49 protein-coding genes (1 of these 49 running past the window's edge) are annotated in these 57,671 nt (G+C 42.6%); 23 read left to right on the top strand and 26 right to left on the bottom strand.

Annotated features, from left to right (window positions below):
* Both DV872_RS18795 and DV872_RS18790 read right to left on the bottom strand, forming a co-directional pair.
* Positions 1-662 carry the 5' end (the start) of a sensor histidine kinase gene (locus tag DV872_RS18795; protein ID WP_114631498.1) on the bottom strand. The gene continues 1,105 nt to the left of window position 1, outside the view, so only the first 662 of its 1,767 coding nucleotides appear in the window; the start codon lies at positions 660-662; its stop codon lies beyond the left edge, outside the window.
* Positions 663-699: 37 nt separating this feature from the next.
* The gene (locus DV872_RS18790) at positions 700-1,464 is read right to left on the bottom strand and encodes a helix-turn-helix domain-containing protein (RefSeq protein ID WP_114631497.1); all 765 of its coding nucleotides are present in this window, start codon (positions 1,462-1,464) and stop codon (positions 700-702) included.
* Between the two features lie 124 nt (positions 1,465-1,588).
* Between DV872_RS18790 and DV872_RS18785 the strand changes: the two genes are divergently transcribed.
* Both DV872_RS18785 and DV872_RS18780 read left to right on the top strand, forming a co-directional pair.
* Positions 1,589-3,082: an alpha-L-fucosidase gene (locus tag DV872_RS18785; RefSeq protein ID WP_114631496.1), complete on the top strand. Its 1,494-nt coding sequence runs from the start codon at positions 1,589-1,591 to the stop codon at positions 3,080-3,082.
* 218 nt (positions 3,083-3,300) lie between these two features.
* Entirely contained in the window at positions 3,301-4,557 is a 1,257-nt protein-coding gene (locus DV872_RS18780; protein WP_158547056.1) for an amidohydrolase family protein, read from the top strand.
* A gap of 113 nt (positions 4,558-4,670) precedes the next feature.
* On the opposite strand, the gene DV872_RS18775 is transcribed toward DV872_RS18780, so the two are convergent.
* On the bottom strand, positions 4,671-5,327 hold the full coding sequence (locus DV872_RS18775; RefSeq protein WP_114631494.1) for a class II aldolase/adducin family protein: 657 nt from the start codon (positions 5,325-5,327) through the stop codon (positions 4,671-4,673).
* A 286-nt stretch (positions 5,328-5,613) separates the two neighbouring features.
* Here DV872_RS18775 and DV872_RS18770 point away from each other — a divergent pair, with 286 nt between their 5' ends.
* The 8 genes from DV872_RS18770 (at position 5,614) to DV872_RS18735 (ending at position 14,219) form a co-directional block, all read left to right on the top strand.
* The gene (locus DV872_RS18770; protein WP_199563516.1) at positions 5,614-6,372 is read left to right on the top strand and encodes a GntR family transcriptional regulator; all 759 of its coding nucleotides are present in this window, start codon (positions 5,614-5,616) and stop codon (positions 6,370-6,372) included.
* Between the two features lie 9 nt (positions 6,373-6,381).
* Positions 6,382-7,440, top strand: coding sequence for an S-methyl-5-thioribose-1-phosphate isomerase (mtnA, locus tag DV872_RS18765; protein WP_114631493.1), 1,059 nt, complete (start codon positions 6,382-6,384; stop codon positions 7,438-7,440).
* On the top strand, positions 7,437-9,164 hold the full coding sequence (locus DV872_RS18760; RefSeq protein ID WP_233516437.1) for an ABC transporter ATP-binding protein: 1,728 nt from the start codon (positions 7,437-7,439) through the stop codon (positions 9,162-9,164). Before mtnA ends, DV872_RS18760 begins: the two co-directional genes overlap by 4 nt.
* A complete protein-coding gene (locus DV872_RS18755; protein ID WP_114631492.1) occupies positions 9,164-9,919 on the top strand; it encodes an energy-coupling factor transporter transmembrane protein EcfT in 756 nt (251 codons plus the stop codon). The genes DV872_RS18760 and DV872_RS18755 overlap by 1 nt, the downstream gene beginning before the upstream one ends.
* 99 nt (positions 9,920-10,018) lie before the next feature.
* A complete protein-coding gene (locus DV872_RS18750) occupies positions 10,019-10,819 on the top strand; it encodes a QueT transporter family protein (protein WP_114631491.1) in 801 nt (266 codons plus the stop codon).
* Between the two features lie 67 nt (positions 10,820-10,886).
* Entirely contained in the window at positions 10,887-12,074 is a 1,188-nt protein-coding gene (locus DV872_RS18745) for a PLP-dependent aspartate aminotransferase family protein (RefSeq protein WP_230391606.1), read from the top strand.
* Between the two features lie 79 nt (positions 12,075-12,153).
* Positions 12,154-13,455 carry an amidohydrolase family protein gene (locus DV872_RS18740; protein ID WP_114631507.1) on the top strand — a complete coding sequence of 434 codons (1,302 nt, stop codon included), beginning with the start codon at positions 12,154-12,156 and terminating at the stop codon, positions 13,453-13,455.
* Positions 13,452-14,219 carry an MTAP family purine nucleoside phosphorylase gene (locus tag DV872_RS18735; protein ID WP_114631489.1) on the top strand — a complete coding sequence of 256 codons (768 nt, stop codon included), beginning with the start codon at positions 13,452-13,454 and terminating at the stop codon, positions 14,217-14,219. The genes DV872_RS18740 and DV872_RS18735 overlap by 4 nt, the downstream gene beginning before the upstream one ends.
* A 137-nt stretch (positions 14,220-14,356) precedes the next feature.
* On the opposite strand, the gene DV872_RS18730 is transcribed toward DV872_RS18735, so the two are convergent.
* The 7 genes from DV872_RS18730 to DV872_RS18700 form a co-directional block, all read right to left on the bottom strand.
* Complete coding sequence (locus tag DV872_RS18730) at positions 14,357-16,126, bottom strand: sugar phosphate isomerase (protein WP_114631488.1); 1,770 nt, start codon at positions 16,124-16,126, stop codon at positions 14,357-14,359.
* Positions 16,123-16,977, bottom strand: coding sequence for a carbohydrate ABC transporter permease (locus DV872_RS18725; RefSeq protein WP_114631487.1), 855 nt, complete (start codon positions 16,975-16,977; stop codon positions 16,123-16,125). The genes DV872_RS18730 and DV872_RS18725 overlap by 4 nt, the downstream gene beginning before the upstream one ends.
* Positions 16,974-17,888: a carbohydrate ABC transporter permease gene (locus tag DV872_RS18720; protein WP_114631486.1), complete on the bottom strand. Its 915-nt coding sequence runs from the start codon at positions 17,886-17,888 to the stop codon at positions 16,974-16,976. The genes DV872_RS18725 and DV872_RS18720 overlap by 4 nt, the downstream gene beginning before the upstream one ends.
* Positions 17,889-17,984: 96 nt before the next feature.
* Entirely contained in the window at positions 17,985-19,262 is a 1,278-nt protein-coding gene (locus tag DV872_RS18715) for an extracellular solute-binding protein (RefSeq protein ID WP_114631485.1), read from the bottom strand.
* 117 nt (positions 19,263-19,379) lie between these two features.
* Positions 19,380-20,432, bottom strand: coding sequence for an ROK family transcriptional regulator (locus tag DV872_RS18710; RefSeq protein WP_114631484.1), 1,053 nt, complete (start codon positions 20,430-20,432; stop codon positions 19,380-19,382).
* 259 nt (positions 20,433-20,691) lie between these two features.
* The gene (locus DV872_RS18705) at positions 20,692-21,186 is read right to left on the bottom strand and encodes a DUF456 domain-containing protein (protein WP_158547055.1); all 495 of its coding nucleotides are present in this window, start codon (positions 21,184-21,186) and stop codon (positions 20,692-20,694) included.
* A 74-nt stretch (positions 21,187-21,260) separates the two neighbouring features.
* The gene (locus tag DV872_RS18700; RefSeq protein WP_114631482.1) at positions 21,261-22,301 is read right to left on the bottom strand and encodes a uroporphyrinogen decarboxylase family protein; all 1,041 of its coding nucleotides are present in this window, start codon (positions 22,299-22,301) and stop codon (positions 21,261-21,263) included.
* 131 nt (positions 22,302-22,432) lie between these two features.
* On the opposite strand from DV872_RS18700, the gene DV872_RS18695 reads away from it, so the two are divergent.
* Positions 22,433-23,428, top strand: a complete 996-nt coding sequence (locus tag DV872_RS18695) for an AraC family transcriptional regulator (RefSeq protein WP_158547054.1) — start codon at positions 22,433-22,435, stop codon at positions 23,426-23,428.
* Here the strand turns inward: DV872_RS18695 and DV872_RS18690 are convergent.
* The 3 genes from DV872_RS18690 to DV872_RS18680 form a co-directional block, all read right to left on the bottom strand.
* A complete protein-coding gene (locus DV872_RS18690; RefSeq protein ID WP_114631480.1) occupies positions 23,394-25,058 on the bottom strand; it encodes a SulP family inorganic anion transporter in 1,665 nt (554 codons plus the stop codon). The genes DV872_RS18695 and DV872_RS18690 overlap by 35 nt on opposite strands.
* 77 nt (positions 25,059-25,135) lie before the next feature.
* Entirely contained in the window at positions 25,136-25,603 is a 468-nt protein-coding gene (locus tag DV872_RS18685; protein ID WP_158547053.1) for an HPP family protein, read from the bottom strand.
* 43 nt (positions 25,604-25,646) lie between these two features.
* The gene (locus tag DV872_RS18680) at positions 25,647-26,078 is read right to left on the bottom strand and encodes a hypothetical protein (RefSeq protein ID WP_147283209.1); all 432 of its coding nucleotides are present in this window, start codon (positions 26,076-26,078) and stop codon (positions 25,647-25,649) included.
* Positions 26,079-26,306: 228 nt separating this feature from the next.
* Here DV872_RS18680 and DV872_RS18675 point away from each other — a divergent pair, with 228 nt between their 5' ends.
* Positions 26,307-27,443 (top strand): HD domain-containing phosphohydrolase, encoded by a 1,137-nt coding sequence (locus DV872_RS18675; RefSeq protein ID WP_158547052.1) that lies wholly within the window; start codon positions 26,307-26,309, stop codon positions 27,441-27,443.
* Between the two features lie 50 nt (positions 27,444-27,493).
* A complete protein-coding gene (locus tag DV872_RS18670) occupies positions 27,494-29,797 on the top strand; it encodes an MASE3 domain-containing protein (protein WP_158547051.1) in 2,304 nt (767 codons plus the stop codon).
* Positions 29,798-29,864: 67 nt separating this feature from the next.
* Here the strand turns inward: DV872_RS18670 and DV872_RS18665 are convergent, their stop codons facing one another.
* The 7 genes from DV872_RS18665 to DV872_RS18635 form a co-directional block, all read right to left on the bottom strand.
* Complete coding sequence (locus DV872_RS18665; protein WP_114631475.1) at positions 29,865-32,129, bottom strand: TIM-barrel domain-containing protein; 2,265 nt, start codon at positions 32,127-32,129, stop codon at positions 29,865-29,867.
* 21 nt (positions 32,130-32,150) lie between these two features.
* Positions 32,151-33,230, bottom strand: coding sequence for a hypothetical protein (locus DV872_RS18660; RefSeq protein ID WP_114631474.1), 1,080 nt, complete (start codon positions 33,228-33,230; stop codon positions 32,151-32,153).
* A gap of 11 nt (positions 33,231-33,241) precedes the next feature.
* Complete coding sequence (locus DV872_RS18655) at positions 33,242-34,360, bottom strand: uroporphyrinogen decarboxylase family protein (protein WP_114631473.1); 1,119 nt, start codon at positions 34,358-34,360, stop codon at positions 33,242-33,244.
* A 9-nt stretch (positions 34,361-34,369) separates the two neighbouring features.
* Positions 34,370-35,209, bottom strand: coding sequence for a carbohydrate ABC transporter permease (locus DV872_RS18650; protein ID WP_230391605.1), 840 nt, complete (start codon positions 35,207-35,209; stop codon positions 34,370-34,372).
* Positions 35,206-36,102, bottom strand: a complete 897-nt coding sequence (locus DV872_RS18645; protein ID WP_114631472.1) for a carbohydrate ABC transporter permease — start codon at positions 36,100-36,102, stop codon at positions 35,206-35,208. Before DV872_RS18645 ends, DV872_RS18650 begins: the two co-directional genes overlap by 4 nt.
* 95 nt (positions 36,103-36,197) lie before the next feature.
* The gene (locus DV872_RS18640) at positions 36,198-37,493 is read right to left on the bottom strand and encodes an ABC transporter substrate-binding protein (RefSeq protein WP_114631471.1); all 1,296 of its coding nucleotides are present in this window, start codon (positions 37,491-37,493) and stop codon (positions 36,198-36,200) included.
* A 168-nt stretch (positions 37,494-37,661) separates the two neighbouring features.
* Positions 37,662-38,948, bottom strand: coding sequence for an ABC transporter substrate-binding protein (locus DV872_RS18635; RefSeq protein WP_114631470.1), 1,287 nt, complete (start codon positions 38,946-38,948; stop codon positions 37,662-37,664).
* Between the two features lie 54 nt (positions 38,949-39,002).
* On the opposite strand from DV872_RS18635, the gene DV872_RS18630 reads away from it, so the two are divergent.
* A complete protein-coding gene (locus DV872_RS18630; RefSeq protein ID WP_114631469.1) occupies positions 39,003-40,919 on the top strand; it encodes a helix-turn-helix transcriptional regulator in 1,917 nt (638 codons plus the stop codon).
* A gap of 84 nt (positions 40,920-41,003) precedes the next feature.
* Here DV872_RS18630 and DV872_RS18625 read toward each other — a convergent pair whose 3' ends face one another.
* Positions 41,004-41,837, bottom strand: coding sequence for a GIN domain-containing protein (locus DV872_RS18625; protein ID WP_114631468.1), 834 nt, complete (start codon positions 41,835-41,837; stop codon positions 41,004-41,006).
* Positions 41,838-42,054: 217 nt separating this feature from the next.
* Here DV872_RS18625 and DV872_RS18620 point away from each other — a divergent pair, with 217 nt between their 5' ends.
* The 3 genes from DV872_RS18620 to DV872_RS18610 all read left to right on the top strand — a co-directional run bounded on the left by DV872_RS18620 (position 42,055) and on the right by DV872_RS18610 (position 45,125).
* Positions 42,055-43,302, top strand: a complete 1,248-nt coding sequence (locus tag DV872_RS18620) for a PAS domain-containing sensor histidine kinase (RefSeq protein WP_114631467.1) — start codon at positions 42,055-42,057, stop codon at positions 43,300-43,302.
* The gene (locus tag DV872_RS18615) at positions 43,299-44,621 is read left to right on the top strand and encodes a sigma-54 dependent transcriptional regulator (RefSeq protein WP_114631466.1); all 1,323 of its coding nucleotides are present in this window, start codon (positions 43,299-43,301) and stop codon (positions 44,619-44,621) included. The genes DV872_RS18620 and DV872_RS18615 overlap by 4 nt, the downstream gene beginning before the upstream one ends.
* An 81-nt stretch (positions 44,622-44,702) precedes the next feature.
* Positions 44,703-45,125: a GtrA family protein gene (locus DV872_RS18610; RefSeq protein WP_114631465.1), complete on the top strand. Its 423-nt coding sequence runs from the start codon at positions 44,703-44,705 to the stop codon at positions 45,123-45,125.
* Here DV872_RS18610 and DV872_RS18605 read toward each other — a convergent pair.
* The 3 genes from DV872_RS18605 to DV872_RS18595 form a co-directional block, all read right to left on the bottom strand.
* Positions 45,122-46,021 (bottom strand): hypothetical protein, encoded by a 900-nt coding sequence (locus DV872_RS18605; RefSeq protein WP_114631464.1) that lies wholly within the window; start codon positions 46,019-46,021, stop codon positions 45,122-45,124. The two genes, DV872_RS18610 and DV872_RS18605, sit on opposite strands and share 4 nt — an antisense overlap.
* A 72-nt stretch (positions 46,022-46,093) precedes the next feature.
* Positions 46,094-47,278: a flagellin lysine-N-methylase gene (fliB, locus tag DV872_RS18600; RefSeq protein ID WP_114631463.1), complete on the bottom strand. Its 1,185-nt coding sequence runs from the start codon at positions 47,276-47,278 to the stop codon at positions 46,094-46,096.
* A 55-nt stretch (positions 47,279-47,333) separates the two neighbouring features.
* The gene (locus DV872_RS18595) at positions 47,334-48,566 is read right to left on the bottom strand and encodes a hypothetical protein (RefSeq protein WP_158547050.1); all 1,233 of its coding nucleotides are present in this window, start codon (positions 48,564-48,566) and stop codon (positions 47,334-47,336) included.
* Between the two features lie 166 nt (positions 48,567-48,732).
* On the opposite strand from DV872_RS18595, the gene DV872_RS18590 reads away from it, so the two are divergent.
* Positions 48,733-48,918 (top strand): hypothetical protein, encoded by a 186-nt coding sequence (locus DV872_RS18590; protein WP_114631461.1) that lies wholly within the window; start codon positions 48,733-48,735, stop codon positions 48,916-48,918.
* Between the two features lie 72 nt (positions 48,919-48,990).
* Here DV872_RS18590 and DV872_RS18585 read toward each other — a convergent pair whose 3' ends face one another.
* Positions 48,991-50,214: a sugar-binding domain-containing protein gene (locus DV872_RS18585; protein WP_114631460.1), complete on the bottom strand. Its 1,224-nt coding sequence runs from the start codon at positions 50,212-50,214 to the stop codon at positions 48,991-48,993.
* A 162-nt stretch (positions 50,215-50,376) separates the two neighbouring features.
* Between DV872_RS18585 and DV872_RS18580 the strand changes: the two genes are divergently transcribed.
* The 5 genes from DV872_RS18580 to DV872_RS18560 all read left to right on the top strand — a co-directional run bounded on the left by DV872_RS18580 (position 50,377) and on the right by DV872_RS18560 (position 56,927).
* The gene (locus DV872_RS18580; protein ID WP_114631459.1) at positions 50,377-51,657 is read left to right on the top strand and encodes an ABC transporter substrate-binding protein; all 1,281 of its coding nucleotides are present in this window, start codon (positions 50,377-50,379) and stop codon (positions 51,655-51,657) included.
* 92 nt (positions 51,658-51,749) lie between these two features.
* A complete protein-coding gene (locus tag DV872_RS18575; protein ID WP_114631458.1) occupies positions 51,750-52,622 on the top strand; it encodes a carbohydrate ABC transporter permease in 873 nt (290 codons plus the stop codon).
* Between the two features lie 10 nt (positions 52,623-52,632).
* Positions 52,633-53,454, top strand: coding sequence for a carbohydrate ABC transporter permease (locus tag DV872_RS18570; protein ID WP_114631457.1), 822 nt, complete (start codon positions 52,633-52,635; stop codon positions 53,452-53,454).
* Entirely contained in the window at positions 53,451-55,676 is a 2,226-nt protein-coding gene (locus tag DV872_RS18565) for a phosphodiester glycosidase family protein (RefSeq protein WP_114631456.1), read from the top strand. The genes DV872_RS18570 and DV872_RS18565 overlap by 4 nt, the downstream gene beginning before the upstream one ends.
* An 18-nt stretch (positions 55,677-55,694) precedes the next feature.
* Positions 55,695-56,927: a hypothetical protein gene (locus tag DV872_RS18560; protein WP_114631455.1), complete on the top strand. Its 1,233-nt coding sequence runs from the start codon at positions 55,695-55,697 to the stop codon at positions 56,925-56,927.
* A 42-nt stretch (positions 56,928-56,969) separates the two neighbouring features.
* On the opposite strand, the gene DV872_RS18555 is transcribed toward DV872_RS18560, so the two are convergent.
* Positions 56,970-57,557 carry a class II aldolase/adducin family protein gene (locus tag DV872_RS18555; RefSeq protein ID WP_255566875.1) on the bottom strand — a complete coding sequence of 196 codons (588 nt, stop codon included), beginning with the start codon at positions 57,555-57,557 and terminating at the stop codon, positions 56,970-56,972.
* Positions 57,558-57,671: the final 114 nt, after the last annotated feature.

Genomic DNA, 57,671 nt, shown 5'->3' with positions numbered 1-57,671 from the left:
TCCGATCTCATTATATTCTCATACAGAGACGCTATGTACTCTTCGTCGATAACTGATTCAATAATGGCACTCAATCTGCCATGTGATGCCATATACAATCTTCTATAAAGTCTGAGGCCATTGATATCTTCATCATAAATCCTATAAATATTTTTACTTATGTCCTTCCAGGAGATATATTTACCATCAGTAAATGAGGCAAAAACTGAATCACGTTCCTGCCGATCAGGTGTGGTATATTTCTGAAAGCCTCTGGAATAGAATGCTCTGTCATCTTCCATTGAATAGATAGCCATACCACTGAGAATGTCTGAGTTATCCACTAAGCGAGCCAATGTCAGATTGATCCCCATAAGGACAGCATGAGATTCAGACTGATCCATCTTATCAGGATTTTTAGCAAGACTGCTTTGGATAATATTATTGGCAATTGCCAGCTTGGTCATGGAGTTTGCATGGGTAAGAGATGAATCAAGTTTTTCAGAGAACTGATTGAGGACACCCAGATTATCTACAATTGATTTTTCAATCAGAATATGGTTTGACATAATATTGGCAAATAGGGATATCAGAAATATACCAAGAAGTGTTGTCAGAAAAAAGGCGGAAGTTATTTTTGTCCTGATGGATAGAGATTTCCAGAATCCGATGATATCTATCATAGAAAAACATGTTATCAGCAAGAAGGACAGAAAGCAATCAAAGCTTTGTTACCTCAGATCTGTAAATAGTCGGTGAAATACCAACTTGACTCTGAAAGCTTTTGTGAAAATGAGATCTATCCCAGTAACCACAGTGCTCGGCGATCTCCTCCATAGAAAGATCAGACTGTCTGAGAAGATTGGCAGCCCTGCTGACCCGCAGGCTACGCAAATAACGTTGGGGAGTTTTACCTGTTTCTCTCATAAAGACTCTGCTCAATGTATCTTCAGAATATCCTGCCAGGGCAGCAAGTACGGGATTAGAACAGTCTTCATCCAGGTGTTCCTCCAGCCAGAGAAACAGATTTGATAAGGGATTAAAATGGCTCTGTTTATACAATGATTCGGGGAGCTGTCTCAGCGCATATGTGATCAGTTCCTGAAAAAGAAGCCGTCCAGGAAAACTTTTATATCCATTAAGACTAATATTTTTAAGTTGTGAAAATTCAAAATGTCCCGGCACTATGGGCCATATTCCCTGGGGCATTTTACTGAATTCTGCGGGAAGCCTGAAATGAACATATAGATGCTCCACCTCTCCCCTGCATTTCGGTCTGTAGGCAGTCATTGCCGAGATGAGATACAAATACTCAGGTTGCAGCTCTATAGTCTCATTTTGAAAAGCGAGGGAGGCTCCTGCATTACTGTTCCAATAGAGCTTCCATAAAGGACGGATATGCTCTTCCGACTCCCAATAGGATGTAATATTTACAAGATCGATAGTTTCAATACGGGGCGATTCAAAGGGGTCTTGAAAATTCATGCGGTAATTTTACACATATTTATCGATTCTATCCATATCTAAGTGAATATTAAAGAGTTATATACATAAGGAACAGAATAAAAACAAAATCAGGACAGTAAATATCGTCCTGACAGGAGGAACAATGAGTAACCAGAATAATATACAGAAATGGAAAGACAGACATTTCGGGATGTTTATCCATTATGGATTATACTCACTACCCGCAGGTGTTTGGAAAGGTGAAAAAATCACATACGGTTATAGCGAGCAGATCCTCTCCCATGCCGCAATCGACAAAAATGAATATGATGCCCTGATGAATGATTTCACTGCGGAAAACTTCGATGCCCGGGCCATAACAAGCTTGGCAAAAGCCGCAGGGATGAACTATCTGGTAATTACGACAAAACATCATGACGGCTTTTGCCTGTTTAAAACAGAAACTACAGAATACAACAGCTTTAAAAGTGCAGCCAAAAGAGATCTTGTTGCCGAACTGGCCGATGCCTGCCAGAAAGAAGGCATTGGTCTGGGTCTTTATTTTTCATGGATAGACTGGGATTCTCCAGCAGCCCTGTCCTTCTCTGATCATAACTCCGATACAATCCCCGAGGCTCATCAGCAATTAAATATTGCTCAACTGACAGAGCTTTTGAGTAATTACGGTCCTATCTGTGAAATGTGGTTTGATATGGGTAAACCCACTGTGGACCAGAGCCGTCAGCTGGCAGACCTGGTAAGGGAGCTGCAGCCCGAAGCCATGATCAACGGTCGTATATGGAATAATCAGGATGATTTCATTGTTCTGGCAGATAACGAGATTCCGGAGTTCAGCATGAACAGGCCCTGGCAGACACCTGCCTCAATCTACCATGAAACATGGGGTTACAGAGAGTGGCAGCTGCGTGAAAATCTTGATGATAAAATCAGAGAACAAATTAGAAATCTTGCAACGATTTCTGCCCTTGGTGGAAACCACCTCCTTAATATAGGTCCCATGGGGGATGGTTCAATTGTCCCCTTCGAAGATGAGGTACTCAGAGGAATCGGTTCCTGGATTAATGTAAACAGGGAAGCAGTTTTTGATGTTGAACCTGGTTTCTGGGAGAATGAATACTGGGGCTACTCAACTCTTAAGGGAAACAGTATTTATCTTCAAATTCATAGTATTCCTGAATCTGGAAAAATAGAGCTGAAAAACCTTAAAACTGCCCCACTCTCAGCCTCTCTGCTTTCAAACAATAAAGAATTGACGATTATTGAGGAAGAAGGAAATTTCTCTCTTGTCCTGAAAGGACTGGATAAATCTGATCATCTCCCTGTTATCAAACTGGATTTCAGCAGGACACCGGAGCTTGATCTATCACATCATATTTCAGCCGGACAGAAACTGAAAACTGAAGGTAGAAAAGACTGGAGTTACCAGGGTGAAGATTATTACAGTTACAAACCCTGTATAGAGAGTCAATCCTGGACTGTTGTTCCCGATGCCGATGGACAACTCAGGATTGATATGACATGTCTGGCCGGTCAAAAAATAGAAATATCACTGAAGGGTTCTGAAGATCAGAACGGGAAGATTCAGGGAGTGGATGAAGAACTTTTTATAAATGCCGCCCTTAGGGTGGAAAGTTAAACCTGCTGGCCTGACAAATCTATGCTGTCAGGCTCATGCTTTAACGAGCGTCCACATGGCCACGAAAGTGATATCATATACGATATCACTTTTAAGAACATACACATAACCACGATTATGATATCACATACGATATCACTTCTGGCCGCAGTTCATTCATAGAACAACTGGACATATTCCACATGCTCACCGATAATATTCTCTCAAGAGGAGCTGTCATGAAAAAAATAATTCAGAATACATTGCTCGGTTCAGATATTCAGGACATTCTGATTGATGGAACTAAGATCTCCGGTATCGGAGCAGGTCTGGTTTCTTCTCATCCTGAGGCACAAATTATTGATGGAAAAGATACCGCCGCTTTCCCATCTCTCATCAATGGACACACCCACTCTCCCATGACTCTGCTCCGGGGAGCCGGTGATGACCTTGGCCTGCACGAATGGCTGACAGAATGCATGTGGCCCCTTGAAGACAAGTATACTGATGAGGAATTCTACTGGGGCAACAGAATGGCCCTGATGGAGATGGTCCGGACTGGAACAGGATTTTTCAATGAGATGTATTTCAATCCTCACCTTGCATTGAAGGCTCTTGAGGAAACACCCTTAAAAGCAAGAATCAACTTTCCCATTATGGACGGTATGAATCCCGAAGTAGGAAAGAAGCAATGGAAAGATTGTGAACGATTTTTTGAGGAAACAACTGCCCCTCAGGGGGTACAGCTGGGGATGGTTCTCCACTCTGTATATACAGACAGCAGGGAATCCATTGAATGGGTCAGAAACTTTGCTGCAGATAAAAATCTTCCTATTCATATCCATTTATCTGAAACAGAAAAAGAGGTACAGGACTGCATGGAGGCTCATGAAGGGCTGAGTCCTGTGGAATATCTCCATCAGCTGGGAGTACTTTCCCAACGGGTTGTCGCTGCTCATACAGTACATTTGTCTGAGACTGATATTGAAATCCTCTCGGATACAGGCGTGAATGTCGTCCATAATCCCGGTTCTAATATGAAACTCGCATCCGGAGTGTTTCCATACAAAGCGCTGAGGGATAAAAAAATCCCCATACTCCTGGGTACTGACGGGGCTGCCTCAAACAACAATCTGGATATGTTGGAAGAAATGAAACTGGCTGCCCTTCTGCAGAAGGTGCATACAGGAGATCCGACACTGATGTCAGCTGAAGAAATTTTTGAAATTGCCACTAAAAAGGGTGCTGAGATTTTCAATACAGGGGGAGGTGTCATCGAGCTTGGCAAGGAGGCCGATATAATTCTGATGGACCTGAAATCTCCTGCTCTGTTCCCGGCATGGAATCTCATATCCTCTATGGTCTACAGTGCTTCAGGAATGGATGTTAAGACTCATATTTCATCGGGAAATGTACTGATGGAGGATTATAAGATCCCCGGTTACGAAAGGGTTCTCGAGGAAGCCGGCCGCTGCTTTGACAGACTGAGATCTTAAGACAAAAAAAAGACTGTTCCCCTCTATAAGATTGGAACAGTCTTTATTATTATTAATGGATTATCTGATGGATGCAGCCGTCCTGAGGGACAGCTCAGTTCAGACTTTTATTATCATTTTCCCTGGCCGTAGTGATTTTTTGCAAAATCCTGCATGGCGAGAATGTCTTCTTCTGAAATTAACTTGGGTGTACCGATGGCACGGGCCATATAGTAGATCTGAGCTGTTTTTTCTACAACAAAGATATTTTTCATGGCACCGGGAAAATCAGCTCCCACAACAACGGTTCCGTGGTTGGGGATCATCACTGCGTTTCTCTCACCAAGACCTTTGACTACATTCTCAGCCAGTTCCGGAGTTCCGGGCAGAGCATAATCACAGTTAATAATTTTGTCTCCGATGATCTGAACAAAGTCTTCACTTATACCGGGGAGATCTTCACCCAGTACACCGAATACACTGGAATGTATGGGGTGAGTATGAATAACTACATTCACGTCCTTACGGGCATTCATTATGGCAATATGGAAATTGAACTCAATTGAGGGTTTTCTGTGACCTTCAACAACTTCAAAATCGGAGTTCATAACAACTACATCATCTTCTGTGATGTCGGGATAAGGCATTCCGCTGGGTTTAATATAAATCAGGCCGGTTTCAGTATCACGGGCACTGATGTTTCCCCAGGTACCGACGGTCAACCCCTGCTCAAACATATTCATTCCGGCATCAACTATGGCTTTTTTAAGCTCTTTGGAAATCTTGGACAATTTATTGCTCCTTCATATATACATATATAGCATTCAATTTATTACTTAATTCAGGATTCTGATGTCCTGCTCTCTCTATATACAATTATTCTTTAAACAGTAGTAATATCCTCTTCCTTTTTTGTCAATCTGAAAGAGGCGATGTATGGCATTTATCCAATAATAAATAACGAACCTTGAGTTTTTCACTAAATTATTTGACATAATAGATATGTGAATGTATTCTGGACAGAATATGTCTGAGGAATCAAAGACAAAAGTGTCTAAAACACAAAATTTGTCCAACATGTCGAACAACATCAATAAAACCCTGAAAATGCTAAAAGGGAGTAAAAATCAGACTCTCAGCCGATCTGCCCGTAAAAGGATCATCGAGTATATCAAAAAAAATGAAGTTCAGCCCCATGATGCTCTTCCTACAGAAGCAGCCTTTATGGAGATTCTTGATGCCAGCAGGCATACAGTAAGAGAAGCCCTTGTTCTGATGGAACAGGAAAACCTTATTTACAAGATTCAGGGCAAAGGGACTTTTCTAAAAAAACGCCCTATTCATATAGAAAGCGGCCTGGAGAAACTGGAGAGTATTACTGAGGTAGTTGAAGGCTATCACCTGACACCCGGTACCCAGTGGATCGGTATTGAGATAAAGAACCCCACCGAGCAGATGATCGAAGAACTGAAAATCGAGCCCAGTGAGAAGGTAATCACGTTCAAGAGAGTCAGAACAGCCAACGGTAATCTGGCGTCCTATTGTGTTGATACCATGCCCCTGAAATATTTTGAGACCATACCCCATGAAATTGATGAAGAATCCCTTTTCGCATATCTGGAGAAGAATCTTGGTATTTATATTGAGAGTGCAGTCTCCTACATTGTCCCCACCCTGCCTACAGGAGAGATGACACATGAACTGGGAGTTTCCCAGGATCAGCTCTTTCTCTTATTACAGCAGATTCATTTTGACAGCAAAGGGAGTCCTGTGATCTTTTCCAATGATTATTTTCAACCCGATATTTTTAAATTCAAAGTTAATAGAACACGTTAAGAGGTAGTAATGAGCAAGATTATTTCAATGCAGTACGAAGAGGGAGTTCTGAAACTGATAGATCAGAGAAAACTTCCCGCAGAGTTTGTCTATTTTGAGTGCAGAACTTATACGGAAGTTGAGTTTGCCATTAAAGATATGGTCGTCAGGGGAGCTCCTGCAATCGGAGCGACTGCTGCCTATGGTGCCCTGCTGGCAGCCCGTCAGTTTATGGCTGAATATCCTGATGATCGCCCCCGCTTCCTTTCGGAAATGGAAAAGGCTCTGAATTTCCTGAACAATTCCAGACCCACCGCAGTAAACCTGATGTGGGCCGTTAAAAAAATGAAAGACTGCCTAGTGACCAACGCTGATTCCTCAGATTCAATAATGATGGATAAGATTCAAGGTCTGGCAGATAATATTCTGAAAGAAGACAAAGAGCTCTGTACTCAAATGGGTAAACATGGAAATACCATTATCCCCCAGGGAGCCACTATCCTTACCCACTGCAATACAGGGGCTCTCGCGACAGCCGGACCCGGAACTGCTCTGGCAGTTGTAAGAGAAGCTCATAATACGGGTAAAAATATCAATGTATATGCCGATGAGACCCGTCCCAGAATCCAGGGTGGACGTCTGACTGCCTGGGAACTGATGCAGGAAAAGATTCCTTCCAAGCTTATTGTAGACAGCACAGCAGCAACTCTGATTAGAGACGGTAAGATTGATGTAATTCTTGTAGGAGCCGACCGTATTGCCAATAACGGAGATGCGGCCAATAAAATCGGAACATTTATGCTCTCAGTTATTGCGAAGACATACAACGTCCCCTTCTATGTGGTTGCTCCGGTTACAACTATCGACTTCGAAATGAAGAGCGGTGATGAAATAGAGATTGAAGAGAGAGATGCATCAGAAATCACCCACATAAATGGAGTGCAGATCGCACCTGAGGGGATGGAAGTATACAACCCCGCTTTTGATGTTACTCCCAATGAAAATATCACTGGAATCGTTACAGACCAGGGAATCATCTATCCTCCGTTTAAGGAAGGTATTGCCGGTCTAAAGGAGTCTTCCCTGTGAGTTCGACAGCCAATGCTATAGAAATCAAAGATCTTTCGTTTCGCTATAAAAGTGAAACCGCAGAGAAAAACCCCCTGGCCCTTGAAAATATCTCAATGGATGTTAAAAAGGGTGAGTTTATTGTAATCATGGGTCCCAGCGGTGCCGGAAAATCAACACTGGCCAACTGTCTGAACGGTCTTGTTCCCCATTTCCAGAGAGGAGAGTACGAGGGAGAAGTAAAGGTCGGTGAACTTATTGTAAAAAATGAAAAGGTCGGACGAATGTCCAAAGAGATCGGTCTGGTTTTTCAGGACTTCGAAGCTCAGCTCTTTTCAACTAATACCATGCTGGAACTGGCCTTCGGCCCGGAGAACTTCGGAGTTCCCCGGGAAGAGATACACAGCCGGATCACAGAGGTTCTGAAAACAGTTCAGCTCGAGGGTTTTGAAGGACGACAGCCCTCTACCCTTTCCGGGGGACAGAAACAACGTCTGGCTATCGGTTCCATTCTGGCCACCAAGCCCGAAATTATCTGTATGGATGAGCCTACTACCGACCTTGACCCTGTAGGTAAGATGGGGATCTTCAAGATTGCCAAGCATCTTCACTCGGACAGCGAGTTCACTCTCCTTATTATCGAACATGAAACTGAAGAAGCTCTCCATGCTGACAGACTGATCCTTATGGAAAACGGTGTAATACTCAAAGATGGTATTCCCAGGGATATCCTGAAAAATATCGGCCTTACCGATAAAATCGGTATCCAGTCATTACAGGTTCCCAAGTTTTTCAATGATCATCTTAAAACTGATTCTGCCGATCTTCCCATGACTCCCGAAGAGGGATTCACCGCCTTCCAGAAAATGGGCATTTCCATGAATGATGAGGCCTATGAAAATCTACTTAAAGCCGATGAGCAGCGGGAAGCATCCTATGGAGAAGTGCTTATTGATGTAGAAGATCTTGTTCATGTCTATCCCAACCAGAACAAGGCCCTCAAGGGAGTCAGCCTTCAGATCCGCAAGGGTGAATTCCTGGCTGTACTCGGGCACAACGGCAGTGGTAAGACCACTTTAGTAAAACACTTCAACGGTCTTCTTTCTCCCAGTGAGGGAAATATCATTGTGGGCGGGAGAAACACAAGGGAATCTACAATATTCGAAATCGGCAAGACAGTGGGTTATGTATTTCAGAATCCCGATCATCAGATCTTCTCGGATACGGTGTTTGAAGAGGTCTCCTTCAGCCCCAAACTGAGAGGCTGCAGCAAGGAAGAGATTAAAATACGTGTAACAGAGGCCCTCAAGGCTGTGGGTATGGAAGGAAGTGAAGAGGAAGACCCGTTCTCCATGACCAAGGGTCAGAGACAGAGAATTGCGGTTGCATCGGTTCTGTCAGCCAAACCAGAGCTGATCATTCTTGATGAACCCACCACCGGACTGGACTATAAAGAACAGCGCCAGATGATGGAGCTTATACAGAATCTGAATAAACAGGGACATACCATAATCATGATAACCCATACAATGTGGGTTGTTGCCGAATATGCTCATAGAGTAGCCGTTATTAAAGATGGAGAAATGAGCATGTATGGAAAAACAAGAGACGTTTTCAAAGATGAAGACACTCTGATGGAGTCCTATCTGAAAACCCCGCATATAGTCAATTTAAGTAACAAACTCGGTAAAACGATTCTGTCTGTGGATGAGCTGAAAAGCTGTGTTAGAGGAGATTTAAGCTAATGGATATGTTTTTATACCTTGATAAAGATACATTTCTGCACCGTCTTGATCCCAGGACCAAGATGTGCGTCATGATGTGCTCTTTTATTATAGCCCTCAGCTTTACATCACTGTATGTTCTCGCCGGGCTGTCTGTTCTGATTATTGCCTATGGCATGGCCGGCAAGGTTCTCAGTAACCTGAAACGTATCTGGTTCATCCTTGTTATGATCTTTATAATGTCAATTGTTCTTTGGTCCCTTACTTTTGGAGGTCCCACAAAGCTTTGGGGACCTATAACATTGGAAGGAATTGAGTTCGGTATTATGACTGGAATCCGATTTGATATCATGATTGTATCAGGAATGATTTTTCTCAGTGCTTCCAAAATTGAGGAGATATCCCTGGGGCTGGTCAAGATGAGACTTCCCTACCGTGGAGCCTTTGCCTTTTCCACTGCTATCCGTCTTGTTCCCATGATTGTAGCCACAAGCTACACCATTGCGGAAGCTCAGAAATCAAGAGGTCTGGATCTGGAGTCGGGCAATATATTTCAGAGAGCCAAAAAATTTGTACCCCTCCTGGTACCTACTCTGATCTCCGTTATCAGAGGGACGAATGTATTTGCCATGGCTCTGGAATCAAAGGGATTCGGATATTCAGAAGAGAGAAGCAATTATATGGATATCCATTTTAAAAAGAGTGATTCCATAGTTTTTACTATATCTTTAATTCTGACAATCGGAATCATAATTGCAAAGTACTTGTATTTCTAGAGTTTTTTTTCAGGGATCAGAAGGATTCGGATTTATCCCGGATTCTTTCAGATATAGTACTACTTAACAATCAGATTAGTAATCTGAGGAGGAAAGAAAGTGAAAGATGTTTTCAAGATGTGGAAAGAGACAAAAATGGTTGTTCTCGTCGCCCTGTGTGCGGGTATCTACGCAGCGGTACTGATTCCTTTTAAGGGATTTGTAATTATTCCCGGATTCACAGAGTTCAGACCTGCCAGTGGTTTACCCATTATGATGGGACTTCTCTTCGGCCCCGCCGGAGCATGGGGTGCAGCTATCGGTAACCTGATCGGTGACTTCTTCGGTTCATTGGGAATCGGCAGTACATTCGGCTTTGTAGGAAACTTCCTGTTTGCCTACATTCCTTATAAAATCTGGAGAAACATCGGTATTCTGAAAGCTGATGAGCAGGAACCCAGTCTCAAATCCGGAAAACAGATCGGTATGTTTGTACTCGTATCTTTTCTAGGAGCAGCAGCATGTGCTCTCTTTATTGCATGGGGTCTGGACCTTCTACAGATGGTTCCCTTTGCAGCACTGGGAACAATCATCACTGCAAACAACTTTATCCCCTCTATCGTTCTGGGAATCCCTCTGACTCTGATTCTGTATCCCAGAATCAAAAAATGGCACCTTCTATGGACAGATATTATGCCCGAAGAAGATATTCCTGAGATCAATGCAAAAACAAGAATATCAGCCATTCTTATGATTATTCTTATTCCTGTTGGACTTATCGGTGGTCTGTTTTTCGCTCTCGGCGGTGGACAGGAAATGTTTGCAGCTGGATTCGGTGCCGGTGGCGCTGGAAATATGGGTGTAGCCGTAGTAGCCGGAGTCGGTGCAATCGGTATGATTGTTGCTGGCCTAATCGAGTAATATTATATTTAACGAATAGGCTCCTGAATCAATTCGGGAGCCTTTTTTATCAGGCGAGGAGATTCCATTGAAAAAAGAAGATTATAAATTTGATACCCTGTCCATTCATGGCGGCGGGGATCACAAAAATCCAAAAAACGCTCTCAACCCCCCCATTTTTCAGACATCCACCTTTGTTTTTGACAGCACAGATCATGTTGATGATGTTATGTCCTTCAAGAGCGATGACTATGTCTACACCAGAGGCAACAACCCTACTCTGAGACTCTTCGAACAGAGAATGTCTGTACTGGAAAACGGTACTTCCGCCGTAGCCTTTGCTTCAGGAATGGCCGCCATCAGTTCTGTACTCTTCTCCTTAACCAAACCCGGAGACAATATCCTGGTTCACAGGACAATATACGGCTCATCCTACAATGTTGTGACCAGTCTTCTTCCTAAATACAATATCAACTGCCGTATTCATGACCTGTCAAAGACAGATGAGCTGGAAGAAGCTATCGATGAAAATACAAAAGTGATCTACTTTGAAACACCAAGTAATCCCAACCTCTCAATTATTGATATCAAAAAAATCACCTCCTTTGCGAAAGCAAAAGGTATAAAAGTCGTTATAGACAATACATTTGCAACTCCCTACTTTCAGAGACCCCTTGAAATGGGAGTAGATGTTGTCGTTCACTCTGCCACAAAATATATTTGCGGACACGGTGATGTTGTAGCCGGAGTAGCTGTTGCAAGGGATGATGAATATATTCAGACTCTGAAATTCGACTATATGTGTGAGTTTGGCGGCGTTCTCAGCCCCTTCAATGCATGGCTTCTTCTTAGAGGACTCAAAACACTTGGTGTCAGAATGAGACAGCATGAAAAGAATGCAATGGCCATAGCCCGCTACCTTGAAGCACACCCCAAAGTCACATCCGTTGCCTACCCGGGTCTTGAATCCTTCGAAGGACACAAGATTGCCGCCGAGCAGATGAGCGGATTCGGTGCAATGATCAGCTTTGAAGTTGACGGTGGACTGGATAAGGCTAAAAAAGTGGTCAACAGTGTTCAGCTGGCACAGCTGGCTGTAAGTCTGGGAGACTGTGAGACCCTGATTGAACTTCCTGCAGCCATGACCCACAGAGGTTATGACAAAGCTAAGCTGGCAGAGTTCGGCCTGACCGAAAGTATGGTCCGCATATCTGCAGGACTGGAAGATGTAGACGATATAATCGCGGATCTGGAACAGGCACTGGCCCAAATCTGAGTATCAGACCCTCAGACCCTACCGGGGTGAGATCTTACTCACTCTGGCAGGACCTGAGACTATTATGGAGATAAAAAAAATGAATATACTGCTTCAAGGCGGACAGATCCTGACAATGGCTCAGGAAGAACCGGAAATATTACAGACTGATATCGGAATCACAGATGACCGGATAGCATTTATCGGTGATATCCCTGCCGGCTTTAAGGCTGATAAGACAATTGATGCTTCTGAATCACTTATCATGCCGGGACTGGTTAATGCCCATACCCATATCTCCATGTCCCTCCTGCGAAACTATGCCGACGACCTCCCCTTCTGGGAATGGCTGATGGATAGAATCATGCCCGTTGAAGATAACATGACCTCAGACTTTGCCTATCATGGAGCCCAGCTGAGTATTATCGAAATGATACGAAGCGGAACCACCACCTTCGCTGATATGTATTTTTTCATGGAACGGGCTGCCCAGGCAGTTGATGAGAGCGGTATGCGTGCCAATCTCTCAAGGGGAGCCACATTCCTCAACGGTGATGAGGATCTCGCAAAGCTTGAAGAATCAGAGCATTTTTTCAAAGAATGGAACGGAAAAGCTGACGGCCGGATTAAGGTGGATATTGCACCTCACGCTCCATACACATGCCCCCCCAAATATATAAAAATGATGGGTGAACTGACAAAGAAACTGGGATGTAATACCCACATTCATCTTTCAGAAAGCCGCAAAGAAGTGGAAGACAGCAAAGCAGAACATGGTAAGTCACCCATAAAGCATGTTTTTGATCTAGGGCTCTTCGATTCCAGAACATATGCAGCTCACTGTGTTCACCTCAGCAGTGAAGACATTAAAATCATAGCAGAAAACAATGTCTCTGTAGTCAATAATCCCGGCAGCAACATGAAGCTGGCAAATGGATTTGCTCCTGTGACCAAACTGCTTGAAGCAGGTGTGAATGTAGCCCTGGGTACAGACGGATCAGCCAGTAATAACAACTTGAATATGTTTGAAGAAATCAACCTTGCAGCCCTGGTGAATAAGGCAGTAGAAGAAGAACCCACAGTTGTTCCTGCATACACAGCTCTCAAAATGGCAACAATAAACGGAGCCAAAGCCCTTGGACTTGAAAATGAAATCGGAACATTGGAGAAGGGCAAGAAAGCCGATATGATCATGATTGATCTGAAAAAGGCCCACTTCTATCCCCGTTACAACCTGGTATCTTCCCTGGTTTATTCGGCACAGGGCTCGGATGTGAAGACAGTCTTCTGTAACGGTAAAATACTGATGGAAGATTACAAACTACTCACAATGAACGAAGAGATTGTCTGTGCCAATGCAGAAATCTCAGCCAAGAAGATGACAGCAGGAGATAATAAATGAGAAAAGCAATCATCGGCGGAACCGGTGTCTATGATACTCCCGGAATGACCCGCAGTGAAACAGTTGAGACTAAATACGGCAGCGTTGAGGTTGAAATAGTAAAATGGGAAGGTGAAGAGATCGTCTTTCTGGCAAGACATGGAAAGGGACACTCCGTCCCTCCTCACCTGATCAACTACAGAGCCAATATGATGGCACTGAAACAGCTTGAAGTAAGCCACATCTATGCAACTTGTGCAGTTGGCTCCTGCAATGAGAAATATATCCCCGGCGACACAGTGGTTATGAATGACTTTCTGGACTTCACGAAAGTCAGACCAGTCACATTCTTTGACGGTGAAGAGGGTGTCAAACACACCGATATGTCAGATCCCTACTGCAAAAACCTGCGAGCCCTTTACTATGAAGAAGCTGCAAAAGATAAAGTAACAGTGAAGGGAAATGCCGTATATGTCTGTACCGAAGGTCCCCGTTTTGAGACTGCTGCCGAAATCCGAATGTACAAGCAAATGGGTGGAGATGTTGTCGGCATGACAAATGTTCCTGAAGTACAGCTGGCCAAAGAGATGAAGATGTGTTACTCCGCTATCGGTATAATTACAAACTGGTGTACTGGAGTGATAAGTGATGAAATTGTCGGTCACGATATAATGGCAACCATGGCCTCCAATAAGGATGCTATGACAAAAATATTCCTTTCAATTCTTTCCAATAATCCCCAAAGGGACAAATGCTCCTGCCGGAATGCAATAATGGAGATGTAATCCTCTTTAAGATTTTTTATTCTTTATTATAGAACTCCTGAAAGTGATATCACATACGATATCACTTTCAGGCGCATTCACACGGCTGTAATTGTGATATCACATACGATATCACTTTCAGGCTCATTCACACGACATTACTTGGATCTACGCTTAAGTACTGCTTCAACTGGAGAGAGAATTGTATGCATCCCTTCAGCCTGAAATTTTTCACGGGCCAGAAGAGACAGATAGAGTTCAGTACAGGCTTCCTTATATGATATATCCAGCAGTTGAGAAATTATCCGGCTTCCCCTATCTATCAGTTTCTTATTAGTGGGATCAAGTTGTATCATCCAATTTCCACGTATGCGTCCCATCATTGCCATTGTACCCGTACTCACTGTATTAAAAATCAGTTTAACTGCCAGGTGCTGCCAAAGAGAGATCGGACTTTCAGGTAAATTCAGGAAGACAGAAAAATCAATCATACCATCCGGTTTGTTCCCGGGACTTCCCAGAAATATTGTTTTGCCGTCTTCGGGCACTCCGGCAAGGCTGGAGGCACCATCCACACAAATCTTTAAATTTAGAAAAATGGAACAATCTCTTCTTCTGGGATCTTCCTCATGGCCAATCAGATATCGGGCAATTTCACTGCTGTCCAGAACAGGGGGATTGTCTGTTACATTCAGGGGGGCATCCATTTCCATATAATCTTTCCGCAGCCAGTTCAACCCCCGGGGAGAACGTCTAAGCATCCTTACCCAGGCTTCTTCTGCCTCATGATCCGGGTCCCTGGCAAATGCCCAGGAGATAGCGGATGTACTGTCATCACATGCCCGAAAAGGAGGCAGCATAAAGGTGGGAGAACGCTCTGTTGTATCACTGAATATATCAAGGAGATATGGACCTGCCAGATAGGTAAGTCTTCCTCCCTGCTCATAAACATTCTGCTCTTCTTCTGCCCAGGCTGCCATTCCCTCAAGAGCACTATCACTACTGAGATCTCTAATTAATGCAGCGAAGAGATTTGCATAGTCAGTATTCTCGGGAGTTTCAATTCCAACAGATTGCTTAAGACCACACTCCATGGCAGCAGCTATTACAAGCATTTCCATTGTTGTGGCCTGCATTCTGGTAGAACCTGAAAGAGACATAGATCCCGTATAAAGATCCAGGACCGTGACCTGTTCATCGTTAATAGCCCTGCGGCAGCGTTCCAGACGGGAGGTCATAACAGAAGCGGGATTATTAAAAGCCAGAAAGACACGGCATCCTCTTTTGCGGCCCTCAAAAACAGTACCAAGAACAGAAGAAGTCTCTCCTCCTTCAGAGATGGCGATAATCAGGTCATCCTCAGCAAGGTTCAGGTCCTGAACCTGCCGGGCACCGAAGGCTTCATAGTCTTCAAAGTTTTCTACGGCTCTGATAAGAGCACGATCACCACCAGTCATAATACTGCAGGCAAGATCTGCACATACCAGGTTCTCATCGCTGTCATCGCTTCGGCGGGAAGCATCTCCGGACTCAACCCCTGCACGGTCTTCCCAGAACTGTCTCCACATCTCCTCAAGCATCATACTCAGGCGTCCAGTGCTTCCGCAGCCGGTAAAGCATACACGTCTCTTATGTACTGCAGCATCTTCAAAAGCTTTACAGAGCTCTTCGTAGGGTTCAGAAAGAAATATACGCCTTGCCACTGAAGGAATATCACGATCCACATCAAGGAGTAGTTTCAATCCTGCCTTAGTATCTTCCTGAATCACAGAACTCAGCTGATTTGTGTAAGGATGAGACTGTTCTGTGGGAATAAATCCCAGCTGAAACTGCTCCTCATCTCGAATAAATGTCTCTGCCCTTTTTTCAGCTTCCTGTAGAAGCCTGTTGTCAGTTGTAAGGTAATTATAGTCGGGTTGGTTTTTCATTTGAGAGCTCCAGCAGTCATTCCCTTGATAAAATATTTGGATAAAAATAGATAGAGTATAAGCATAGGGAGAATAGCAATAGATAATGATGCAAACAGCAGATGCCAGCTGATCTGATACTGTCCAAAGAAGACACTCATCCCCAGGGGTAGAGTTTTCAGTTTATTTGACTGAATAAAGACCAGTGGAAAGAAAAAATCATTCCACACCGGCACAGCATTATAGATAGTGACCAAAGCGATTGAAGGGGCAGTCAGAGGCATAATGATCTGCCTGTAAACCATCCATTCATTGGCGCCGTCTATCCGGCCGGAGTCTTCGAGATCATGGGGAATAGTCTTCATAAATCCAGTAAGGATAAAGACCGTAGAGGGCATACTCATGGCCGTAAAGATCAATATCAGAGCAAGAGGATTATCCATCAGTCCCAAATTCCGAACCAGCATAAAAAGGGGAATTATTGCAGCCTTAAGAGGGAGCATAATACCTGCCAGGAAGGCCAGATAAATAAAAGTAGACAATTTATAATCATATCGGCAGATACCGAATGCGGCCATAGAGCCGAGTAATAATACGATACCGATAGAGATACCAGTCACATATATACTATTAAAGAAATACCGGCCGAAGCCCCCTTCTCCCCAAACCTCAACGTAATTGGAAAACAGCCATTTTTCAGGCATCGCATAAGGAGTTTTAAATATTTCACGGCTTGTCTTGAAGCTGGAAATAATCATATTGAGCAGAGGATAAAAAATAAGGATTGCATAACTTATCAACATAATCTGGAAAATTATAATCAGAGTCTTCTGGAGTATTGAGGCTCCCCTGAACTTTAACTGTCCAATCATAATTCCACCTCCTTGCCTTTGAATGAGATAATACTCAAGGCACTGAAAAAGAAGGTTAGAACATAGATAACAACTGCAATTGCCGATCCTATACCGACTTCAGGCAGGCCTGAATCAACGGCTCCAAATGCGGTTCTGTAGAATAATGTTCCCAGAGTATCTGTGGAATAATATGGCCCTCCTTCCAGGCCGGCCATTGTATAGATCTGTTCAAATACATTGAGACTTCCAATGAGAGTCAGCACTGTGATAACCATAATAGAAGGCATGATCAGGGGAATCATAATATGGGTAAACAATCTGCCTTCCCCGATGCCGTCCAGGTATGAAGCTTCCACAACCTCTTCGGGAACAGCATTGAATCCCGCATAGAAAACAAGTGTCGGGAATCCAACCCATCGCCAGATATTCACTGCGATGATACTGGGTGTTGCGAGAGCTTCGTCTCCAAGCCATGCCCGGGTCCAACTCTGCAGACCTACATCTTTGAGAAATCTGTTTATGATTCCCATATTGGGGTTCATGTAAAGACTCCAGAGAAATCCTACGGCTACAATAGAAAAGAGTACAGGAATAAAAAACACCCGCTGATAGACAGCGGAACCTGCAATTTTCTTATATAAAAGGTATCCAAAAAGAATACCCAGGGAATTCTGAATTAACATAGTAGAGAGAAACCACTGTATATTGTTTCCCATGGCATTAAAAAAGCGGTCTTTATAAGGATACTGATTAAATATCTTATGAAAATTTTCCATCCCCACAAACTGATCGCGGGCAATACTTTTCCATGAAAACATACTGTTGTACATGGACATAAAAAGAGGTGCCACTATAAATACAAGGACAATAAGAAGCCCCGGGAGAACAAAAAATGTTATCCATAATGACTGGTGTTTAGTTTTTTTCATTTATTTTTCCAGATGAAATGCACAGCGCCGAAGCGGAATGGCATGTCTGTAAGATACCACCTGCCGTCAGACAGCAGGTGGTTAAGAATGCTATTATTACTTAAAAGGTTTATACCAGGTGGCAACACCTTCCTGGACCTGATCAACGACTTCATAACTGTCAATGCTGTCAGCTAAAAGTCCCTGCAGAGTACTCTGAATAAGAGATGATCCTGTAGGCTGTTCGTAACGAAACCCTACAAGCATGATATAGGGAGTAGAGTTTTTATTCAGTTCTCCCAATTTTTTAAGATAGGGATCTGTAAACTGTACTCCGGGTACATCTGATTTCTGTTTCAGGTTATCAGCAAGATACTGACCTGCCTGTGAACTTGCCATAAAACTCAGGAACGCGGCGGCGGCTTCAGGGGCTTCTGTTTCAGCATTCATACCGAAAGATCCATCAAGGAAAGCAGATGCATAGCGTGTATCACCTGCTTTGGCTACGGGTCCTGCAAATACATCATATTCCATATCAGGATTCTGAGCACTGAAATAACCGGCTTCCCAGCTTCCGCCGATAAAGTGTCCGGCCATTTCATTGATAAAAAGCATCTGCATATCTGTATAGGCAATTCCCATAAAGTTATCGGGCATATAAGGACGGAGTTCCTGAAGTTTTTCAAGTGAAGTTCTGTAGCGGTCATCAGTGAAATCTGTTTTTCCTGAAGTCAGGTCTGCAAAATAATCGTTTGCTCCATAGAAGTTAGGACAGATAACACCCTGAAGTACTTCTAATGTCCATCCGTCTTTTCCACCATTGGCAAGAGGAGTGATTCCAGCTTTTTTCATGGTTTCAAGGTTAGCAAGAAATTCGGCCCAGGTTTCAGGAACACTCAGGCCAAGCTCTTTATACATAGCCTTGTTGTAGTAAATGACCAGGGTCTGGCTTGCAAAAGGAACACCATAGATTTTCCCGTCAGAAATACTGGTGGCACCTCGAACTGCATTTTCACTGAAATTCTTAAGAGCAGGTACTTTATCATCCAGAGGCATGAGGTAACCGGGCTGTGCATATGTTTCCAGTCCGCCATAGGCTTTGAGATGAATAATATCGGGCCCGCTGCCGCCTTTGATAGCTGCCGACAGAACTGTATTATATTCAGTATTTTTATAAGCTGTGAAATTCACATCTATTCCCGGATTCTTCTCACGGAACTGATCAATAAGGTTGTTATAAATATCAACGTCTTCTGTTCTCCATGACCAAAAGTCAAGAGTTACCATTTCTTCTACGGCTTTATCCTCGGCAGGAGAACTCTCCTGGCCTCCTGCTGCAAATACCGAAAAAGCTATGAGACACATTAAAACACTCAATAAGAATTTCTTTACCATTTCTCCATCCTTTGAATAGGTTTGTTGTTTTTCCTACTATCTACTATAGGAGGACAATTCTTCATCTGTCAACTGAAAAATGAATCTGAGAAAAAATTGAGCATATAGATTAAGATTTTAAAGACTTTTAATATTAAAGCTACGTTCCTGGAGGATTTGACGTATCGCTGAATGCTGGGCACCCGCAGCTACTGCCCAATCGGGATCTGAACTGTTATGTATATTCATTACAGCTTCCCCCCCGTTAAAGTTGCTCTCTTTTGAAATATTTGCTGTAATCTTTTGACACAGTTCATCTCTGTAATCATCAACATCTCCACCTAATACAATATCATTACAGCCTGTTACATTTGCAATAAGTGCCAAAGACCTTCCAAGGTTGTGAATAAACAAATGATTATCCCTATCTTCCTGTCCTTCAGCCGGCTGCAGGAGATGTGTAATTGCACGGCCATGCATTATTTCATCATTATGAATAACACCTATACCCACTCCGATATCCCGATGTGCACATGCCGAACGTTTTTCTATAAGTACAAGAATAAGATCTTTCTTACGCAGCTTGTTTGCTTCACCCAAAGCACAGGCCTGGGCATCATTAAATAACACGATAGGTACATTTAAGACTGTTTCCAGAGGTTCTGAAACAGATAAAGGGTCAAAAATCTGCAGTGCATAGGAGAGTGTAATCTCCTGTTTTGCATTATCAACAGAACCACTGACTCCGAGTCCAACCGTAGCCAGACCGGCGAGCATGGGATATTTCTCTTCAATGGTCTTTCTAAAACGTGCAAGTTCAACTGCTAGAGAATTAATTGCTCCTGGACCATATACGTCTATAGGGATATCTTTTTCATCCAGATATTGTCCGCTTAAATCGGCTGCATACAATCGAATAGACGGAACAGTCAGTTCAACTCCTATTGCATAGGAATATCCACTGCGTATATTCAATAAAACAGGAGGACGTCCTCCCCTGGGTCTTGAAGAGTTGGCAGAATTCTCTTCGAGCATTTTATTCTGAATCATCCAGTCGGCAAGACTTCCAACTGTAGAGCGATCCAATCTCAACTCCCGGGCCAGGTCAGCACGACTCTGCCCCGGGAATCGCCAGAGGCTGCCAAGGATTCTGAATATATTGTCGCGCTTCAATCTGTGCTGTACTGCCATTTTGTTGGAACTCCTACAAACCAAGGATACAAGGATATAGCCAAATGGTCAAATTGAATAACATATCTAATTTATGGATGTAAAGTGATATCAAATGTGATATCACTTTCAGGTGAATTCACCCGGTAGCAAATGTGATATCACATACGATATCACTTTCAGGCGCATTCACCCGGTAGCAAATGTGATATCACATACGATATCACTTTTGGTTACAATTCACACGTCAGGGGGTTGGAAGTCCCCTCCCTTCCCGGAACTAAAAAAGCTGTCTGATTCCGATGATCAGATAAACAGCAATAACTCCACTAACGGACAACTTGAACAATATGCCTAAAAGAGTTCCGGTAAAAACACCCAGTGCAGCTTTCAGAGGATTTTCGTTCTCTTTATTAAAGAGAATCTCTCCCAGAAATGCTCCGGCAAAGGCTCCGATAAATACACCTAAGGGAGGAAAGAAGATCATCCCCAGGAGCATCCCGGCGACAGAACCCCAGGTTCCACCTTTCCCGGCACCTGCTTTTTTTGAGGCAAGCACAGGAAAAATATTATCCAGGAATTGTGATATAAGAGCCAGGACTCCCAATATAACCAGAAGCCGGGGTCTATATAGAGTGAAGCCGCCGGGCAGTGAGACTATCAGCAATGAGGCAAAGCTGAGTACAGGCCCGGGCAGAACAGGAACGACACAACCGATAATCCCCACAACCAGTACAAGGATAGCGAATATTAAAGCCAATATTTCTAAAATCATATTCATAATTATATACACTTAGCGTGGAAATTGAATTATTTTTTTGACCTTTGCCAAAGCCTGACAAAGTCGGTCTATCTTCCGAAATCCCAGCCGGCTTTAATCATGGCAAGATAATGACTGTCAGGGATGTAATCGGGGACAGAGTTCCCTGTTCCAAGGGCATAACCGGGTCTGCCGGATGTCCGCTCAAGCATGGCAATGGATCTCTTATAAACTTCTTCTTCACTGTGGGTGATTATGAAATCCACATCTATTCCGCCAAGGACAGCAATACGGCCTCCATATTCCTCATAGGCTTCTTCAACCGGTTTTATATTGTCCTCATATGAGTGTTTGGCTTCATAGCCGAGGTCTTCAATCACCACTTCCATAATATCAGGATAAAGGTTCCCGCAGGAGTGTAAAATCGCAGGCAAACCTGCTCCATGGATGATTGAAGTAATTTTTCTATGCCATGGATAGAGATACTTTTCCATCTGATCAGGAGAGAGGAGAGGCTGGGTATTGAATCCCCAGTCGTCATTGCTGATTACTGAACCTACAGCGGGATATTCACAGAATAGACTGTAATATTCACAGATCAATCCCCCTACCCTGTCAAAAACAGCTTTAACCAGCTCCGGATCATCTACCATCATATAGCAGAGATTCTCATAACCCATCAGCTCAATTACATTCTCCTCAACTCCGCCGGGACCGCTGGGTATGATTTTCATACCGTCGGGAATGTATGGATCAATCTTATCCATAACGCTGAAGTCCATATTCTCAATCCGTGGCCAGGGAAAGGCTTCAAAACTTTCCCAGTCGGAGATCAGCCCCCCGTTCATGGATACTGAGGAAGTCTTATGACGGTCTTTTACCTGAAAAGAAAAGCTGTCGGGTTCGAAGAATACAGCATAATCATACCCGGCCTTCTGGTAGGCGATAATACTTCTTACAACAGAAAAGAGCGCTGGGTCCTGCGGGATGGGTGTATCACCGCATAAAAGGTCATAAAGCCTGTCATTCAGGAAAAACTCCCAGAATACAGGTCTGTCCGGAACTTCTTTATTCAGTACTTTTTCCAGCTGAGAAAAATCAGCTTCTTTTGATCCGTCGGGCAGCCACATAGCAATGCTCCTAAAAATTGTTTCTGATACTGTTTATATCTGATCTAATTCTAAGCCTTTATGCTGAGAAGTGAATGGATAAAAGGGATATAATGTATCCATTTCGATACATTATGATTAGAATATCAACTATGGATAATTCAAAATCAAGTATGTGTGGGTCTGAGAAAACCTCCCGCAGATCAGGATTAAGTATGCCCGGTTATGAGGAGGTCACCCCTTGTCTGGAATGGCTGCGGCCTTATGTAAGGCAGTGTGGAAATTCTCCCCGTGGTAACTGGAAGATGGAGAGACGCAGGCTGCTTGATTTCCTGCTTGTCTATATTGAGAAGGGTTCAGGACAGTTCACGGTAGGCCCTAACGGATATGATGCAAGTGCGGGAGATCTATTCTGGATACCACCGGATACTGAACACAGCATGGAGGGAACAGGGGGGGTTATGGTCTGCCCCTATATCCATTTTGATCTGATTTACCGCTACCCTGAGAGTCATTGGGAATTCTCCATCCCCTCGGGTGTCAATAATCTGGATGATTATACTCCTATGGCCCATCCGGCGATTCCAGAGTCTCTCTTCAGCAGAATTCCAGGACGCTCCCGGCTCTACAATCACAGACAGATAGGCAGTCTTATAAATACAGTCTGCCGTGAGGCTGCAGTCGCTCACGAGGCACACACGATGGCTCTTTCAGGGCTGATGATGCAGATATGTACTGAGATACTGAGAGGTTTGAATGGGAAGAATGAAACAGAAAATGAGCGTTATATAGCGGTGATGGAAGCAGCCTCATCATTTGTCCAGAACAATCTGGCGGAAGAACTGACAGTAAGGGATCTTGCGGAGAATGCGAACCTTTCGGAGGCCTACTTCCGCAGGCTGTTTGCGGCACAGTATGGTCTTTCCCCGGGGCGCTACATCCGGCAGCTGAGGATTGCCCGGGTAAAAGATCTAATGACCTACACCGACAATTCTCTCTCTGAGATAAGTCTGCTTTGCGGCTTTGCAGATGTTCACTCCCTGTCAAAGGCTTTTAAAAAGGCTGAGGGTGTCAGCCCCCGGGAATATAGAAAGTTCGGACGGAACCTGGTATTTACTTCAGGTCGGGAGAAGGCATACCCCGGTTGATTGATTCCGCATAGACTACTGCAGATTCAATATCATCGAAGATACGCTTTTCCTCTATCATGTTCTGATTGAGGAATTTCTTCTTTACAGCAGGATTCACCCCGGAGAAGATAAGCTGAATATCCTTCTTTTCAAGTTCCCTGATTATCATCTTAAGCTTAACGAGTCCCGATGAGTCTACAATTGGAACATAACGAAAACGGAGTATCAATGTACTCTGATGAGATTTCAGGGTTCTTGATATATTAAGCAGATGATGAACAGAACCGAAGAACATGGGTCCGTTTAATTCATAAATAACAATCCCTTCGGAGTACTCCCCAATTTCGTGGGAAAATATTTTCCCCTCCACTGTCTTAGTACTCATCAGCGGATTCAGTTCCACCGAGTCGGACATCCTTTTCATAAAAAGGATTACTGAGAGCATAAAACCAACAGGAATGGCTATGGTAAGGTCCATAAAAAGGGTAAGAAAAAAGGTAGCCAGAAGCACCATGGCTTCATAGATATTGACTCTGAGAATATTAAAGAACTCTCTGAGCTCAGCCATATTCCATGCCACCATAAAAAGTATTCCCGCCAGTGTCGACATGGGGATGTATTTTACCACGGGCATGGCGATCAGATAAATCAACAGCAGGGTCAGGGCATGTACGATTCCTGCAATTGGTGTTCTGCCGCCGTTGTTGATATTAGCTGCGGTTCTGGCTATTGCCCCTGTTGCAGGGAGTCCGCCGAACAAGGGAGTGATCACATTGGCCAGCCCCTGGGCTATAAGTTCTATATTGGAGCGGTGTTTCCCTCCGATCATCCCGTCGGCAACAACCGCAGAGAGAAGAGATTCCAGGGCTCCGAGGATGGCGATGGTAAAGGCCGGTGCAATATAGCTGCTGAGAGTATTCAGTGAAAATTGGGGTATTGCGGGGATAAATCCACTGAACTCCATAGTACCGAATCGGGTATATATGGTCTCCACCGGAAGGTTCGCCGCGGCGCTGATAACAGTAGTTATGACAATGGCTGCAAAGGCGGCGGGAACTTTACGGGTAAGCCTGGGTAATAACAGAATAATGGCAATGGTCACTAGACCGATTAAAACAGAATAGAAACTGCTCTGATTTATATGCCTTATATAAAAGATCCATTTATTAAGGAATGCATCCGGCACTGCTGCCTGCAGGCCAAGGAAATCCTTTACCTGAGTAGTAAAAATAATTATGGCAATAGCTGTTGTAAACCCTGTGATTAATGTCTGAGGTATGTATTTTAAAAGTGATCCAAGGCGCAATACACCCATCAGGATCAGAATGACACCGGCCATCAGGGTTGATATAAGGAGTCCTTCATAGCCGTACTGGCTCTGAATAGAGAGGATGATAACAATAAATGCCCCGGTAGGACCTCCGATCTGAACCCTGCTGCCTCCAAAGAAGGAGATTATGAAACCGGCAATAATGGCTGTCAGTATCCCCTTTTCCGGGGTGGATCCCGAGGCTATGGCAAAGGCGATTGCCAGAGGCAGTGCAATGATCCCCACCAGGATTCCCGAAGAGATATCCTTTTTAAGCTGCCCGGGTCTGAGACCCTGCTTCAGACAGGTAAACAGTTTAGGAGTCATTTCAATATTCATTCGTCATTTCCTTGATTTAAAAATCTATAGGGGGCTGCAGGAAGTGTGAACCTGCAGTCCCTTTCTGCAATACAGAATTAACAGCTATGAGCCAGTACTGCTTCATCCCGGCGTATCTGTTTCCGCTCAAAACGCTGGAGTATACTCTGCGCAGTGACTTCACCCAGGAGTCTGCCCTGAGAGTCAATAACAGGAATTTCCCCACAGCAATCATCTATAAGGGGAACAATATCGGTGAGAAAACTGTCCACTGAGATGGATGTGAATTCTGTCTCCATTATATCGGAGATCCGTACTGTTTCAATATTATCCAGAAATTGATTCAGACCTTTCTGATCAACGAAGGGGATATATCCTCCCAGATATCGGATCAGATGCCTTTCGCTGATAATTCCGCGAAGGACATCATTCTCATCCATCATATAGTAGTTGGTGCTGGTAGAATCTCTCAGCTGATTATTCAGAAGGACTTTAAGGGTATCGTCGGATGAAACAGTATTCAGTTCTTTATTGCTTAACAGTTCTGTAATATGTGTATTTTTCATAATTTGCTCCGTGTGTTTGATCATTCGGCTGCAGAGCAGCGCTTTAAAGATTGATCGTTACAGGAGGGGCTCTCTGATTTAGGAGCCGTGTGCATACCCGGGATTTATCAGAAGTCCCGAAGCTGTGATATAAACGTGACTTGATTAGGCCTACCGGAGCTCTGTCTGCTACGGTGACGGCAGTCTGGAATATGATTCTGGAACGGACTCTGCACCGGCTCTCTTCTTCCCCTGCATCTCCCATATGAAGAGCATTTTCAAGATGATCACCATCGGGGAGTTCACTCCGGCTGAATACTGCCTGACCACCGGCTTCATCCTCTGAAAAATTCTGAAGGATGTCTGCTGTGACAAAACTGAGAATAAAGATAAAAAGTGAGGCTGTAGCCAGGAAATTCCTCATAAGGGTATAGGAACATACCTGGATGGACCGTGTCAATGCGAAAACACATCTTTTTACTCCATATAACGGCATTTAACAGAATATAGAGCCTTTCAAAGCCCTACTATCATCCACAAAATATGCAACATAGAGGGGGCAGGAGGACCATACCCGCGAAGAGGCAGCCCCCGTTCATAAGGATGGGAAGACGCCCGAATTATGATTAATTGTGTAACCGTTACATGTGGCATATCTATTTACAGATCACAGGAACGGGTGCTTAATAATAATCAGAGTTTTAATGTCTAAATGGGAGTGACAGTGACCGATCTTACAATATTGATTTTAGATGATGATCAATCCATCACTATGCTTTTGGAAAGTATTATCTCCTCGCGGTACAAAACGATTGTTACAAATAATGCTCATCATGCCCTGGAGAAGATGCATGAGAACACTGTTGATCTGATGCTTGTAGATTTCAATATGCCCGAGATGTATGGAACTGAGTTTATAAGCAGAGCCAGAGAAATACAGCCTGATGTCGCTTCAGTGATCATTTCAGGAAACAGAGATATTGATACGGCCATAGATGCCCTGCATACAGGGGTTTTTGATTTCATTCAGAAGCCTTTCAGGGATATCTCGACCCTGTATCAGGTGATAGAGCAAGCTCTTGAGAAAAGAAAACTGATAATTGAAAACAGACTCTATAAAGAAAATCTTGAGCAGATGGTTCAACAGAGAACCAAAGAGCTGGAAAACAATAACAGGGAGCTTCATCGGTCTCGAAGCCGGATCATCGGAATTCTCTCCCGTGCTGCAGAATATAAGGACTATGAGACCGGTCAGCATTTTTTGAGGGTTTCAGAATATTCGAGAATTATTGCCACAGGACTGGATCTTGAAGAAGATCTGATAAATATAATCCACCAGGCAGCTCCTGTACATGACATAGGGAAGATAGGAATTTCCGAAAAGATTCTCCTGAAACAAGGCAAGCTCACAGATATTGAATTTGATGAAATGAAGAGACACTGCGAGTTTGGTGAGGAAATATTGAAAAGTGAATCTCTTGATAGCAATGATATGCTATATGGGAATGGAACATTCGATGACTTCTCCTTCTCCGATAAACTGCTGGAAACTGCAGCCCGGATTGCTAAATCACATCACGAACGAATTGATGGAAGCGGTTACCCCGAGGGCCTCAGAGGTGATGAGATACCCCTGGAAGCCAGAATTGTTGCAATAGCCGATGTCTATGATGCCCTGGGAAGCAGCCGTGCTTATAAAACGGCCTGGAGTGAAGAGAAATGCCAGGAGTTTATCAGAGAAAACTCGGGAGTCCTTTTTGATTCTCAGGTTGTTGATTCTTTCTTCAGAAATATTGATTTAATTCTTGATCTCAAGGCTGAGATTATGGAGGAGAGTAAAACATGCTCTTATTTAGCTTGATAACAGCTTGATAACAGCTTTATAAATACTGCGTGATTGGAGATTCACCTTTGGAAGGAAGTGACATAAAGACAGATTCTCTTTTTCAAAACCTGATCTTTGGTTTTGTATTACTCTGTTTGATATACCTGCTCAGTCAGGGGAATGCTCTTCTTTTCCATGGTATTACCGAACTGTTTTCGATCTCTGTGGCCTGGAGTGTATTTCTTTTAATGTGGACCACAAGAAAGATAACCAGGAACAAGACCCTCCTCTTCCTGGGCATTGCCTATCTTTTTATCGGTTTTATAGATCTATTTCATACTCTCAGCTATAAGGGCATGAATGTATTTGAAGGCATAGAAGGCTCGAATACAGCAGGGCAGCTATGGATTTCCGCACGGGGTATGGAGGCTGTCTCTCTTCTTCTCGTATCCATATTAATCCACAAAAAGGACAGAATTCCTGTCAGAAAGTACATGGTGATATTTTCTCTTATCACTACTCTGATTCTGGCTGTCATATATTATACAGAGATCTTTCCAGTCTGTTATATTGAGGGTCAGGGGTTCACACAGTTCAAAACCCTGGCTGAATACGCTATCTGTCTGATTCTGCTTCTGTCAATCCGGGGATTTCACAAGTGTCGGAAAGAACTGGACAGAAGGGTCTATAGTCTCCTGGTGATGTCTCTTTCGGTTTCAATTGCTTCAGAACTGGCTTTTACCATATACATTGATGTATATGGTTTTTTCAATGCTCTAGGTCATTTTTTAAAGGTGATCTCCTTCGGTCTTATATTCCAGGCTCTGGTCTACTCCTCTGTACACCATCCTTACTCAACTATTTTTCAGGAATTGAAAAAAGATACAGAAGAGCTGAGCATCTCACAGGCACTCCACAGCTCCCTTATTGCGAATATTTCCGATGTTCTTGTGATTCTGGATAAGGAGGCTTTAATCAAATATATCAGCCCCAATATTGAGAATCTTTACGGTTGGTCTTCAGTAATCAGAGCTAATCAATCGGTCTGGGAAAATGTACACCCGGACAATATAAAAACTCTTAAACAGGCATTTTCCAGACTTCTCGATAAAAAGGACAGCCGTGAAACCGTGGAGATAAGATACAGACGTGCAGACGGGCATTATACTGATATTCAGTTGACCGGCAGAAACCTTCTATCTGATTCGGATATTAATGGAGTTCTCGTCAACTTCCACGATATAACTGAGAGGCTGGATTCAGAAACGAAGATTCAGGAAAGTGAAGAACGCTTTCGGGTACTCCACAATGCCTCTTTCGGTGGAATTGCTATTCATGATAAGGGATTGATTCTTGAATGTAATCTGGGCCTGTCTGAGATAAGCGGGTATGAATACAATGAACTGATAGGTATGAACAGTCTTCAGCTTATTGCCGAGGACTCCAAAGATAAGGTACTGAACAATATCAAACTCGGTTATGAAAAGGATTATGAAGTACAGGGCTGCCGAAAGAACGGAGAGGAGTACCCTCTCAGGGTTGAAGCCAGAAACATTCCCTATAAGGGCAAACCAGTCCGTGTTGTTGAGTTCAGAGATATAAGCCGGGAAAAACAGAATGAAACGGAAAAAAACAGGCTGAAAGAGAGCTTGATGCAGGTTCAGAAGATGGAAACCGTAGGACGTCTGGCAGGTGGAATTGCTCATGATTTCAATAATATGCTTGGTGTTATACTGGGCTATACAGATATAATCATGGAGAATGAGGGTCCCCAATGGCCTAACTACAATTATCTGAATGAGATAAAAAAAGCCAGCCAACGCTCAGCTGACCTGACACGACAGCTACTGGCGTTTGCCCGTAAGCAGGTAGTTAATCGCCGGGTTATGGATCTGAACAATACAATTACCCTTATGATAGAGATGCTGGATAGACTTGCAGGTGCAGAAATCCAACTGGAATGGAGTCCCGAAATGAATGCAGGCTCAGTCGAAATTGATCCCAATCAGCTGAACCAGATTCTTGTAAATCTATGCATGAATGCCAAAGATGAAATCAGCGGACAGGGGAGAATCACCATTGAGACAGGGAGTTCCTTTATCCCGGAGGAAGAGTGTAAAAACTGGGAAGACTGTTGTCCTGGAAACTATGCCTCACTGACTGTCAGAGATACGGGAGCCGGTATGGATGAAGATCGTAAATCCCATATTTTTGAACCCTTTTTCTCCATAGATTTTGAGTCCGCAGAACATTCAGGTCTTGCTCTTGCAGCTGTATACGGCTGTGTAAGGCAGAGCGGCGGTTTTATCAATCTGGAATCTGAAGTCGGAAAAGGGAGTGAGTTCACGATTTATCTGCCTCGTGTGGATAGTCTGCAAAAAAACAGCTGACAGGGATTACCACCTTCAGCTGTATATATTTAATTAATCATTTTATCAATTACAAATTCATTGCTGATTATGTCCATCCCAATGCAGAAGCTGCCGGGAGTTTCAACCAACCGGGAAAATCACTGTCCATACTTAGGGTCTCAATCTTTTCCATATCCATTTCATCAGTTGAAAGTACAGCTTCAGGATAAATCGGGATTTCCGCAGCCTTACGTACATAGAGAGGCATCTGCTCCAGAGGAATATTCTTCAGATCAAGCCACCGGGGACCTTTTATTACTTCGCCTGTCCAGAAGTCGACCCACTCCCCTTCAGGGAGATAGACTTTCCGTTCATTCCTGCTGTTCATTACAGGGCAGACAAGAAAATCATTGCCGCAGAAAAACTGGTCATCAATATTCCAGCAGACTGAATCTTCAGGATGGTGGAGTATCATGGCTCTTAAAAAGGGATAGCCCGATTCTGAAACCGATTTTGCCTGCTCTACAAAATAGGGGATAAGATAGTAGCGCAGTCTCAGCCATTTACGGATGGATGATGCGATCTTAGGAAAATGCCAGGGTTCTCTGGCAGAGGTTCCGTGATAGCGGAGATGGGAGCTGAAGACTCCAAACTGGGTCCATCGCATATACAGATCATCCTCGGGGGGAGTATTCATAAACTCCGGAACCCCGTGAAAGCCGGGAACATCATGACTCCAGTATCCAAATCCGGAGAGTCCGATATGAAGCCCGCCCCGGAGTGATCCGGCCATTCCATCCCAGCTTGCTGCAGCATCACCGCCCCAGTGAAGAGGATAGCGCTGACAGCCGGCCCATCCGGCTCTGGCCCAGATAATACCCTCATCAGTTGAGCGTTGGGTCTCTTCAAAGGCTGCCTTCTGATAGAGCAGTCCGTATAGATTATGTAATTTATCTGGAGGCATATTCAGATAGTCCGCATTCATCTGAATATTCTCACCGAAGTCCGTCTTGATAACAGAAGCTCCCTTCTCGAGGAGATCCCTGATCATTGACTGATACCAGTTCACGGCCTCAGGATTTGTAAAATCAATCTGACCACCGAAATCCTGACCGGAAAAATCGGAAGAAGAGCTGACGGCTTCTCCTTTTGGAGGGGCCAGATAACGTTTATCCATGGCTTCTTTCAAAAGCTTATTCCCCTCCCCTATATTAGGAGTCTGCCATAATGAGATTCTGAACCCCTGATCCTTCAAAGCCTTCATAAATGCGGCGGGTTCGGGGAAATTTTTCCTGCTGAAAGACCATTCACAGACCCAGTCTTTTTCAAACCAGCCGGTATCAATATGGATCAGATCACAGGGATATTCTTCATCCCTCAATCGTTTGCAGATATCATTGATTTCATCTGCAGAGAAATAGGTCATTCTGCTCATCCAGGTACCGTAACTCCACAGGGGGAGCTGAGGAGGATAACCGCTCAGTTTTTTGTAATTATTCAGAATCCTCTCCGGATTATCTCCTCCGATAATAAACAGGTCCAGTTCATTATCCTCGATCCTGGCCTGCGCCGCCCTTGTTGAGATATCTGCCAGAGAGAGGCGTATATGAGCCGAGCTGTGGATAAAGATTCCATAGCCCCGGCTGGAGAGATAAAAGGGGACATTTTTATAGGCTCTGCGGCTGTTTACACCCATGGCGTCGGTATTTTCAAGGTTGATTGTTCTGCCCCGCAGATCCTGGGCGGCAAATCGCTCACCTGTTCCGGCAAAATGCTCATCATACTCAGCCTGAAAAGAAAACAGTGCTGACTCCTTCTCCTGTCCATCCTCATTGAAAGTAATATAAGCAAGAGGTAGAGACTCCACCTTTTCAGGAAAAAACTGATCGCTGGTACTGAAGGAGACTGCGGCCCCCCCGGCAGAAGGATAAAGATCAGCTTTCAAAGAATCGAAGCAATCTGTGATCTGGTCACTCCAGCCTGCAGGCGTTTCTCTCTCCTTTTCAAAGCGTGCACGGAGCCTCCCTTTACTGTCATTGATGCGCCAGCAGCTCTTTTCTTCACTTACAGACAGGCGGTCTGACAGCAGATCCTTATGGAGACTGAGCATTGGACTGCCTGGATCATGAGATGTAAACAGATGAAGTATTTCATCCTCAGGACAGCTGAGCTTTATTACACGTATCTCCGGTGAAGCCGCTTCAACAGGTTTTAAATTACCCTGGAGAGAAAATGCAGAAAAAGGGATATGGATCTCCACCAAACCATCAGCTTCCTGAACCTTCACAGCGGAACCTGCTCTCCATATCACGGCTTCCGGATGGACTTCCAGATCGGCCATATCAGTCAAAAAATCGTTAAGTTGTTTCATTAAGTTTCTTCCTGCCAGTTCTTATCTGAACTGCTCTAGCTGTTTCAGTACTTCATCCACCTCATTCCGATTTTTGAAGTCAACCATGATATACATCCCTTCAGGTCCGACAGCATCCAGAAGCGGCAGAGCTTCTTCGGGCTTCAACCAGGGAGCCTGTACGGATTTACCCGACTTTTTAATACGTCTGTACATATCGTACCAGCAGGGATCACCACCCTGGGGCTTCTGAGGACCTGGTGTCCACTGAATGGCATCGAGGCTCTCAATTTCAAGGAGAATATCAAGCTTATTCAGAGCATCCGGACCATCCAGATGAAAAAGAGTGTTATCCAGAGTCTCACAATGCTCCCTCAGATAGGGAACTTCAAACTCCTCAAACATCTCGGGGCTGATCATTGCACAAAAGTCACATTGAGCCAGGGAAGTTTTACCAGGCCCCCAGATCATAAACCAGCCGTTCATACTGCTGCCGTCACTTCCCTTCAGTTCCTGATAGTACTCTTCATAGCATTCAAAATAAGCTTGATTGATTTCTGCCTGTTTCTCTTTAACCCAGTCCGGATTCAAAATCAGATCCATCAGCAGTTCCTGTGTCCCCCTGAGTTCAGCAAGTACATCCAGCCCGGGCATAAAAGCGGGATAACTGACAGAAAAACGGCCATTCGATATTTCCTTGAGACTCCGTGCTGCATCCAGAATGGTCTGATAATGACGCCCCCCTTTATCCAGAGTCAGGGTCCTGTCATTTTCAGGAGTCAGGTCACTGGGATGATAGAGAATGTACTCTTCCTCATAACGGGGTTCGGCTCCCATATAGGTTGCCAGGGTCACTGTCCCGTAATCGGGATAAACGATGGGCATAAAATCGGCACCCTGCCAGTTGCAGGAGAGCCTGTACTCTTCATTCCTTGTTATCCAGTCAACATCCGTATGTCTCTGAACAGGGGATGAAGGCTCTTCTACGGCTTTAATATCATAAAGGCTGCGACCTGTTTCGATACCTGAACCCCAATGGCCCAGAACAAATCCTTCATGATTCCACCAGTCAAGTAAATGCTGCCTGGTTTCAGGCCAGTTCTCTTTCCAATTCATCTGCATTATTGGCTCCTTTACCAGCTGACATTTTTTGCGGCTTCATACAGAGCCAGAATATTTTCTACAGAAGTATTGGGCTGCAGATTATGACAGGGACCCAGGATAAATCCTGTCCGGTCTGAAGCCAGAGTGGCTATCAGCTCTTTTACCTGTTTTTTTACATCATCCGCAGTCCCTCTGGGCAGGGTGTCCTGATTATCCACTGCACTGTGAAAACAGATGGACTCACCATACATCTCTTTGAGCTTAGACAGATCCCAGTCACCACAGCGCCACTGCACCGGGTTTAAAATATCGATTCCCATCTCAACCAACTCCGGAAGAAGGGTGCGCATATCTCCGTCATCATGATGAAAAACCCTGATTTTATATTTCTTCGCCAGATTCACGGCTTTCTGCATGTGAGACTTATAAAAAGAACGGAAAATTTCAGGATTTGTAATGAGTCCTGTCTGTGCACCCCAGTCATCGCTTACCTGAGTAAAATCGATCCGTCCTTCAGCCGATTCAAAGCAGCGTTTATGGTACTCATAAAAGAAGTCAGATAATTTACCCAGAATCATCCGGGTTAATTCGGGTTCCAGAACAGGATCCATCAGAGACTGCTCCAGCCCCCTCAGATAATTATGATAGGTGAAAAGTGCCGAATAGCCGCAGCAGATCGCCCTGTCCCCGCATTGATCTATAAGATCGGGAAGAGCGGAATAGTCATACCAGTCAGGGTCAGGCCATTCATACTGCTCAAGCTCTTCGATGCTGCTGATTCCTGTCATGGGATAGAGAACCTGCTCCTCATAACTCCCTTCATCGTATTTACTCAGACGGTAGCCGAAGCCCCATTCATTGACCCTGATATTGTCCTCTGTCACAACAACTTTTTTACTGCAGGGAGGCCTGACTTCCAGAATTCCGTCAACACCCAATTCATCCCAGAGTTTCAGTGTGGCTGAGACGCCTCGGGAGAGAGGCCCGCCGTTCAGCCCTATACAGGGATTCTGCTCATCAATTCCTTCTTTGATTCCGAAATGATCAAACAGCTTTTCCTGCACCTCAATGGTTGCCCACATATCAGTGGGCACTCTGTCCACAGGTTTATAATCAACTGCGGCCAGGATTCTTTCTCTATGATTCATATTGATGTCTTACCCCTTTACGGCTCCGGCTGTGGAACCCATGTGTATTTTCTTCTGGAAAAAGAAATAAAGAATCAGGGGGATTATGGCTGAAACAAGAATCGCAGCTGTCAGAATGGGTATGGGAATTCCATGCTCTCCCTTCATTATGGCAATTCCCAGAGAGAGGGGTCTATTTCCCGGGTCCTGTATTAACAAAAGTGAAAAAGGAAGTTCTGTCCACATCGCCAGAGATCCGACAATACTGACAGTTCCTATCATGGGAGCTGCCATGGGCATCATAATCTTGAACAGCTGCCGGAAAACTCCTGCTCCGTCGATGCGTGCCGATTCGATCAGCGAACGGGGCATGGTGGAGTAATAGGTGGACATGATATAGGTACCGAAGGGCGCAAAATAGGCAACCCATACCAGGATCAGTCCGAAATGAGAGTTCATCAACCCGATTTTTGAACAGATTCGATAAACCTGAGATGCAATAACCATCTGCGGAAATATCTGAAAAAACAGAACAAAAGAAAAGATGGACAGTTTATATCTGAATCTCAGCATACCCAGAGCAAATCCCGCTGCATTACAGACAAACAGATATAAAATCATTCCAGAGAACACCAGAATGACTGAGTTCATTATGTATGATAAAAAGTTCAGATTCCTGAACACATAGGCATAGTTGTCCATCACCCATGAAGAAGGCAGTGCCGTCTTGCTGAATGTATATTCCTGTACCGTTTTGAAACTGGAAATGAATGAAAAAAAGATAGGATACAGACTGATAAATGTAATTAGAATCAAAAATAGATATACCAGAAACTGACTGATGGAGAACCGTTTTTCATGCATGCTCATGACAGCTGATCTCCTTTCCTGAGAACCTGAATCTGAGCTGCGGCTATGAGAGAGCAGAAAAAGAACAGCACAACAGCCCAGCTGGATGCATAACCCATCTTAAAGGCTTTAAATCCCTGACGGTATATACCGAATTCGAGGGTGAATGTTGCAAAACCAGGCCCCCCGTAGGTCAGGGTATAGATAAAACTGTACATCCTGGCAAATACTTCAATAAATGAGAGAACCAGGAAGAACTGAATAGAAAAACTGATACTGGGAACTGTTATATGAAAAAACTTCTGCCACCAGTTGGCTCCGTCTATACCGGCAGCATCAAACATACCCCCATCGATACCGCTCATGGCAGCAAGAAAGTAGATACAGCCGAACCCCATCTTGGAGAAAATGACAAAAATCATGGCTACCGTGTGTATGGCTGACTTTGATTTTCCCAGCAGGTTTATTGTATTGGCATCCTTGACTCCCAGGGCTGTAAGAACTTCCACTATAGGTCCCATCTGGCTCAGAATAATACTGAATAAAGTTCCCAGTATGACATAGCCCAGAATTGTCGGCAGATAGATCACTGAGCGGAAAAATGTCCAGCCCTTCAGACCATCTCTTAATATGGCGGCAATAAGCAGAGGTATAAAAACTCCTGCAGGAATATAGAGAATCAGAACTCCCAGATTCTTCAGGGAATGCCAGAATTTAACATCCTGAAACATACGCGTGTAATTCTGAAACCCAACCCATTCTGCTGCGCCGAATCCTTTCCATTTGGTCATGCTGTAATAAAAGTTGGCAAGCACCGGGTATACTGTAAAAACAAGCATGAGTAATAACAGAGGGGCCAATAGAATAAAGGCATCCCGCTCTTCCTGCTGTTTCATTAGTCTATTCTTGGACATTATTTATCCTCTTGAAATATTAAATTCCTGGATTATGAAAAACCGGCAGGAATAATTCCTGCCGGGTATGAAACTGTTTTATTAAAGAATTGATTCTAAAGATTCATCTCATAGGCTTTCTGAAGACTCTCAACATATTCATTGAGACTGATCTCGTCGGCCAGGAAGAAGAGCTGGAAGTAGTTGTACATCTCTGCACCGAAACCTGCGTCAAGCTGAACATAGAAGTCGGGAACTGCATTGTTGCTCATATATTTGACAACTTCTGCAAGTGCTTCATTTTCGATTGGAAGATTCTTGTTGGGAACAATCGCACCGGTACGGGTAAGAAACAGATTGGCAGATTCACCATGAACATACTCATAAAGGTAATCAACAGCAGTATCGATGTTCTCTGAGTCTTTCATTACAGCAAAGCCGATTCCGGCACCCTGAGAACTCTGTCTGTCTTTATAGGCAGCACCCTCAGCATTGATACTGGGCATATAACCTAGATTTTCATAACCGAATGCATCACCGAAGTCTTTCCAGTGGGCAATATCAGATGTAAGACCGAAGAAAAAACCACCTTCACCGGATTTAAATACTTCTATGGCATCCATAAAGTAAGGCATGGTTGCATTTTCCGTGATGACATAACCCTTTGTATAAAGAGTCTTCATCATGCGGGATGCTTCAATAAAGGCATCATCAGTGAAATTAGCTGTTCCATCACTGAACCCTTTGAGTTCAGGACCATATAGGTTAGCCAGAAAAGTTCTGTAGGCAAAGTCGATACCATAGGGCTGACCGCCGTTACCCATAACGATAGCAGGGATTCCTGCAGATTTAAGCTTTTCACAGGCTGCCAGGAAATCATCCCAGTCGCTGAGATCAGAGCTCATATCAACACCGGCTTTTGCCATGTTTGCTTTATTGTAATAGATTCCCAGTCCCTGAGCGGTAAGAGGGACTATCTTGATATTTTGACTGCTCTCTTTTGTAGAAGAACAGGCAGCCCATGCCGAATCGGCAATATCATCTTTCCAGTCTGTAATATAGGGGTCAAGAGTCAGTAGAAACTCTTCCATATTCCAGATTCTCTGATCTGTATGTGCCATGATTACATCAGGAACCTGTCCTGAACCGACAGCGGCTGCCAGTATTTCATAATAATTATCATGGGGTTGTGCAATATGTTCAATTTCAACACCGGGATTTGCTGCCATATACAGAGAATCCATATCTTTTAAAGCTGATCCTACAACTTCTTCACTGTACTTGAAGTCCCATACTGTTAATTTAACAGGTCCTTCAGAACTTCCGGAATCAGAATCCTTCTGTCCTCCGGCCATCAATAATACTGAACTGAATACTAATACGATAAGTAACATGAAACCTTTTTTCTTCATTTGGTCCCTCCTATTGGAATTAGATTCAGTGTGGAGGGTGAACTTGAAATCTGAAAAGTTTCAATAATCTGAAGCAGTCTTAAAAACTGTAAATACTGGGTCTCAAATTATGCAAAAGGTATCAAAAACGGTTAATTTACCTCAAAAAATACGTAAAATAATGATATTTCAATACAATTTCAGAGCATCTATGATCTTTATAAGGTATTCATCAGGCGTAATTTCCTGTGTATTGATCAGCAGATCATCAAGCCTGTATTGAATATCAGAAACATAAGATGAGGGTATATAACGTTCCGGATCTTCTCCTGTATAGCGTAATGCCTCCTGAATTGAATTCAAGACAGGATATTTATCCTGGTCCAGACTATTGTTCTCCAAAGGAGAGAGTATTCCAAGATCCTCAATCAGGATTCTCTGGGATCTGTCAGAAAAAAGATGCTCCATATATCTGAATGCAGCCTCTTTGTTTTCCGACTTTTTATTCATACAGATAAGCACTCCTGCTTCCTGCAGCAGCTGTGCTCCGGGGCGGGCCATATCGGGATGGTGGAGATTTGGAAAATAACCCACATTACTTCTCCCCAGATCATCAGAAAAGTTTTTCCAATGTGCAATATCTGACAGTAAACCGGGAATCATTGCCGCCTCACCGGCACTGAAAGTATCCGGAGCAAAACTGAAATACGGACGAAAGAGTCCCTCCTCATGAAAGTATCCCTTTTCCCGCAGGGTATTGCAGAACTCGATAATCAGTCTGAAACGTGGAGATCTGAGCCCCCTGGCCTGTTTGTAAAATGTCTTAATTTCCTCATCAGTAAAAAAAGCTGTGATAAGACTTCTACGGATAAATTCTGTAGTCAGAGGCCGATTGTTTCCTGCTGCTATGGGAGTAATCCCATGGTCTTTCAGGATTCGGCAGGCATCCAGGAAATAATCCCAGTCCTCCGGGGCTTTTTCCGGATCAAGTCCGGCCAGTTTGAACAGTGTTTTATTGTAATACCAGCCCATTCCCTGAAATGTGAGGGGCAGAGCCTTGAGCAACCCATCCTGAGTCCTGCAGGCCTCAATTGAATCAGTTCTGAAACTGATATCGGAACTGACCATATAGGAATCAAGAATCTCAAGATATGATTCAAATTCACTAAACTCAGTACCATGATGAAGCCAGAGGATGTCCGGGCCTGTTCCCGCCAGCAGAGAAGTCCGGAGTGATGGCATATACTGCTGATCATAAAATCCTTTATGTTCCAGGATGAGATCCGGGTTCTCTTCTCTGAAAAGATTATCCACCCGGCTCAGAGCTCTGTTTGTCCTCTGATCCGTAAACTTGAAGTCCCAGACTTTCAGTACAGGCTTTGATTCTGTAGAACTGGAGTCCCCGGATAAAGGGAATGCTGTCATGGACATGAGAAAAACAGGTATTATGGAAAACAACGAAAAACGGCTGAACATAGTCTGAACCAATCCTTGATAGCGAAAACGATAAGTACATGATAGACTGACCCCATGCTAAAAATCCATCGTTTTTTCGTTCTGTTTTTTGCAGCATTTATAACTCTCACTCTGCTGACTGCAGGTATTGTTTTCTATAACACCCACTCCAACCGTGTACAGGCTCTGGCACTGGAATCCGTAAAGCTTCATGCCGACTGGAATATGCTGCAGAATGAAACAAACCAGATACTTCTGGATAGATATACGATCAGGGAAAATGAAATTCCATATGAAATAACGAAGTGGACAACCCATTACAAGGACTTCTCAAAGTCTCTGGATAAGTTTGCAAAAAACAAGCAGATCCAGAAACTGGATCACATACCTGAAAAAATAGACGGGATAATCCGTGTCTGGCGTTTTACAGAAGTACAGCTGAATAATGCAGATCATTTTTTTCTGAAAATCATTCAAACCGGACTGGGTGAAAAGGTCATGGTAAACGGTTTTCTCCACACAATGTATAAACTCAGAATGTCTGATCAGCTGACTGTAAGCGAAATATTCCTGCTGGATGATACGGTCTATGCCCTTGAGTCCCTTGATAATGCGACAAAAGAATTTGATACCCTCTTCACATTGGTAATGTTGGACCTGGAAATGGCCGGTGATCTGTATCTCCAACGGGTCAGAATCTTCTCCATAGTTCTGTCTGTAACTGTTCTTCTGATTATGGCTCTCCTGGTCCTGGTTCAAAGGCAGCTGAAAGCATCACAGGAAAACCGAAGCCTGTATCTGAAAGATCAGAAGAATCAGCTTTTAAAGAAACTGGTATGTAACAGCTGTGAGGAAAACCTGGAACTCTTTAACAGAAGAAAAGAAGAACTCGGAATAAAGCTGAAACTATCAGAAGCGATTCAACCCCTGGCACTGCAGATTGATGATTACTCACTGTTCTCCCATCAGCATAATATTGCCGAGCAGGATAAAATAATAAATAGAATGACCGGATCTCTGGAAACTATGATCCGCAATAGAGACATGGTCTTTGAATCCTTTCGCTACGGCGAGGATATGATTGTTTTTCTGATCAATTCCTCTCAATCTGATGAAAACGAGAATTTAAAAGAGTGGTTTGAACTGAATCATGGAATTCTTCTTGAAGAGAATGAGATTTCAACAACAATGACATTCGGCCTTTTAAATACGGAAGAAATTGATCTGGATCAGGATTTCTCCCGGCTGTTACAATTGACTCAATACCGCTTTATCTCCGGGAAAGGTTCATTTATCTACTCAGGATCATCCTCTTTGACCAGTAAAGAGACATTCCACTACCCCCTGGATAAAGAGAAACACTTTGTTGATGCCATGAATACATTGAACGAATCTGAAACATTAAAAATACTGGATGACCTTATCGGGTACGGTAATTCCTACGGTCCTCAGAATATGAGACGTCTTATTATCAGATTTACTGCAACTTTGATCTCAATTGTGGAAACACTGGAAAGAACCTACCATATCCATTCTATTGACAATGTCACCCCTATGATTCTCAGAATACAGAATCCGGAAACTATTAAGGAAGTGAAGGAACTGCTAAGCGAGATAATACTGAAAGTTATTCATGAATGCAGTGAAATGAAAGAAGCAAAACATGATAATACAGTTATCCATATCAAAGAGATCATAGATGCTGAGCTCAATGATTTAAATCTGTCGGCCGATTCCATTGCAGACCGTTTTCAGCTAACATCCAGTTATCTGAACCGGCTCTTTAAACAACACAGTTCTTACAGTATTGCCGGATATATCAATCACTGCCGTTTAGATAAGGCGGAACTCCTTCTGCGTACCTCAGACTTCACTGTCAAAGAAATTGCAGAACAGTCCGGCTTTGCAAGCATGGGTACTTTTTTCCGTCTGTTTAAGAAGGAGTTCGGTCGAACTCCCGGTGACTATCATAAAGAAGCTTTAATACCTTAGATCCCTTCCAGACAAATCAGGCCGTCCGAGCATTGCCCAGCCAGCCTGATATGATTTTTTATATATCTCCAGAAACCTTTAGAATCAAAGTGTTGAAACTTCAGCATCATCTGCTACTATTCTTCCAACCCACTCGATATTTCCTGCATATTCAAGTGTACTGTCTCCACTCATATGAGCTTTTAGAATACCGTTCATATCAAGGCTTACTGCGCTGTCGCTGCTTGCATTAACTGTAGTTATGCTGTTTCCGGGGAATACTGCATCTACCGAAGATTCTCCAGACACATTGATATTTGCATACTGAACATTCAGGTTATTAAAGACACCAGTTCCCTGAGTGAAATCAACATTGAACTGCTCTGCTTCACCTGTAAGTACGACTGCCGAATTACCCAGTGAGTCAACGGTGAGGAGTTTGGTATAAACTTCTGCATTCAATTTGGTATAGGCACCTGCATAGATGGAGAGCTCATTAGCGGTCAGAGCATCTGCGGCTGTGAGGCTGCTTTTACTGACAAGGCTTATAGAAAGGGAATCCAGATCAAACTTACCTTCAATACTACCAGCTGAGGCTTTTGAAAGAACCAGACTCTCCAGGGAAGAAGTACTTACAACAACAGACACAGGATATTTAACATTGGACTCGATATAGAGGTAGCCCTCTGTTCCTTCCAGATTAACCATCTCGACATAGGTCTTATCACCTGTAATGGAAACCATAGCACTGTCTGACTCTACAATTGTAAAATCAGATATACCTTTAAGAGACAGCTCATTAATTGCTGTAAACTCTTTTGTAATGGTTGCAGTCTGACCGCTTCCCGGGACTGTTCCAAAGGCAAATGCCCCTGTTGAAAAAACTAATGACATCAGGACAATCCCGATCACTGCAATACTTTTCTTTGTTACGTTCATCATAAACTCCATAAATAATTTGTTTGTACTCACTACTAAAGCAATTAGAGTGCCAACTTTTATAAAATTATTTATTTACTTACCTGCTAACGAGATAACTGAATACAGCCATACTAGTGATATCAAGAGATCATGGGAATAAATTACTCCTGCCTTTAAAAGTGGGAAGATTTTTCGCACTATTCTGAATATAATTTTTTGACTATCATCAGTAATTATGAAAATGATAAAAAACACAGGGATCATATTTATGTACAGTACCCTGGTATTCGGTCTGGTTATGGCATCTTTATCTGCCAGATACATTATAAAAGATTCTCAGGACAGAGCATTCCGTCTTGTTGAACAAGATTTTACACATGCTGCTTTCAAAATTTTATCCACCTACCCCGATTTTACTGATGATCAGATGAAATATAATAAAGAAGAGATCACAGGTCTTGTGATTATTGATGAGCTGGGACAGACAATTTACGACTATGGAATTATAAAAAAAGATCCTCGACTATTTGACTGGGATGAACAAAACAGCATAATTCTGATTAAAGAAGAAAATCTGGTTATTGTTAATATGATTCCCGAGCTGTTAATCCCTCCTGAATACTTAAAGTTCATTGATAACATGATGTCCTTTGAAGAGAGAAAGGTTCATATTCATATTGAGTTTCATGATGAATTTCTTGTACAGAAAATCAAAAGTACAGATTTACAGTATGGATTTATTCAATTTTTTCTTATCACTTTTTTTACACTTGCCATTCTCTCCTATCAGAGAGGATTGAATCTGAGGAACAAACTTGATGAGCAGAGGAATCTGGTAATTCTGGGTACAGCATTAAGAGTCCTGACCCATGAAATGAAAAATCCCTTAAGCGCCATCAAGCTGCAGGGTTCCTTTTTAAAGAAAAAGTACCCTCAGATTGAACAGGAAGATATCCAGATTATCAATGAAGAAGTGGATCGCTTGACCCGTCTGATGGATACAGTAAGAGATTTCCTGAAAACCCCTGTTCAAGAATCTCAAACAATCAGTCTTAATACAGCATTAAATGAAATAAAAATACAATTTCCTGAAGAGATCCAATGGGAAGTTCCAGAGATTGATCAGTACATTGACTTCAATAGAGACCGTTTCCGCTCAGTCATGGAGAACCTTCTGAATAATGCGATTGAAAGCGGCTCCTCCCTGTCTGGAATTTCTGTTCACTGTATGGTTCTGAAAAAAACAGTCAATATCAGTATTAAAGATGAGGGTACGGGCATTCCTGCAGATGTTCAACAGAGAATATTTGATCCATTTTATACAACAAAAACAAAGGGAAGCGGTGTGGGTCTTATGGTTGTAAAGAAATTTCTTGATGATAAAAACATCTGTATAAAAATCAATTCAATAGAGGGCAAAGGAACAACGGTCTCCTTCTGGCTTCCCCTTCTGAAATCTGAGAAAGGAAAGATTAAATCATGAGAGTTCTTATAGTTGATGATGAGACCAATATAAGAGAGATCTTTGTAAAACTTCTGGCTATGGAAGGGATAGATTGTGAGTCTGCGGAAAATGGTTTTGCAGCACAGCGGATAGTAGAAAATATAGATATTGATATTATTGTGAGTGACTTGAAGATGCCCGGAATGGACGGTCTTGAGTTACTGGCTTGGCTGAAAGAACAGTCTCTGGATATACCCGTTATTATGATATCAGCCTTTGGTCAGGCAGATGATGCCGTTCAAGCTCTCAAACTGGGCGCCTATGACTATATGGTGAAACCCTTTGATCCGGACGTCCTTATCCACAGGATTAAAAATGCATCCGATGCTCAAACTCTAAAAAAAGAACTCCTTTCAAAAGAAAAGAATGACAGCTATATTGCCCACTCATTGACCATGAAGCATCTTAAAACAAGAATACAAAAGATAGCTCCGACTCCCTCTACAGTACTTATCACAGGAGAGAGTGGAAGCGGTAAAGAAGTCACAGCCAGATATATTCACCAGCTCTCAGGTAATAGAGAAGGACCTTTTCTAAGTATCAATGTGGGAGGCATCCCTGAAGAACTTCTTGAAAGTGAGCTCTTCGGACATGAAAAAGGTTCCTTTACTGGAGCCGAAAGAAGGAAGATCGGTCTCTTTGAAGCTGCAGCCGAAGGGACACTCTTTCTTGATGAAATTGGGGAGATGTCTGCCGGCATGCAGGTGAAACTTCTCAGAGTTCTACAGGAGAAAACTATCAGAAGGCTTGGTGGATTGGATGAACTTCCGATCAAAGCCAGAATCATCTCCGCAACTAACAGGACTCTGGAAAATTCAATAAAAGAGGGAAGTTTCCGGGAAGACCTGTTTTACCGGCTCAATGTGGCCCGTATTGAACTGCCGCCCTTAAGAGAACGGAAGGAAGACATAATTCCTCTGACAACACTGCTTTTGAAAAATCTCAATATAAAAATGGGGAGCTCTATTAACAGTATCAGCCCCGAGGCTGTAAGTTCCCTTGAATCCTACCCCTATCCCGGAAATATCAGGGAGCTGGAAAATATTCTGGAACGGGCCTGTATCTATGCCGAAGGAACCATCATAAGCTCTGACGATCTGGAATTGCAAGATCCATCCCGAATGGCTCAAGTCCATGATAAACCAGGCAGCCTTCACGCAATGGAAAAAGAGATGATACTGGAATCACTCCTCCGCTGGGAGGGAAACAGAACTAAAGCTGCTAAAGAACTTGGTATTTCCAGGCGAACAATTCAAAACAAGCTGATTGAATATGGAATGGCAGACAGGTTGAATTAAGAGCATCTCACCACATAAAAAAACTGGAAAAAGTGGGTAAAACAGATGCATTTTACTCCGATTCCATATTAAAATTAGCTAATGAGCTCTGATCAAAAACTTTTGAAAAAACTATTCGCCTACGATATTGTCCGTTACACCACTGTGGGGATAGCAAATACACTTGTCATTTTCGGACTGTTTTTCCTATGTAATGAACTTCTCGGAGCCGGTGCCATCTGGTCTAACAGGGTGGGATATGCCGGCGGCCTTATCAGCAATTTCACCTTAAACAAACATTGGACTTTTAAAACACATAAATATAACTTTTTAGAGATTGTTCTTTTCCTTATCTCCTTTGCAGTTTCCTATATTGTACAATTTCTGATCTTCCGCCTGCTGATGGACAGTCTGGGGTGGAGAGACGGCGTTTCCGCACTGCTGGCCTACCCTCTATATGGTCTTATCTTCTATTTCCTGTGTAAATATATGGTCTTCACAGCCAGAGCAGATGCCCAGGCTTAAAGCTGATCCTTCCATTCAGAATATATCCTGCGGAGATCTGCAGATCTATCCTCATGGGGCATAAAAAGAGAGTCCATCAGTTCAAGTACCGTATCGTTCTCTACAGTTTCAAACAGATATTTGAAAAAATAGGCGTAGTAGATTACAGCTTCTTCATCATAGGCAAGCTGTGTCTCTTGTACAGATTTAAACCGCCGGAGATCCAGTTCATATATATCTTCCAGATACTGAATATCAATCCCTGCCAGCATGGAATAGATTTCTGCCGACGGATCTCTGCCGGGATACTTTGAAAAATACCTGGAATAAATACTGGGGAATCCCGAGAGCATAAATTTAAAAAGAAGTGCATCTGTGAGTTCTGCCTGGCTCTTTGAATCATTGAGATAGTAATCAGGATTGTTCTCACATAGAAGCAGGGTCACATAGGAATACAGGAAAAAACGTCTGCCGTAATTCTCATCATTTTTCAGTATGATAATATTCGCCACGGGGATCATATACATGGACTGTCCCGTCATATTCTGTGGATTCTCAAATAAAGTTCTCAGGTCAGTGGTTGTAAGAAGAGCCGCTTTTTCCTGCTGTTTATCATCATAGAATTGATTCTCTTTTATCCTGTCAAAGACATGCTGAATAAAATCCTCATCCGAAAGGAAGCCGACAATGTCCTTATCAGTAACATAGACTTCATATGTACTGTTCTGCTTAGGCAGTTTATCAGACAGAAACTTGGAAATACTCCATATATTATTCCTGATGATTTTGGTGGGAGCATCACTGCCTGAATAGAGTTTGATATTCCCCCGGCGGTTAGACCTATAAGTATCGCCGCCATAGCGGGTGCAGCCGGAGAGTGCGATTATCAGAGCCAGGGCGAATAGTAGTTTTTTCATATACCTTCAATTGTGGGAGATGATTTCAAATTGTCAAATAAACAGCTCAGGAGAGACAGCATATTTTTGACATTATCCCAATAAGCTGGAAACAAATTCCATAGTATCAAACTGCTTTTCTCTGAGCTCCTCTAATTGATTCTGAATAAAGCTGTCATGGTGATCAATTGTTTTTGTATGAACCTGAATCATCAGAACAACATCATCCTTTGAAATTTCACCATCCACAGCGGCTATTCCTGCCAGATAAAACCGAATAAAGGCATAGCGGACAGTTATCATTAAATATCCATCAAAGATATTATCATTCACTGTAAAAGGAAAATTACCCTGGAACATGGAGTTCACCAGGTAATGCTCAAAGAGATAACTATGCTCTCTCATAAAGGGATCTAAAACAGTATTGAGGGCCTCTTCATAAAGCTGAGCTTTTTCTTTTAGGGGCCTGTCCTCCATTAAGTTGAACCCGGCCAGAACCTTTTTCGTTAAATCAATAAACTGGCTGCTGTCAATCTCAGAAAAAACTTGTAGAGATTCGATTGCATTTCTAAAAAATCCAAGCTGGAATGTATGATTATCCGGAACCATCAAGGGATCATGACTGTTATTTCTATCAGATTGTTCTGAGCGGCTGATCTTATGCAGCTCATATCCCAGCTTTAAAAGTCTATCTGTAATACAGAGCTCTCTGTTCTGAATGGCTGCAATGGACATGCTGCGCAGTTCTTTAATCCGGCGGATAGGTGACCCCTTCCATCGCTTGTCTTTTGTGTCCACCGCACTATTGATAATATGCTTATTGAGTGAAATATCTTCCTCAATGAATTTGATAGGATCCCTGCTTTCCAGTAATTTCCGCACTGCTTCCGGACAGGACATATAGAGAGAGAGTTCATAACTTCCATCCAGAATGTTATAGACTCTTGGATAAGAGGAACAGACATTTGAGAGGTAGTCTTCACCCAGATTGATATATATCCTGCAAAGCTTATTTTCATTGAGGAAGGGGCAGTATTTGGACTCCTGCATACGAGCCCGACCATAATCGACCTCATCACAATGACTCTCTTCATTTCTATGGATATGCTTTACAAACTCTTTCTTCATCAGCATATCTTTAGTTCGGAAGTATCTGCGGTATGTTATTTTATCGATATCAATATTCCATCCGATGCAGCAGCTGTCTTCGCAGTCACCGGCGATGCATTCAAATCCCTTGACATAGGATGGACTTATGATTTTAGTCAGTTTTTTCATGGTTTGATGAACAGTAGACTATAAATAAAAACTATTGGCAAGTAATCTGGGTCGTTTATAGATCTCCTGCATAATAGGAGTCTAATACTGAGTTGAAGATTCTAAGAGATTCTGCATCAGAAAGGATTCCAACATGATTCGCATTTATACCGATGACCCTCTCAGCACTATTCTGAGCCCCAGGGTATAACTGGCTGCTCAATGTAACAGAACCATCATCATTTTCTGAGTTGAATAGACTACCCTTACCTTCATAGGCAAAGAATAAAAAATGTTTAGTTTCTGTGGGAAGAGAAGATGCATAGAGTCCTTGTATAAACGGACTTTCAGGAACCATATCATACCATGACGGGACAATTGCCGGCGCATTGGCAACACCCTTTGCTGCTGATGCATGACCATTCCAGGGGGTAGCAAAGGTCAGATACAGAGGGATCTGTATGCCGGGGTAGTTTTCCTTGTATTTGATAATGGCAGATCTGCTGACCAGTCCTCCCATACTGTGGGCTACTACAATCAAAGATTCATGGGGATATGTTATATTCAACTCATGCATCAGTTGTGCCAATTGTTTGCTCACACTGTCCAGATCGAAACCTGAGGGATAGTAATATACCCAGGGCTGATATAAAGACTTATCCAGACTATCAATCAGTGAAGAGAAATTTTGTGGAGTACCAAGGGCACCATGTACAAAAAGAACAGGTATTTTTGAGGGATCATAGGGTTCTGTAAAATAGACTTTTGCCCCGAATTCATTGAAAAACGAGAGGGGTGACCAATACCCGTTTTCTGCATTGCTCATAGAAAAAATATCATTGTCAATATTGACAATACTACCTATAAAATCTTTCCTCCATTTTAAGATTTTTGTTACCTCATCCGCTGCTGCTTCAGTGATTGAAGGAGGAAGTGATGCCTTTCCATCTAAGTTCAATTCAATAGAGATCCATTCATCAACAAGTGACTGATCGGGAAACTCAGTATCGATTCCCTCAATAAATATCCCTGACGGTTCCTCTTCCTGGTGCATTCCATCTCGATTATCATCTCTAAAAGCCACAAGAGAGTATTTTCCCGGAGCTATCAATATCTCAAATGTTTTTTCTGAACCCAAGACCCAATACTTGGCGTTGCTTTCAGCCAACTCCGGCCATAGAACCAATACATAAGGACTTGTCTCATTCACCCTTTCATGAGTATCAATAATTTGACCTGATATGGTAATGGCACTGTTAAAATTATCATTGTCTTTCTGGAGACGAGAAAACATACAACTATCGAACATAAACATCATTATTATTAATAAGACTGGATGAAACTTCACAACTGCCCCCTGAGATATAAAAGAGTATACCCAGAAATTGAGAATATCGGGTATTTAAAATCAACATTGATATACTCAAACAGGAATCAAATCCAGATTTTTCCATTTCTCGCTTTATATTTAAGATATGGAGAAGAATCCGTCTAATGTTGAAGAGATAAAAAAGAAGCTTGAAAGCATTATGAATGATGCCCTCGAAGCCGCAAGCCGGGACAAGGCCTTTGATCTGGAAAAACGGAGCAGGGAACTTGGGCTCAGCGATGCAGTCCTTTATAGCGCCCGGAAAGTCCTGGATCGTCTTCAGCTGAAATGAATCCGCCGCTACAGCTTTGGAGCAACCAGTACTTACAGGGCTTTATACAGAACTCATTTGATCCTGATTTCCTCAATCCAATATTGTATCAGCAATGGTATCATCGGTAATTAAATAATTAGCAAATCGATTTTCAAGAGCCACCCTGACAGTATCAGCCTTATGTTTACCGGAACCAGCAATAACAATGCGCCCCCCTTTGTCAGCCTTATCTTTCAGATTCTTCAGACCTATTGATTTGATCAGAGATTCAGGCTGATGTTCACCTATATTGGAAACTATCTCAGGAAAGAGGATCTCCTTACCCGATGAATCCAACAAATGATAATTTAGGTCACCGATGACACCCTTCTCTCTTATATTCTCAACAACACCCTGTCCTCTGACAGAACGGATCATTTTTTCATAGAGTCCTTCATTGGAAAATGTCCCTATCCCGAGGAATGCCGCATCGGCCAGAAGCATAGAGCTGAAGACCTGCTCTTCATTCATTGTATCCGTAACGATACCGTAACCAGTCCCCTTGTACATAAAACTGGAGATAAGTGCTGTTGCTGAGATTGGAAAATCCACGGGTGAATTTGTAAAATTCAAAGGGAAAAGATTCAGATTTTCTACAGATCCCCTGGGTATGAAATCTAAAATTCTTGCTATTGTAAAACCATTGGAGAGACCGATACGAAACCCCGGTTTCTTGATCGACCAGTCAATAATCCACTCCGCTCCATACCGGGCTATCAGCATTTCCCGAAGGATTTTATGCTTTATATGCCCTGATTTCGTAACTACAATATGATCCGCCGGTATATTAAATTTTTTGCCGATTCTCTGTTCTTTTGTTTTATCTCTTCCAAAATTCAGATTAGTCAAAGCTTTATGTCTCAAATGATAAATATCAAGAAAGCAATTATTAATAAATTTTGACCGATCATCAACAAGGGCGGCCTGATCCGGATATTCTGTTTCATACCAGTTGAAGATTTCATCCTCATCCAATCCTTCCAGTGCCATATCAAAAAACTTAATCTTGTATTCTTTTAAATTGATAAACTGATTAGATAAATCATGTTCCGGGTCATTTGAACTTTCCTGAATTGATTTCAATATGATGCCTGCCGAAACTCCGAAATAATTACAGATATTTATCAGATTCTGTGCAGATGATGTAAAATCCTTTTCCCATGTCTGGTATGTTCTTAATGGCATTGAGAGTGCCTCGGCCGTTGCGGCCTGTGACAATCCGTTCAGGACTCTGAGTTCTTTTATTCTTTGAGCAATAGATAAACCGGCATCCATAAAACAATCACCATACTTTATTCATATTTTAATCTATGGCTAATTGTATATTAACATGAGTATAAAATCAATAAACTGCGTACAATATATTGACAGCACATTATTTTGACTATACCATGTATTTATACGCAATATTATGCGCTCATAAAAAAGGAGATGTTTATGAAAAAACTAGGTTTTCTATTACTTGTTTTATCAATTGTAAGTACCGGATTAGTTTTCGGAAGTGGTGAACAGGAGAAGGCAGCAGGTCCCGTTGAACTGAATTGGTATGCCCATGCATCAACATTCAATAATACTCAGGAAGCAATAATTGCAAAGTTCAATGAGACAAATCCTGATATCACAGTAAATCTTATTGAATTGCCGGAAAACACTTCCGACAAACTGCAGGCACTGCTCATTGCCTTGAGAAGCGGAGACGGATCAATCGATTTTTTCAATGCAGATGTAACCTGGACTCCCATCTTTGCTTCAGCAGGACTGATAGAAGCTCTGGATGATCACTTTCCAAAATCAGAACAGAAACAATTTCTTCCCAGCACAATAGATGCTGCCAGCTATAATGGTAAGATATGGGGAATGCCTTTCAGAACAGATGCCGGAGTTCTTTACTACAGAAAAGACTTACTGGAACAGTATAATAAAGAAGTTCCTGCCACATGGAATGAACTTAAAGATACTGCCAATGAAATAGTAACTGCCGAAAGAGCCGCCGGAAACGTAATGTACGGTTTGGCCGGATCGATGAAGCAGTATGAAGGTCTTACCTGCAATGCTGTAGAGTGGTTCTACTCAAACGGTGGAACTGTTCTTGATAAAAACGGAAACGTAGTAATCAACTCTCCTGAAAATGTTGAGATTCTGACTCTGGTAAAAGAGATGGTTGATCTTAAGCTGTTCCCCGAAGGAATACTTTCCTATGGAAGCGGTGATGTAAGAGCATCAATGTTCCAGGGAAACCAGGTGTTCATGAGAGCATGGCCTAAAGCCTATGCATTGTCTCAGAATCCTGATAACTCACAGGTGAGCGGACTTCTGGGTGTTGCAGAACTTCCCAAGGGTGAAAGCGGAAAAAGAGGTCACAGTACACTCGGCGGTTGGCAGCTCTTTCTTTCAGAAAGCTCAAAAAACAAAGAGGCAGCTCTCACATTCATGAAATTCTATTCCGGTGAATATGCCATGAAAATGCATGCTCTCAATGATTCATATCTTCCTGCAAGAAAGTCTCTCTACTCGGATGAAGAGATTCTCAAGGAGATCCCCTTCTTCGGTATGATTGAAGATGTTCTGTCCAATGCCGTTCCCAGACCGAAATCTCCTTTCTATGCAGAAACATCAGCTATCATTCAGGTAGAAGTTCAGAACGCCCTTTCCGGTAAAAAGTCGGTAGAGCAGGCTCTGGCAGATGCTCAGGCTGAAATGGAAAAAGTCGGAAAATAAATAATTCAGTAATTGAATATTCACAGGGGATTGTTTCTAAACCTTATGAAACAATCCCCTTCATTAATTCACTATAATGAGGTTTATCAGGTATGACTCGTAAACAGATGGGATATCTTTTCGTTATTCCAACGATGTTTTTATTTCTAGTGCTGGCAATATATCCGGTATTCAAAACACTGTATTTAAGCTTTTTTGAATATAGACTTCAATTCGGTGAAGTAAAAACTTTCATTGGCTTTAACAACTTCATCAAACTTTTTACTACAGAACGTTTTTATACATCCTTCAAATTCACAATACTTTTTACAATTACAACCGTGACAGTCGAAGTGGGGCTGGGGCTTCTCTTTGCTCAGTTTATGAATATGGACTTTAAAGGTAAATCCCTGCTGAGAATTGTTGTGCTGATTCCCTGGGCAATACCTACGATTGTCAGTGGTTTTATCTGGCGTTTCATGGTCAATGATCAGTATGGAGTTGTTAACCAGATATTACAGAATATCGGTTTGATCGAATCCTTTATTCCATGGTTGAGCAGATCCGGTACAGCTTCTGCAGTGTTGATTTTTGCAGACATCTGGAAAACAGCACCCTATGTTTCCCTACTGGTTCTAGCAGGCCTTCAGAACATCAATGAAAGCCTCCTTGAAGCAGCATCTATTGATGGTGCAGGGAAAATTAAAACCTATAGGTATATTACTCTGCCTGCACTCAAGCCAGTACTGGCAACAGCAGTATTATTCAGGCTGATCCAATCATTCAAAGTTTATACAATAATTGTTGCTCTGACGAATGGAGGCCCTGCAAACAGTACAGAATCACTGACTCTCTACACACTGAGAACCTATTTTGATTCGGGGAACTATGGCTATGGCTCAGCACTTGCCAGCTTTACTTTTGTTGTAACAGTGCTGATTGCTCTTATGTTTTTAAGAGTCATTCAAAATAAAATTAGTAATTAGGAGATAATAAATGATTAAGAGAAAAACCGATTTTGTTATCTTTTATCTTTTTGCCCTGTTTTTCATTGTAACCATAGGCTTTCCATTTTTCTGGCAGGTATCAAACTCCTTCAAATTAGAAAGAGAGATTTTTGATATTAAATGGCTTCCATCTGTACCGACAATATCAAATTATACAGAAGCTTTTATAAGGCAGCCTTTACAGACCTTTTTACTGAACAGTTTCATCATTGCCGGACTATCAACGGCCTTTGCCATGATCCTGGGCAGCATGACAGCCTATGCCATTGCCAGAACAGATATTAAAGGAAAAAAGATAATTCTTCTGGTTATTTTATCGGTTTCCCTCCTGCCCCCGATTGTTATAATCAGTCCTATCTATAATATCATCCGGAGTATTCACCTCCTGAACACCCATGCTGGATTGATTATCGTCAATACTCTTTTCTGCCTTACGACTACAGTCTGGTTTTTGACCCCCTACTTTCAGTCCGTACCGAAAAGCCTGGAAGATGCCGCCGAAATAGATGGAGCATCTCCATTTTTATGTTTTGTTAAGATAATGATACCCATTGTCATGCCCGGTGTTTTTACAGTTGGAATTCTCTCCTTTATTGGAGCATGGAATGAATATTTATTTGCACTGGTTATGAATCCGGTAAGAGTAAAGACAGTAACAGTCGGACTTAAAATGTATGAATCTGATAATTATATTCCCTGGGGTACACTTATGGCTGCCTCGGTAGTCATTGTTATTCCTCTTATTGCGGTAGTGCTTATTCTTCAGAAAAAAATAATCAGCGGACTTATGGCCGGAGGACTCAAAGAGTGATTCTAAATAATGGAAGCCCTTTTCGATTCAAGGAACTTTCGGGCACAAGCTGGTACAGTCGTTTTGTCGCTGAGGAGTATTACATACTGCTGGATCAATATCCAGAACGAGTCATCATAGAGGATAAAGAGCTACTGGGGATTATTGCTAAAACTGACAAGAGTTATTCTCTTTACAGAGAGATGATTATAGATTTTTTTCTGAAATCCAAGGAGAAGATTGATGAGTACTCCTACTGGGATATTCTCATTTCATTAAGAAAAATTAAAAGAGATATATTCGGTGAGACAGATTTAATAAATGCGCCTGAACAGGCCCTTGAGAAATCTGAATTCCATAAGAATAAACCATCTGAAACATGGTTGGAAAGCATTAATAACTGTATGATTCAGAAGAATCCTAATAAAAAAATATGGATTCAGAATGATCTGAAGACCAAATTTGACCAGGCGAATAAGATTTTGTTTATCCCCTGGGACTATCAGCATTTTGAACTGGAAATTTCCACATGGCTGAATCCCTACATAGATGAAAAACAGATAGAGATTCTATGTTTTGATGATCCTCTTTACAGAAGCATCACATCAGAATTTGCTTTAATGGTATTAGAGAAACTTAACATAGAGTCAATTTCCGTGCAGAGATTAGATCCAGAAGAAATTGAAATTGATTACTTCAGGGATTATATAACATCGGGAGGCTCAATATTTACTACGGGTATCTGGCCGTTCTTATCTCTTTTTAAAGACATATCCCCTATTCTCTTTGCCGTTGATAATTCCCAATGGTGCTCCAGAGCACTTTTCCAGTACTCCTACGATATCAGCGGAAACAGCAGCATCCTCTTAAAAGAGGGAAATTACAAAGACATATTAATAGATCTGAACGGTACAAACGGCATATCTGCAGCAGGCTGCCTGGAGGAACCCTTCAAGGCAGATATTGACATATCCGGAGTTCAGTACAGCGCGACAAATATTATTGATCATATCAAGGGGTCTTCCCCCCTTAACTTCCCTGAAAAACTTTTTGAAAACAGGAAGTGGATATCAGGTTTAAAAGAGTTCAATCATGTAGATTATAATTCTGATTTTTTTAAAATTGTCGGAGAGAAAGCAATACAATGCGGTATAAATGAGCAGGATGCGGTTCTCATATCATCGGTCATTTCAGATGAGAGCTCCACAGAGGTAAAGCCCTTATTTTTTGATTCCATGACAGATGTTAATGAAATATCTGTTGCGGGCTACGGGTTTCTCTCCTGTTTTAACTACTATTTCACATCCAATCTTGTCAAATTATATAATAAGAAGGCTCCAAGGGGACAAGAACTCAATATTGAAAATTTCTTTATTGACTATATGGGTCTTTTTGATGGAAATGTAAAATTCGAATCTCTCCCTCTTTATAAAAAAGCATTCCTGGGCAGTACAAAAGAGGGTTCACTTTTTGCAGGTCATTATGGGATAGAAAAAGTGACAATGACACTGGGTGCTGAGCATTTTGAGTTTGACAGCGATTCAATAAACAAAGAGGAGACTGATGATTCAACAGGAATTTACCTGCCGGGATTTGAAGAAGATACAGTGGGGAAAGGCCGCTTCTGTATTGCCATAATCCAGGATCAGATTATTTTCAAGGGAACCGGCCCCTGCAGAATACCTCCGGTAGGAGCTGTAATAGTTCTAAATGAAGCGGTATCAATTCAAGGGGATACTGTTAATTTTTCTGTTGATTTTAAAGACCTTCCTGTTCAAAAAAAGGATATAAGCTGGATGATAGGCGGGTTCAATCTCCTGATAGATTCTGGAATCAATAACTATGAGACCCCGGAGGAAAGCATGGGATCTCTGGAACGGGAGGGCTGGCTATCCACACAATCGCAGCAAACCCAGGAAACACAGTTGAACCCGGAAAAACGAGAACCCAGATGTGTTTTCGGCAGAACATCTCAAAAAAGATTGATTCTGGCTGTTATTTCTGGCCGTTCAAGAATATCCTGCGGTGCAACGTTTTCAGAAAGTACAAAATTTGTCCGGGAATTATTAAAAGAAAATGAAAAACTTGATTTTCTGATTAATTTTGACGGAGGTGCATCGGCATCTCTTATTGCAAATGATAACGGCAGCTGTAAGAATCTAAGTATGACAGCTCCTTCGGCAGGTAATCCTGCGGGTATCCCCAGAAGACTGAACACATACTTTTCACTGAACATAAAATAACAGATCAAGGAAACAAACATGAACTTTGCCATAGTCATCAATGTGTATATTGATGTTAATGAAACACACCCCAATCCTTTTGACCATCCGACAAGTCTGATTAGATTTGAAAATGAAAACACCTTCATGACAACCCTTGAGAGCATCAGAAAACTGAAAACCGAGACTACAGACAGTTTAAGGATATATACAGTAGCCTCCGCTACTCAGCAGAGCAGTGAATTTGATGAACTAATCAGGGAAAAAATATCAGAATGTTTTAAAGACTTTCCTTATAATTGGCTGCTCTTTACAAACAGTGATATCAGACTGTTACGGGAAAAAACAGGATCTGCTTTTTTATCGGAGAAAGGTTATCCTGAGCTTAGAAATGTCGGCTTTATACTGCCTTCCATCATGGGTGAGGATATCATAATTCAGATTGATGATGATGAACTCCTCCGTCCTGAATACATAGTGAAGCTGAAAGAAGTTCTAGCAGAACATCCTGATAAATACCTCTTCACTGCCCCCTATGAAAAGAACGGAACAGTACGCATTAAAACAGAAGATCCTTTAAAATCATGGAAGAAGTTTTCCCCTATGGACCGGGACATGGTCCGTTTTTATGTTGAAAGTGATAAGGCCAAAGAGAGTCTCTTTGGTTTTGGAGGGAATATGGCCCTGAGAAGGGAATTCGCAGAAACTGTTCATTATCCCCTCAATATTCCTCGGGGTGAAGATTTTTCCATGCTTCTTGCAAGCAGGCTGGTATATGAAAATGGGAATGCTCTTGCCGGGATAGAAAAAGAGAACAAAATTTTCAGATCATTTTTTCTACCCTTTGAAGAGATGACCATAATCCATAGACCTCCCTCGGAAGCCAAAAAAGATTTCCTTAATTATTTTGAAAATAATATGAACAGATTCATTATGGAATGGGGAATATTCATAAAGCAGAAAGGACTCACCATCTCTAAAATGAATGAACTCTCCTACTATATAAAAGAGATGATCGGGTATGAAGATTTTAAAGAGTATATAAGACCTGTATTCGATGAGTTGTATGAACAATATCCCTCTGATCAATTGGATGAAATGAAATCCAGACTTTTCAGTTTAATCGATAATGTTGCAGAGTCTGATCGCTGGGAAGAATACAAGGCAGAGCAGAAGCAATATATTGAATCCATGAAGAGAATAAAAACAGAGGAATTCAAAGCCCAGGTTCTTGAATATGGAAGCCGAACTGCCGTTGCATCAGGAGATTGATCTCCATTCCCCCGTTCCCATCGCCACGGACCTGTCAGGTATCTATTTCTGATGCAGTGAATCGATTTCCTTCAACTGTTCATGAGAGAGATGATTCACCTTGATGGTGTTCATGGAATGAATACTCATCTCAGCAGCGGCTTCCAACACCTCCATTCGATCAAAAGCCTGGAGCAAAGTTTGCCCTACCGTCAAAACACCATGATTCTCCAATAGAACAGCATTTGCTCCCTTGGACAGGGAGGTCGAAACAGTATCACCCAAGGCTTCTGTACCCATCAAAGCATAGGAGGCAAAAGCAGGCTCTTTAAGTAAAAAACGGGCTTCTGCCAGCAGGTCTGTATTGATCCTGGATGATCCGGCTGCAGTATAAAGGCTGGCATATTTAGGATGGGCATGGACAACACATTTGATATCGGGTCTTGCTCTTAGAATTTTTAAATGCATATCCGTTTCTATACTGGGTTTGAGAGCGCTTGAAAGATTCTCCCCATCCAAAGTCATCAATGCTATCTGCCGAAAATTGATGAGTCCCTTATCCAATGCAGAGGGGGTGATCAGAACATGAGATTCCCCGACACGAAGGCTGATATTCCCCCCGGAACACGTTGTTAGTCCGTAAGCGCTAATATCTCCCCGTGTTGACTGATCGTCTATGGGATGAGTTCTTCTTTATCAATGTTCCATGGAAGCAATTGTTCCAGATCCTGATTAGTATTGGCCAGTGGAATTTTCTCAAATATA

The sequence above is a fragment of the Oceanispirochaeta sp. M1 genome, assembly GCF_003346715.1.
In the GTDB taxonomy this organism is placed as follows: domain Bacteria; phylum Spirochaetota; class Spirochaetia; order DSM-2461; family DSM-2461; genus Oceanispirochaeta.
The sequence above is the reverse complement of the archived record's forward strand: the minus strand, read 5'-3'. Positions and strand labels throughout refer to the sequence as shown.

Bases quoted from the DNA above. Each gene is read 5' to 3' on its own strand.
- DV872_RS18790 (WP_114631497.1), bottom strand. From the start codon at position 1,464: ATGAATTTTCAAGACCCCTTTGAATCGCCCCGTATTGAAACTATCGAT.
- DV872_RS18785 (WP_114631496.1), top strand. From the start codon at position 1,589: ATGAGTAACCAGAATAATATACAGAAATGGAAAGACAGACATTTCGGG.
- DV872_RS18780 (WP_158547056.1), top strand. From the start codon at position 3,301: ATGAAAAAAATAATTCAGAATACATTGCTCGGTTCAGATATTCAGGAC.
- DV872_RS18770 (WP_199563516.1), top strand. From the start codon at position 5,614: ATGTCGAACAACATCAATAAAACCCTGAAAATGCTAAAAGGGAGTAAA.
- mtnA (WP_114631493.1), top strand. From the start codon at position 6,382: ATGAGCAAGATTATTTCAATGCAGTACGAAGAGGGAGTTCTGAAACTG.
- DV872_RS18755 (WP_114631492.1), top strand. From the start codon at position 9,164: ATGGATATGTTTTTATACCTTGATAAAGATACATTTCTGCACCGTCTT.
- DV872_RS18740 (WP_114631507.1), top strand. From the start codon at position 12,154: ATGAATATACTGCTTCAAGGCGGACAGATCCTGACAATGGCTCAGGAA.
- DV872_RS18735 (WP_114631489.1), top strand. From the start codon at position 13,452: ATGAGAAAAGCAATCATCGGCGGAACCGGTGTCTATGATACTCCCGGA.
- DV872_RS18730 (WP_114631488.1), bottom strand. From the start codon at position 16,126: ATGAAAAACCAACCCGACTATAATTACCTTACAACTGACAACAGGCTT.
- DV872_RS18725 (WP_114631487.1), bottom strand. From the start codon at position 16,977: ATGATTGGACAGTTAAAGTTCAGGGGAGCCTCAATACTCCAGAAGACT.
- DV872_RS18720 (WP_114631486.1), bottom strand. From the start codon at position 17,888: ATGAAAAAAACTAAACACCAGTCATTATGGATAACATTTTTTGTTCTC.
- DV872_RS18715 (WP_114631485.1), bottom strand. From the start codon at position 19,262: ATGGTAAAGAAATTCTTATTGAGTGTTTTAATGTGTCTCATAGCTTTT.
- DV872_RS18710 (WP_114631484.1), bottom strand. From the start codon at position 20,432: ATGGCAGTACAGCACAGATTGAAGCGCGACAATATATTCAGAATCCTT.
- DV872_RS18705 (WP_158547055.1), bottom strand. From the start codon at position 21,186: ATGATTTTAGAAATATTGGCTTTAATATTCGCTATCCTTGTACTGGTT.
- DV872_RS18700 (WP_114631482.1), bottom strand. From the start codon at position 22,301: ATGTGGCTGCCCGACGGATCAAAAGAAGCTGATTTTTCTCAGCTGGAA.
- DV872_RS18695 (WP_158547054.1), top strand. From the start codon at position 22,433: ATGGATAATTCAAAATCAAGTATGTGTGGGTCTGAGAAAACCTCCCGC.
- DV872_RS18690 (WP_114631480.1), bottom strand. From the start codon at position 25,058: ATGAATATTGAAATGACTCCTAAACTGTTTACCTGTCTGAAGCAGGGT.
- DV872_RS18685 (WP_158547053.1), bottom strand. From the start codon at position 25,603: ATGAAAAATACACATATTACAGAACTGTTAAGCAATAAAGAACTGAAT.
- DV872_RS18680 (WP_147283209.1), bottom strand. From the start codon at position 26,078: ATGCCGTTATATGGAGTAAAAAGATGTGTTTTCGCATTGACACGGTCC.
- DV872_RS18665 (WP_114631475.1), bottom strand. From the start codon at position 32,129: ATGAAACAACTTAACGATTTTTTGACTGATATGGCCGATCTGGAAGTC.
- DV872_RS18660 (WP_114631474.1), bottom strand. From the start codon at position 33,230: ATGCAGATGAATTGGAAAGAGAACTGGCCTGAAACCAGGCAGCATTTA.
- DV872_RS18655 (WP_114631473.1), bottom strand. From the start codon at position 34,360: ATGAATCATAGAGAAAGAATCCTGGCCGCAGTTGATTATAAACCTGTG.
- DV872_RS18650 (WP_230391605.1), bottom strand. From the start codon at position 35,209: ATGAGCATGCATGAAAAACGGTTCTCCATCAGTCAGTTTCTGGTATAT.
- DV872_RS18645 (WP_114631472.1), bottom strand. From the start codon at position 36,102: ATGTCCAAGAATAGACTAATGAAACAGCAGGAAGAGCGGGATGCCTTT.
- DV872_RS18640 (WP_114631471.1), bottom strand. From the start codon at position 37,493: ATGAAGAAAAAAGGTTTCATGTTACTTATCGTATTAGTATTCAGTTCA.
- DV872_RS18635 (WP_114631470.1), bottom strand. From the start codon at position 38,948: ATGTTCAGCCGTTTTTCGTTGTTTTCCATAATACCTGTTTTTCTCATG.
- DV872_RS18630 (WP_114631469.1), top strand. From the start codon at position 39,003: ATGCTAAAAATCCATCGTTTTTTCGTTCTGTTTTTTGCAGCATTTATA.
- DV872_RS18625 (WP_114631468.1), bottom strand. From the start codon at position 41,837: ATGAACGTAACAAAGAAAAGTATTGCAGTGATCGGGATTGTCCTGATG.
- DV872_RS18620 (WP_114631467.1), top strand. From the start codon at position 42,055: ATGAAAATGATAAAAAACACAGGGATCATATTTATGTACAGTACCCTG.
- DV872_RS18615 (WP_114631466.1), top strand. From the start codon at position 43,299: ATGAGAGTTCTTATAGTTGATGATGAGACCAATATAAGAGAGATCTTT.
- DV872_RS18610 (WP_114631465.1), top strand. From the start codon at position 44,703: ATGAGCTCTGATCAAAAACTTTTGAAAAAACTATTCGCCTACGATATT.
- DV872_RS18605 (WP_114631464.1), bottom strand. From the start codon at position 46,021: ATGAAAAAACTACTATTCGCCCTGGCTCTGATAATCGCACTCTCCGGC.
- fliB (WP_114631463.1), bottom strand. From the start codon at position 47,278: ATGAAAAAACTGACTAAAATCATAAGTCCATCCTATGTCAAGGGATTT.
- DV872_RS18595 (WP_158547050.1), bottom strand. From the start codon at position 48,566: ATGTTCGATAGTTGTATGTTTTCTCGTCTCCAGAAAGACAATGATAAT.
- DV872_RS18590 (WP_114631461.1), top strand. From the start codon at position 48,733: ATGGAGAAGAATCCGTCTAATGTTGAAGAGATAAAAAAGAAGCTTGAA.
- DV872_RS18585 (WP_114631460.1), bottom strand. From the start codon at position 50,214: ATGGATGCCGGTTTATCTATTGCTCAAAGAATAAAAGAACTCAGAGTC.
- DV872_RS18580 (WP_114631459.1), top strand. From the start codon at position 50,377: ATGAAAAAACTAGGTTTTCTATTACTTGTTTTATCAATTGTAAGTACC.
- DV872_RS18575 (WP_114631458.1), top strand. From the start codon at position 51,750: ATGACTCGTAAACAGATGGGATATCTTTTCGTTATTCCAACGATGTTT.
- DV872_RS18570 (WP_114631457.1), top strand. From the start codon at position 52,633: ATGATTAAGAGAAAAACCGATTTTGTTATCTTTTATCTTTTTGCCCTG.
- DV872_RS18560 (WP_114631455.1), top strand. From the start codon at position 55,695: ATGAACTTTGCCATAGTCATCAATGTGTATATTGATGTTAATGAAACA.